This is a genomic window from Streptomyces alfalfae (assembly GCF_004127445.1).
Classification (GTDB): Bacteria; Actinomycetota; Actinomycetes; order Streptomycetales; family Streptomycetaceae; genus Streptomyces; species Streptomyces alfalfae.
In genome coordinates, this window is record NZ_QEXM01000057.1 from 341,547 (window position 1) to 399,217 (window position 57,671).

Sequence of the window (57,671 nt, forward strand, 5' to 3'; positions counted from 1 at the left end):
GAACTGCTGCCGAGGCTCGCCCCGTACGCCGAGCACGCGGCCGTCGCCGTGGTCAACAGCCCCACCAGCGCGGCCGTCTCGGGCTCCCCCAAAGCCGTCGCCGCCCTGGAGGCCGACCTGCTGCGGGACGGGATCTCGACCAGGCGCATCCGTGTCGAGCGGCCGGTGCACAGCCCCGGCATGGACCCGCTGCTCCAGCCGCTGCGCGAGAGCATCGCGGGCATCACCCCGCTGACGAACACCATCCCGTTCCGTTCCACGGCGCTGGCCGACACGGTGGACCCGGTCGCCGACGTCGAGTACTGGGTGCACAACCTGCGCAACCAGGTCCGGTTCGCCGAGACGATCGGGGGCCTGGTCGACGAGGGGATCGGCACGTTCATCGAGATCGGCCCGCACGAGACGCTGCGCGGCGCGGTCGAGGAGATCGCGGTGACCCGCGGCGCCCAGGTGCACGCGGTCAACTCCCTGCGGCGCCAGGAGAGCGACGTCCGCTGCCTGCTGGGGGCCGTCGCGTCGCTGTACGTCAGGGGCCTGCCGCTGACCTTCGACCCGCTGTTCGGGGACGACGTCGAGGTGGTGGAGACCCCGCTCGTGCAGTGGCAGAAGGACCGCTACTGGCTCGACACCGAGCCCCGGCCCCAGACCGCGGCGGCCCCCGCCCCGGCCGCCGTCGAACCGGTGGCGGTGGCCGAGCGGGTGGAGCGGCAGCCCGCACGGACCGCCCCGGCGGCCACGTCGGTGCGGGACGTCGTCCTCGCCGAGCTCGCCGACGGCCTCGGCGTGCCGGTGAGCAGGTTCGACGAGAACGCGACGCTGCGCGAGTTCGGACTGGACTCGATGCTGGCGATCCGCCTGGTCAACCGGATGCAGGCGCTGTTCGGGGAGCGGGTGTCACCGGTGGTGTTCCTGGACGGCCGCACCATCTCCGCGGTCGTCGGGCACTTCGTCGAACTCACCGGCGGACCGCCCGCGACCGCGCAGACACAGCAGGCCCCGGCCCCGGCACGGGAACCGCGAGCGGCGGCCGAACCCGCGCCCGGGCGGAGGCCCACCCACCCCTTCCTCGACGACCTCTCCGACCTGGACGCCGAAGAACTCCTGGAGGAACTGGCCGCGCGCGGGCTGATCGACCCCACCGACGCACCGGCCGCCGACCAGCTGCGCGCCGACGGCCTGGGGCTCGAACTGGCCCCGACCTCGCACGGCCAGGCCTCGCTGTGGTTCATGCAGATGGTCTCGCCGGACGCCGTGCCCTACAACTTCATGGTCGCCGCCCGCATCCGCGCCGCCGTCGACGAGAAGGCGCTGGAGCGCGCCGTGGCGGCCGTGATGCGGCGGCACCCGGCGCTGCGCACGCTCTTCGTGGAGGCCGGCGGCCGCCCGTACCAGGTCATCCTGGAGGAACCGGTGTACGAGTTCGCGGTCGTCGACAGCACGGAGCTGGACGACGAGGAGGCCCGCGAGGAACTGGCCGAACTGGGCCACGCGCCGCTCGACATCGACAACGGCCCGCTCGTGCGGGTGGTCCTGATGAACCGCGGCCCCGAGGACCACTACCTGCTGGTGCTCGTCCACCACATCGCGTCGGACGCGGCGTCGGCGGACGTGATGATCCGCGAACTCCAGGAGTTCTACGAGGGCGCCGACCCCGCCGACGGCACGCCGCCCGCCCCCTACACCGAGTTCGTCGAGTGGGAGCGGCAGTGGCTCTCGGGCCCCGCGGCCGACGCGGCGCTCGACTGGTGGACGCGGCGGCTGGCCGATCCGCCCGCCCATCTGGACCTCTCTGCCAAGGAGCGTCCGCCGGGCGTGACATACGAGGGCCGCGACCTCACGTTCCGCTGGAGCGCCGAGGAGAGCCGGCTGCTCCGGGAGTTCGCCGTCCGCGAGGGCGTGTCGATCAGCACGGTCGTGCTCGCCGGGTTCTTCGCCACGCTCAACCGGGCGACCGGAGCCGAGGACTCCGTACTGGCCACGGCCATCGCCCAGCGCGCCGAACCGGGCTGGGAGTCCGCCGTCGGCTACTACCTGAACACCGTGCTCGTCCGGGCGAAACCGGCGGGCGACCGCTGCTTCCGCGATCTCCTCGGCGAGGTCCACGCCTTCTCGCTGGGCCTGCTCGAACACATGAACTACCCCCTCGACCTGCTGGCGGCCTCCCTGAAACCGCCGAGGGCAGAGGGCCGCTCCCCGTGGTTCGACGTGGTGGTCAACTGGCTGTCGTCGGACGCCTTCCCCCGCTCCGTGAAGCTCTTCCACGGCGTCGGCGACACCATCACGCCCCAGAGCGCCCTGCCGCTCGAACCGCTCCAGGTGCGCAGGCACCTCGCCAAGTTCGACCTGGAGATCTCCATGGCCGACATCGACGGCGAGGTGGCCGGCCACATCCAGTACAAACCGAGCTATCTGGAGAGGCAGACCGTGACGGACCTGCTCGCGCTCTACCGCACCGTGCTCTTCGACTCGATCGCCCACCCCGACCTGGCCCTGAAGGACATCGCGCCGGCCGGCCGCCCCGAAGGGACGGACCAGTGACCGACACCCTGCACTCCGAGTTCATCGAGCAGGCCGTCAAGAACCCCGCCGCCCCCGCGGTCTACTCCGACGCGGGCGTCATGACCTACGGCGAACTCGACGAGCGCTCCCGCGCCCTCGCCGAACGCCTCGTCACCGACGGCGCGGGACCCGGCGTCCCCGTCGGCATCTGCGTGGAGCGCACCCCCGACCTGCTCGTCGCCCTCCTCGCCACGCTGCGCGCCGGCTCCTGCTACGTGCCCCTCGACCCCGACTACCCCGCCGAACGCCTGGCGTTCATGGTCCGGGACAGCGGCACCCGGCTGCTGCTGACCACACCCGCCTCCCGGGCCAACTGTCCGGCCGGGCCGACCGTGGTCGTGCTCGACGAGAGCGTGCGGACCGAACCCGGCGAGCGGCCCGTGCCGGTCGTGCCCGAGGACACCGCGTACATCATCTACACCTCCGGCTCCACCGGCCGCCCGAAGGGCGTCGCCATCCACCACCCGGGCTGCGTCGCGATGCTGGCCGAGCTGGACCGGGTCTTCGAGGGCTGCGACCTGAGCGGCGTCTCGGCGGCGAGTTCGGTCTGCTTCGACATGTCCGTGATGGAGATCTTCGGCGCGCTGTGCCGCGGCGGGGCGGTCGTGCTCGTGCAGAGCGCCGTCCACCTGCCGGAGAGCCCGTACGCCGACAGGATCACGCACCTCAACGCCGTCCCCTCGGTGATGAACGGGCTGCTCGACGCCGGATACCTGCCGCCCCGCGTCCGCACGATCGTGTTCGGCGGCGAGCCCCTGCGGCGCAAACTGGTGGACCGGGCGTACGCGGAGACCGGCGCCGACCGGGTCTTCAACGCCTACGGGCCCACCGAGGGAACCGTCTTCTGCTCGTTCGGGCTCGTCCCGAGGGACGGCGCCGGTGAGCCGACGCTCGGCCTGCCGTCGGCCCACGCCCGCGCCTACGTGCTCGACGAGGACAGGCGGCGGCTGCCGGCCGGAGTCCCCGGAGAGCTGTACATCGGCGGCGCCGGCCTGGCCCACGGCTATGTCAACCGGCCGGAGACCACGGCCGAGCGGTTCCTGCCCGACCCGTTCGTGGACGGTGAGCGCATGTACCGCACGGGTGATGTGGTCACGCTCACCGAGGACGGCGAACTCCGCTTCGGCGGCCGCACCGACCACCAGGTCAAGCTGCGCGGCTACCGCATCGAGCTGGAGGAGGTCGAGGCCCGCCTGACCGGCTGCCCCGAGGTCAGGGAGGCCGCCGCCGTCGTCCGCGGCAACCGGCTGATCGGCTACGTCGTGCCGGAGGGCGACGCCGGCGACGACGTCCGGCTCGACGCCGCTCTCCAGTCCACCGTCAACGGCAGGCTCGCCACCGAACTGCCCGACTACATGGTGCCGGCGACGCTCGTGTTCCTGCCCGCCCTTCCGCTCGCGCCCGGCGGGAAGCTCGACCGCGCCGCGCTGCCCGAACCGCCGGCCGCCGGCGCCGACGCCCCCATGACGGCCGCGAGCACACCGACCGAGGTGGCGCTCGCGGAGATCTGGGGCCAGCTCCTCGACCTCGAACCCGCGGGCATCGACGTCAAGGCCGCCTTCTACGACCTCGGCGGCGACTCGCTGCTCCTCGTCCGCCTCGCCCGACTGATGACCAGGCGGTTCGGCCGCCGCGTCCGCGTGCCCGACCTGTTCAGCTTCCGTGACATCGCCTCCCTCGGCCGCTGGCTCGACGAGGAGAGCGGGGCCACCCCCGAGGTGGTCACCTCCGCCCGCCGCCGCGCCAACACCCGCCGCGCCGCGCTGCGGGGCCGCGCCGCCTCGAACGGCAGCTGAGTCACCCCCGACCCGAGACGAAGCAGGAGCCCTTCCATGACCGAAAGCCCCGAGCAGGACTACGACCCGGGTGACGTCGCCGTCATCGGCATGTCCCTGCGAGCGCCCGGCGCCCGCACCAAGGAGCAGTTCTGGGACAACCTCGTCCACGGCAGGGAGTCCGTGTCGTTCCTCGCCAAGGACGACATCCACGTCGACGAGACCCTGATCCACAGTCCCTTCTATGTGCGGGCCTGCGGTGTGCTCGACACGTACGACAAGTTCGACCCGTCGGTGTTCGGCATCAGCGACCGGATGGCGGCCGCGATGACCCCGGAGAACCGGCTCTTCCTGGAGAGCGCCTGGGAGGCATTCGAGGACGGCGGCTACGACCCCGAGCGGGTCGGCTGCGAAGTGGGCGTCTACGGCGCCAACAACCCGCAGACCGCCGCGCTCTACAGCTCCCCGCCCGACCGTGTGTCGGTCGGCCCCGAGGCGATCGAGGCCAGCCTGGCGTGGTCGCCGGACACCATGACGTCCAACGCGCTGTACTACATGGGCCTGACCGGCGAGGCCGTCACCGTCGCCGCGGTCTGCGCGGGCTTCCACTACGCGGTGCACCTGGCCTGCCAGTCACTGCTGCTCGGCCAGACCGACATGGCGGTGGCCGGCGGTTCCATGGTCCGACTCCCGCACCCCCGCGGCCACCTGTGGGAGGAGAACCGCGTCCTCTCCAAGGACGGCCACTGCCGCCCGTTCGACGCCAACGGCACGGGCACCGCCCTGTCCAGCGGCGTCGTCACGGTGCTGCTCAAGCCGGTCGCCCAGGCCGTCGCCGACCGCGACCACGTCTACGCCGTGGTCAAGGGCTCGGCCGTCAACAACAACGGCGTCAGCGCGATGGCCTACGGCCTCGCCCAGCCCGAGCGCCTGAGCGCGTGCATCGCCAACGCCATGGAGGTCGGCGGAGTCACCCCGGACACGGTCTCCCTGTACGAGGCCAACGGGCTCGGCATGCCGATGACCGACGAACTGGAGGTGCACGCGGCGAGCATGGCGTTCGGCAAGCAGACCGCCACCACCTCGATCGGCGGCGTCAAGGGCAACGTCGGCCACGGCGGTGTGGTCTCCGGCGGCTTCGGCGCGATCAAGGCCGCGCTCGCCCTGCACCACAAGACGCTGCCCGCGACGATCAACCTCACGGAGGTCAACGAAGACCTCGACTTCCCCAGCACCCCCTTCGTGCCGCAGATCGAGACGGCCGACTGGGGGACGGAAGCGGGCATCCGCCGCGCCGGCATCACCTCGATCGGCGGCGGTGGCTACAACGCCCACCTCGTCCTCGAAGAGGCCCCGGCGGTCGCGGAGCGCGCACCCGAGGCCGAGGGCAGGCCGCGCATCGCCACCCTCTCCGCCCTGGACGACGAGGCCCTGGCACGCCAGCGGGCGCGGCTGAAGGACCGGCTGGTCGCCGACCCCGGCCTGCGGCTCGACGACGTCTGCTTCAGCCTCAACCTCGGCCGCAAGGTGATGGCCCGCCGCTGGGCGGCCGTCGTCCGCAGCCGCGCGGAGCTGATCGCGGCCCTGTCGGGGGACGCCACGGGCGGGCAGGTCACCGAGACCGCCGCCGCGCCGCGCGCGGACGCCTCCTCCTTCCCGCGCAACGACCACGGGATCGTGTGCGCCGCCACGGACGCCGACGCGCTGGCCGGTGTCGCCGCCGCCTGGGTCACGGGGCAGCAGGTGGACTTCGCCTCCCTGCACCAGGGGGAGGACAGCCACCGCGTGCCGCTGCCGACCTATCCCTTCCAGCCGCGCCGGTTCTGGCGCACGGACTGGTGACCATGAGCGCACCGGCACTGGACACCAGGGACCTGGGCGACCCCGACACCTTCACCGGCCACGGCCTCGACGCGTTCTGGCGCACCCTGCGGGACACCGCCCCGGTGCACTGGAACCCGCCCGCCGGCGGCCGCAAGGGGTTCTGGGTGCTCACCCGCCACGACGACATCATGACCACCTACCGCGACGACACGCACTTCACGTCGGAGCGCGGCAACGTCCTGGTCACCCTCCTGGAGGGCGGCGACGCCGGGGCCGGCCGCATGCTGGCCGTCACCGACGGCCACCGCCACCACGAGCTGCGCAAGATCCTGCAGCGGGTGCTCTCGCCCCGGGTGCTCGACGAGGTCGCGGGGACGGTACGGGTCAACACCCGGCAGTGGATACGGGAGGCGGTCGAGACCGGCGGCTGCGACTTCGCCGAGGAGATCGCGAGCCGCATCCCGATGACGACGATCTCGAATCTGCTCGGAGTGCCCGGACAGGACAGGGAGTTCCTGCTCGGGCTGACCAAGACCGCCCTGTCGACCGATGACGAGGACGTCGACGAGGTCGACTCCGAGATGGCCCGCAACGAGATCCTGATGTACTTCATGGACCTCGTGGAGGAGCGGCGCGAGGCGCCCGGCGACGACGTGATCAGCATGCTCGTCGCCAGCTCCATCGACGGCGTGCCGCTCTCCGACGAGGACGTGGTGCTCAACTGCTACAGCCTGATCATCGGGGGCGACGAGACCAGCCGCCTCACGATGATCGACGCCGTCCACACGCTCGCCGCCGAGACCGAGCAGTGGAGGCGGCTCAAGGCGGGCGAGGTGTCGGTCGACACCGCCGTGGACGAGGTGCTGCGCTGGGCGTCGCCCACGATGCACTTCGGACGCAGCGTCGTCCGCGAGACCGAACTGCACGGCGTACGGCTGCGACCGGGCGAGATCGTCACGCTCTGGCACGCCTCGGGCAACCGCGACGAGCGGGTCTTCGAGCGGCCCGAAGTGTTCGACCTCGGCCGCACCCCCAACAAGCACCTGGCCTTCGGCTACGGCCCGCACTTCTGCGTCGGCTCCTATCTCGCGAAGGTCGAGATCGCCGAACTGCTCATGGCGCTGCGGGACTTCACCACCGGATTCGAGCGGACCGGCGAGGCCCCGCGCATCCGGTCCAACTTCCTGACCGGGTTCTCGGCGCTGCCGGTGCGGTTCCTGCCCGACCGCTCGGGACTGAAGGAGGGCGAGTGATGAACATCTACGTCTCGGGGCAGGGAGCGTTCGCGGTGCAGGTCGCGGACGCGCTGCTCGACGAGGGGCACAAGATCCTCGGTGTGGCCGCGCCCCGGCTGCGCAAAGGACGGACCGACGAGAGCGACGCCATGTCCTGGGACCGCCTGCGGGCCTGGGCCTACCCCAGGGACATCGCCTGGACGGACTCGGCCGAGCTGCGCGCGATGCACGTGCCGGACGGCGTGGACATCATCATCGCCGCCCACTCGCACGCCTTCCTCGGCCGTCACACGCGAGCCAGGGCCGCCGTCGCCACCATCGGCTACCACCCCAGCCTGCTGCCGCTGCACCGTGGCAGGGACGCGATCCGGTGGACGGTCCGCGACGGCGACAAGGTGACGGGCGGCAGCGTCTACCACCTCACCGAGCGCACCGACGCGGGGCCGCTCGCCGCCCAGGAGCACCTGTTCGTGCCCCCGGGCTCGACCGCGCAGAGCCTGTGGCGCGATCACCTGGCGCCGCTCGGTGTGCGGCTGCTGCTCAGGGTGGTCGCCGACCTCGCCGAGGGACGGCGGATCGAGGTCCCCCAGGACGAGGAACTGGCGACCTGGGAGCCCGCGATGGGAGCGCCGCCGCTGTTCAAGCCCGAACTCATCGCGCTGCCGGGGACGGCCCAGGTCAACGGGAGCAGGTGGGCGCTGCACACGCGGTGAGACCGGGCGCTCCCGAGGCCGGGCCTCGCGCCCGGTCTCAGGCCGTCCCGCGCCGCACCAGGCGGTGCGGGACGACCAGTTCCTGCGGCGGGACGGCGTTCCCGGGGCTGTATACGCGGTCGGCCAGACACTGGAGGGACCGCTCGGCGATCTGCGGCTTGTCCGGGGAGACGGTGGTCAGGGGCGGGTGACTGTAGCGGCCGTCCTCGATGTCGTCGAAGCCGACGATCGCGATGTCCTCGGGCACGCGCAGGCCCCGCTCGTGCGCCACGTGCAGGGCGCCCAGGGCGAGTTCGTCGCTGAAGGCGAACACGGCGTCCGGTTCGGTGGGCCCGTCGAGGAGCCCCGCCATGGCCCGCGCGCCGTCCGCCCGGTGCAGTGCGGCGACGGAGCGCTGGGCGGCGGACGGGTGGGGGAGCCCGGCGCGGTCGAGGGCGCGGCGGTAGCCCTCGGCACGCAGCCGGGCGGTGCCGTTGCGCAGCTGGGGCTGGAGGCCGATGGCGGCGATGCGGCGGCGCCCGATGCCGACGAGGTGAGTGGTGGCCTCGTCGGCGGCGGCGACGTTGTCCACGGCGACGCGGTCCGCCGCGCCCTGCGGTCCGCGCTCGCCGAGCAGCACGAGCGGGACGGCCGGCGCCGTCGCCGCCAGCTCGGCGGGGTCCAGGGCCCAGGGGCTGATGATGAGGCCGTCGACCACGCGCCCGCCGCCCTGGGCGAGCAGGCGTCGCTCGGCGTCGGCGTCGCCCCGGGTCTGGTCGATGACCACGGTCCAGGAGCGGCGCTGGGCCTCGTCCACCAGGAGCCCGGCGAGTTCGCCGAAGTACGGTGAGTGCAGTTCGGGGATGGCGAGGCCGATGATGCCGGTACGGCCGGCGCGCAGGCTGCGGGCGGCGAGGTTGGGGCGGTAGCCCAGCTCGTCGATGGCCTCCTGGACCCGCTGCCGGGTCTCGGGCGCCACGGAGGCGGAGCCGCTGACGACGTTCGACACGGTGCGCACGGAGACGCCCGCTCGGGCTGCCACATCCTTCAGACGACTGCTCACCGCGCCATCCTTTCATGCGACGTCCGTCACGGAATCGGTGACCCGCCGGGTATTGCAACGTTGCATTCAACGATGCAATCTGTGGGCGGAAGCTCTGCTTGCAAGGAGGCAAGGATGACTGTGTCCGAATGCCCCGGTGTGCACGTCTTTCCCGGAGTGAGCGCCGCCGACCTGGACGTCGACGTGGCGCAGGACGTGGCGAACCTGTACGAGGACGGCATCACCGCGCGGAAGGGAGCCTTCTCCGAGGAGTGGGCCGACCGGCTGCGCGAGGACATCGAGACCGCTTTCGCGGAGGCGCGCGCCCGGCCCGGCGGCGCCGTGGGACGCGGCCCCCACCGCTACTACGTGGAGATCCACCCCGAACAGCTGCGCGGCTTCGTCGACCTCGTCGACCACCCGTGGGTCCGCTCGGTGGCCACCGCCGTCCTCGGCCCCGACTACCGCATCGTCGAGCTCGGCTTCGACGTCCCGCTCGAAGGCGCGGTGAACCAGCCGTGGCACCGCGACTTCCCCATCCCCGAAGAGACGCGCACCGAACGCCGGCTGACCTCCCTGGCCTTCAACGTCACCGCCGTCGACACCGCGGAGGACATGGGCCCCTTCGAGATCGCGCCCGGCACCCAGTGGGACGACGGACCGGACTTCGGGCACGGCATGTTCCCGCCCCGCGCGTCCTACGGCCGCTACCAGGAGCGCGCCGTGCGCAAGTACCCGCAGCGCGGCGACATCTCCGCCCGTACCGCCCTCACCATCCACCGCGGCACGAAGAACGAGTCGGCCAGGGCGAGGCCCGTCCTCGTCCTCGGCCTCGACGGACCCGAGGCCGACAACGCCGCCCGCCACGACACCGCCGTCACCCGCGGCTACTGGGCGGCGCTGCCCGAACGGGTACGCCACCACCTGCGCTGCCCGGTCGTCGACGCGCTGACGCCCCTCACGCAGAAGCACACCATCGAGGGACTGGTCATGGGCGATGCCTGAGACGACCAGGGTGGCCGACCGCCCGCCGGTCCACCCCACGGGAACGGGGCGCCCCCCGGCGCTGGTCTACGCCGTCGCCGCGGTCTCGGCCCTCGGCGGCCTGCTCTTCGGCTACGACACCGGCATCATCTCCGGCGCCCTCCTCCACCTCCGCGACGACCTCGACCTCTCCTCGCGAGAACAGGAGGTCGTCGTCAGCGTCATCCTGCTCGGCGCCATGGCCGGCGCCCTGGTCTCGGGGCGCACCGCCGTACGGCACGGCCGCCGCAAGGTGGTGGTGGCGGTCGCGGTGATCTTCGCCGTGGGCGCGGTGGCGGCGGCGGTCGCCCCCGACGTGGCGACGCTGATCGCCGCGCGCTTCGTGCTCGGCCTCGCGGTGGGCGGAGCCTCCAACATGGTGCCCGTCTACATCGCGGAGCTCGCGCCCGCGGCCGTGCGCGGCAGGCTCATGGTGCTCTTCCAGCTCATGGTCGCCATCGGGCAGCTCATCGCCTACCTCTGCGGCTGGGCCCTGGCCGGCAGCGGCGGCTGGCGCGTCATGTTCGCCCTGGCCGTCATCCCCGCCGTGGCCCTGGCCGTCGGCATGCTGTTCCTGCCGGAGAGCCCGCGCTGGCTCATCGAGCAGCACCGCGCCGACGACGCGCTGCGCACCCTGCGGCGGCTCAGGCCCACCGGAGCGGACGTGGCGGCGGAGGCCGCCGAGGTCACCGCCGTGACACGGAACGCCCCGGCAGACGGCGGCAGTTGGGGACAGCTCCGGCAGCGGTGGCTGCGCCCCGCTCTGCTCATCGCCGTGGGCATCGCGGCCTTCTCCCAGCTCACCGGGATCAACGCCATCGTCTACTACGCGCCGACGATCCTGGACGACGCGGGCTTCGGCGACTCGGTGGCGCTGCTCACCGGCATCGGCATCGGCGCGATGCTCGTCGTGGCCGGGGTGGTGGGGGCCATCGCGGTCGACAAGGCGGGGCGGCGCCGCACGATGCTGTGGTTCCTGCCGGGCTCGGCGCTCGCCATGGCGGTGCTCGCGCTCGCCTTCGCCACGCCCGCGGAGTCCGCCGCGCAACGCTGGACGGTGATCATCTCGCTGTTCGCGTACATCCTGTTCAACGGCGTGGGGATGCAGGCGGTCGTCTGGCTGATCGGCCCGGAGGTCCTGCCGCTGTCCGTGCGCGGCCCGGCCACCAGCCTGGCCACGCTGTCGGTGTGGGGCTTCGACCTCCTCATCGCCATGACCGCCCTGACGGCCATCAACACCATCGGCCGCTCCGGCACCTTCCTCTTCTACGCCCTGATGAACGTCGCCTGCGTCGTCTTCGTGGCCGCGAAGGTGCCGGAGACCAAGGGCAGGAGCCTGGAGAGCATCGAGCGTGCCCTGCGCGACCCGCTGCCCTTCCGCAGGGCGCTGGAGAAGAGGTGACACGGTCACGCGGCCGGGTCCCGGTCCGAGGCCGGCCAGAAGTAGGGCAGGTCGTCGGGGACGTCCGGGAAGCGCTCCGCGTAGATCTCCGGGGCCTTGCGCACCAGCGCCGACTGGTGGCTGTGGTGCAGGGCGTGGTTCCCCAGCCAGGGCGGCAGCTCACCGGCGTCGGCGAGCCGCGCCTGGTCGCGCACGGCGGCGCCGGGGCGGTGCGCGGCGAAGTCGGCGAGCAGCGTGGCCGCGCACGTGTCGGCGTGCCCCTCCGCCACCCACACGGCACACACGTCGAGGCCGTAGCGGACCAGGGCCTCCTCGTAGCCGGTCCACATGCGGACCGCCGGATGGTTGCGCCAGCCGTAACCGGGCACGGTCAGGCCGCGCAGCACCTGAAGGGCCTCGACCCGCTGCTTGCCGAGGCGTGCCCGGTCGAGGACCGTGGCGGATCGCGTGAAGTCGGGGTACGGGAGAAAGGTCTGCACGCAGGATGCCTACCGCGGCGGGCCCGTTCTCAGACGGGGGATTCGGGTGTACGGGGCGCTCCCGGGGAAACCCCCTACGGCAGCGGGCCGCCGCGGGCGGTGATCCACAGGTCGTACCACTCCTCGTGGGTGAGGTCGGGTGCGTGTCGCACGGCGTCGCGGCAGGCGCGGATGCGCTCGGGCCTGCTCGTCCCGATGACCGGGGCGATACGGGCCGGGTGGCGCTGGAGCCACCACAGCAGGATCGTCTCCGGTGTCGTGCCCTTGCGGTCGGCGAGCGCGGCGACGAGCCGGGCCGTCGGCGTGTCCTGGCCGCCGGTGTAGCGGCCCTGCGCCAGGGCGCCCCACGCCTGGAGCTGGATCCCATGGGTCCGGCAGTACTCCACCGTCCCGTGCGGGAAGCCGTTGCCGGCGGCGGCCTCGGTGTTCACGAGGACGCCGGACTCCACCCAGTCCCGGCGGGCCAGGCTCATCTCCAGCTGGTCGGCGACCAGCGGCACGTCGAGTCGGGCCCGCAACGCCTCGATCTGCGCCGCGCTCATGTTCGACACCCCGAAGCTCCGCACGAGGCCCTGCCCGTGCAGGGAGGACAGCGCCTGCGCGATCTCCTCGGGTCCGGTCAGCGGATCGGGCCGGTGCAGGAGCAGGACGTCGACGACGTCGGTGCGCAGCCGGGTCAGGCTCTCCTCGACCCGCCGCACGATGGTCTTCGCCCGTAGGTCGTACATGCCGGGCAGGCCGCCGTCGGCCTGCCGGATGCCGCACTTGGTCTGCAGGACGACGCGCTCCCGCAGCCCGGGCGCCCTGGCCAGCACTTCGCCGAAGACCGACTCGGCCTTGCCGCGCCGGTAGATGTCGGCGTGGTCGAACGCCGTGATGCCGATGTCGAGCGCCGCCTCGACGGCGGCCTCCGCGTGAGCGATGTCCGCGGCGGTGTACGGCTCGTCGTCCCAGGTGCCGCCGAGCCCCATGCACCCGTACAGCGGTCGGGTGGTGCGCACGTCGTCGGTCCGCGCTGTCATGCGTTCTCCTCTTCCTTCACGGCGGTCGTTCACGCCGTCAGTGCGGCGGCCAGCATCTCGGCCGTGGCGAGCACCGGCAGCTGCGTGTTGGCCGCCGGGACCGTCGGCAGGATCGAGGCGTCCACGACCCGCAGGCCCGAGACGCCGCGCACCCGCCCCTCCCCGTCGACCACCGCGTACGGATCGTCCGGCGCCCCCATGGCACAGGTGCCGACGGGGTGCCAGTACGTGCCTACCCTGCCGCGGAGCTCCTGATCCGGCAGTTCCCGCGGGGACGGGCCCTCGGCCGGGGCGGCCAGGGACTTCAGCGGCACGGTGGCGGCCAGCTCCTCGGCCATGCGCAGGCCGGAGCGGAGGACGGCCAGGTCATGGCCGTCCTCGTCGGAGAGGAAGGCGGGGTCCAGGTCCAGGCCGGCGGTGGGGTCGGCGGAGCGCAGCCGGACCTGTCCGCGTGACCGGGGCTTCATCAGGAAGGTGGCGACGCCCGCCTCGTACTGCCCCGGCGGCAGGGCGCCGAACAGGGGCGGGCCCGCGACCGGGTTGATGTGCAGGTCCCAGGCGCCCTCGGGGCAGTACGGGCTCGCCGCCCTGATCAGCGTCCGGGTGACGTACAGATCACCGGCGGCCTCCTTCTCGGCGAGGCGCGCGTTCAGGCCGGGCGTCGGGCGCAGCGGCAGGAAGACGCCGGGCTGGTCGGTGAGGTTGGCGCCGACGCCGGGCAGGTCGAGCACGGGCCGCACACCGCTGCGCGCCAGGTCGTCGGCGGGCCCGATGCCGCTGCGGAGCAGCACGGCGGGTGACCCGAAGGTGCCCGACGCCAGCAGATAGGTGTCGGCCCGCAGGGTCGTGCGCCCCTGGTCCATGACGACGTCGACGCCGTGCACACGTCCGCCGCGGACGGTCAGCCGGTCCACGGTGGCGCGGTCGAGGATCGTCAGGTTCGGCCGGGTCCGCGCCTGCTCCAGGTAGGCGAAGGCGGCGTTGGCGCGGACCCCGTCGACGGCGTTGAGCAGCGGGGTCCCGTATCCGGGGCCGCCGGGGGCGGCCATGTCCACCTCCGGGTGGCCGAGGGACCGGGCCGCCGCGAGGGCCGCCTCGCTCCACGCCGAGTGCTCGTGCTCCGGCACCGGACGCAGCCCCATCCGCGCCGCCGCCCGCTCGCGGAAGGGCTCCATCGCGGCAGCCGTCCACCGGGGGCCACCCGCCCGAGCCCACTCGGCGTGGTCGGCCTCGGAACCCCAGGTGTGCCAGCAGCCGTTGACGCAGGACGAGCCGCCGAGGACGCGGGCGCGGATGCGGTGGGCGGCGGTGTGGCGCTCCCACACGTGGTCTCGGGGCAGGGCGCGGGCGTCGAGCAGCTTCGCGGGCCAGTCCTGCCGTCGTGGACCGTAGTCGCGGCCCGCCTCCACCAGGCAGACGGAGCGGCCGGGGTCCTCGCTCAGCCGGGCCGCGAGGACGCAGCCCGCCACACCGCCGCCGAGGACGACGACGTCGTGACCCGTCGCGTGAGCCGTGTCCGTCATGCCCGGTCCCCGTGCTCGGCGACCCGGGCGAGAAGCTGATCCCGGCGGATGACGTCGGTGCGGGTGGCGGGCACCGTGCAGGCGTGGGCGCCGGCGAAGGAGCCGTACAGGGCGCAGCGCAGCGGCGGTTCGCCGGACAGGAGGCCGAAGAGGTAACCCGCGGCGAAGGCGTCGCCCGCGCCGTTGGAGTCCACCACCGGCGCCGGGGGAGCGACGGCCGGCACATGGGTGACCTCGCCGTCGGCGAGGAGGTACGCGCCCTCGGCGCCCGCGGTGGCGACGACCACCTCGGCGCGACCGCGCGCGGCGATGCGCCGCATGGTCTCCTCCGGGTCGGTGAGGGCGGCCGCCGACAGGAACACCAGGTCGGCCTCGTACGCGAACGCCTCGTGGTAGGGCTCCCGGCCGTCCCAGTCGTGCAGGTCGGTCGAGACGGTCACCCCGGACTCCCGCAGGGTGGGCAGGGCGTGGGCGCAGGGCTGGGTGAGGGAGACATGGGCGTGGCGGCTCGCCGCGGCGAGTTCCGCCACCGTGGCGGGCGGCAGCCGGTCGGCCTCGCCGAAGCGGGTGTTGTCGTACAGCGAGAGGCGGCGGCCGTCGGGGGACACGAGGTTGACCGCGCGCTTGGTGCCCGCGGGCAGCGGGACCTCGGTGAGCGCGATGCCCCGGTCGCGGTGGAGGGCGCGGATCAGCTCGCCGGGGTGGTCGTCGCCGATCACGTCGATGTGGTGCGTCCGCAGGCCGAGCGCGTGCACGCCCATCGCCACGAAGTCGCCGGTCTGCCCGGCCCGCGTCTCGATGGCGGGGACCATGTGGCTGTCGGCGAACGGCAGTGGCAGCTCGGGGACGTGGACGATCGTGTCCACCCCTGCACCCCCCAGGACGAGCACGTCGATGTCAGTGGGCACAGATCCTCCTGGGCGGGGGCTGGTGGGGCGCGGTGGGGCTGGTCGGGCCCGGCCGGAGTGCAGTCAAGCACGGCGACTGATCGCGATGGAAGAGTTTGTGCAATCTTTCAGGCGGCTTGCAGTCAAAGTCGCCTGAACGGTGGGGGATGGGGGGATGGTGGGCCCCGAAGTGGGCTTCGTGACGGCCGAGTTCATCGGTGTGCGAGGGGTTGACCCCTCCAGGAGCGGCACCTAGGGTCCGTCGCAACATGTTTCTGCAAGGCGGCAGAAAAGTTGCATGTGCCGCCCTGTGTGGCGCCGTTACGGCCGCGGAGCACCCCCACCCCGCGTTCGGCGCCGGCCCTCTCCCCCCACTCAGAGGAGGACCCTCCATGTACGGCCGAACAGCACGATCCCGCAGGCGTGCCGCCCTGGCCACGGCCCTTGTCGCGGCCGCTGCCGGAAGTCTCGGCGCGGGCGCGCGGGCACAGGCCGCCCCGGGCTCCACCCCGGCTCCCGCCCACGCTGCCGCTTCCGCTCCGGCGAAGGCGAAGGCGAAGACGGAGGCCGGCGGCAAGGGCGTCACCGCGGTGATGTTCGAGTGGAAATTCGACTCGATCGCCCAGGCCTGTACGGACACGCTCGGCCCCGCGGGATACGGCTACGTCCAGACCTCGCCCCCACAGGAGCGTCTGACGGGACCGTCCTGGTGGACCGCCTACCAGCCGGTCAGCTACAAGATCGCCTCGCGCCTCGGCGACCGGGACGCGTTCAAGAGCATGGTGGACACCTGCCACAAGGCGGGCGTCAAGGTCGTCGCGGACGCGGTGATCAACCACATGACCAACGCCCAGGGCACCGGCTCGGGCGGCACGGAGTTCACCAAGTACGACTACCCGGGCGTCTACGGGGCCCGGGACATGGACAACTGCCAGCGGGACATCAAGGACTACACCCAGCGCGAGGAGAGCCAGAACTGCGAGCTCGGCGGCCTCGCCGACCTCGACACCGGCGAGGACCACGTCCGCGACTCCATCGCCGGATACCTCAACGACCTGCTCGGCCTCGGCGTCGACGGCTTCCGCGTCGACGCGGCCAAGCACATCCCGGCAGACGACCTGAAGGCCATCAAGGCGCGGCTCACGAACCCGGACGTCCCCTGGAAGCAGGAGACGCTGCCGGGCCCCGGCGAGCAGGTCCAGCCCGGCGAGTACCTCGGCACCGGGCTCGCCCAGGAGTTCACCTACGCCTACACGCTCAAGGGGGCCTTCGAGAGCGGCGGCCTGGCCGGACTGAAGAACATCGCGGACGGCAAGCTGCCCTCCGGGTCCGCCGGGGTCTTCGTCGCCAACCACGACACCGAACGCCAGGGCAACGTCCTCACCTACAAGCAGGGCGCCCCCTACACCCTGGCCCACGTCTTCATGCTCGCCTTCCCCTACGGCTCCCCGGACGTCCACTCCGGCTACGCCTTCGCGAACAAGGACGACGGCCCGCCCGCCGACGGCAAGGCCGACTGCTCCGGCGACGCCTGGGTGTGCCAGCACGCCCAGAAGGAGATCACCGCCATGGTCGGCTTCCGCAACGCCGTGGGCGACGCCGAACTCACCGACTGGTGGGACGACTCAGGCAGCGCCATCGCCTTCGGCCGCGGCACGAAGGGGTTCGTCGCCGTCAACGGAGGGGACGGCGAACTCGAGCGGACCTTTCAGACCTCGCTGCCCGCGGGCGAGTACTGCGACGTGCAGGCAGGCAAGCCCGTCACCGTGGACGACGGCGGGAAGCTCACGGCCACCGTCGCCGCGAAGAGCGCGCTCGCGCTCCACGCGGACGCGCGGAGCTGCGCCTGACCAGGCCCCGACCCCGACCGCAACCCCGCCCCGGACCTCGACCCCAACCCCAACCTCAACCTCAACCTCAACCCCAACCCCGACCCCGTCCCGACCCGTCCGACCGGACCTGATCCGACCGGCCCCGGGTCCGGCCCATCTCCACGACCCCGTCCCACAGAGCCGTGCGGACGAACCCGGTTGCCCGGCGCTCGCGGCCCACGCCGCCCGCGCCGGGCAATCGGCGTTGTCCCGACCGCCACGGAGGAGAACACACCCATGACCCGCGTCCGTTTGAGATCGGCCGCCCTGCTGGCCCTCGCGCCCCTGGCCGCCCTCCTGCCGCCCGCCCACCAGCCGGCGGCGGCCGCACCCGCCCCGCCGCCCTCCGACGCCGTGCTCGCCGCGCAGCCCGCCCGGCACGACCTGACCCGCGAGCAGTTCTACCTGGCGATGCCCGACCGCTTCGCCAACGGCGACCGCCGCAACGACAAGGGCGGGCTCACCGGAGGCCGCGAGACCACCGGCCACGACCCGAGCGACCCGGCCTTCTTCAACGGCGGCGACCTCAAGGGCATCACCAAGAAGCTCGACTACATCAAGGGCCTCGGCACCACCGCGATCTGGTTGACCCCCGTCTTCGAGAACCTGCCCGTACAAGAGCGCGACGGACGCCCCGTCGCCAACTACCACGGCTACGCCATCACCGACTTCACCCGCGTCGACCCGCACTTCGGCACCGACGAGGATCTGTCCGCCCTGGTCGACAGGGCGCACGCCAAGGGCATGAAGGTCTTCTTCGACGTCGTGACCAACCACACCGCGGACGTCATCCACCCCGCGGAGAAGGAGTCCGGCTACCGGTCGAAGGGGTCACACCCCTACCTGGACACCGAGGGCCGCCCCTTCGACGACAGCGCGGGCATGCGCCCCGTCGACGACGGTGGCTTCCCCTACACCCCGCGGATCGCGGACGCCGACCGGCACGCCAAGACCCCGGCCTGGCTCAACGACCCCACCATGTACCACAACCGCGGCGACTCCACCTTCGCCGGCGAGAGCGGCCTCAACGGCGACTTCATGGGCAACGACGACCTGTGGACCGAACGGCCCGAGGTGGTCGACGGCATGAAGCGCGTGTACGAGCGCTGGGTGCACGACTTCGGCATCGACGGCTTCCGCGTCGACACCGCCAAGAACGTCAACATGGAGTTCTGGACCCAGTGGGCCCGCGCACTCGACGACTACGCGGCCACCCGGGGCAAGAAGGACTTCCTCATCTTCGCCGAGGCGTTCTCCGCCGACCCCGCCATCACCGCCCCCTACGTCACGCGGGGCGGCCTCGACTCCACCCTCGACTTCCCCTTCCAGGCCATCGCCCGCAACTCCGCCTCACGCGAGGGCCCGCCCCGCGACCTGTCGCGCCTCTACGCCCAGGACTACCGCTACACCACCGGCAAGGCCAACGCCTACGAGCAGGTGACCTTCCTCGGCAGCCACGACATGGGCCGCATCGGCGGGCTGATCGCCCAGGACAACCCCGGCGCGAGCGACGCGGAGCTGCTGCGCCGCGACCGCCTCGCGCACGAGCTGATGTTCTTCGGCCGCGGCAACCCCGTCGTCTACGCGGGCGACGAGCAGGGGTTCACCGGCTCGGGCGGTGACAACGCCGCCCGCCAGCCGCTGTTCGCCACCGACGCCCCGGCCTACCGCGACGACGACCAGATCGGCACCGACCGCACCCACGCGCGGGACGCGTACGACACCCGGCACCCGCTCTACCGCGCCATCGCCCGCCTCTCCCGGCTCACCGAACGCCACCCGGCGCTGCGCGACGGCGTCTTCACCGAGCGGTACCCGGGGCCCGCCGACGGACCCGGCGTGTACGCCTACTCCCGTACGGACGCCGGACAGCGCGTGGAGTACGTCGTGGCGCACAACAACGCCTCCGAGGCGAAGACCGCGCGGATACCGACCGGCGCCGCGCACCGCCGCTACACCCCGCTCTACGGCACGACGGACACCCCGGCCCGCAGCGGAGCCGACCGGCACATCACCGTCACCGTCCCCGCCCTCTCGTCCCTGGTCCTGAAGGCCGACAAGAAGCTGCCGGGTCCGGGCGCCCGGCCCCACGTCACCCTGACCCCGCCGAAGGAGGGCGCCACCGGCACGGTCGAACTCACCGCCGACGTCGACGGCGGCGAACTGAACCGGGTCGTCTTCGCCGCACGGCAGGGCGAAGGCCCCTGGCGGGTACTCGGCTCCGCCGACCACGCCCCCTACAAGGTCACCCAGCAGATCGACGCCGCACTGCCCGAGGGCGCCGAGCTGCGCTACAAGGCGGTGGTCGTCGACAGCCGGGGCCGCACCGCGCACGACCTCGCCGCCAGCAGCACGGGCCGCACCCCGCCGGAGTCCGGGCCCACCGTCCGGCGCGGCTACGCCGTCGTGCACTACCAGCGGCCCGGCGGCGACTACGACGGCTGGCGGCTGCGGACCGGCGCCGACGGCGCGGAAGCCCCCTTCACCGGGCGGGACGCGTACGGCGCCTTCGCGTGGGTGAAGCTCGCCGAGGGCGCGCAGACCCTCTCGTACACCGTCGAGAAGGACGGCGCCACCGACGGGCCCGCGCGCTCCGTCGACCTCACCCGCACCGGCGAGGTGTGGATCACGCAGGGACAGGACGGCCAGCGCGAACAGCGCCCGCGGAGCGCCTATCCGCCGTCGGACGGCTCCACGGCCGTCCTGCACTACCACCGCCCCGACGGCGACTACGAGGGCTGGGGGCTGCACGTCTGGGACGGGGCCGCCAAGCCCTCCGACTGGGACGTCCCCGTACAGCCGGTGCGCACCGACGGCTACGGACTCGTCTTCGAGGTGAAGCTGAAGCCCGGTGCCCGCAGCCTCAGTCACACCTTCCACAAGGGCAACGACAAGGACGTGCCCGACGACGAGGCCCTGGACATCAACCTGTACGGGAACGAGGTGTGGCGGGTCGCGGGCGAGCCGGCGTATCTGACTCCGGCGCTCGGCGGGTCGCTCGGCATGGACCTCGGCCGGACCCGGGTCAGATGGCTCGACGAGGACACCGTCGCCTGGCCGGAAGGCGGAGCGGGAGTGGCCTCGCGCCAGCTCCTCTACGCGCCCGAAGGCGGCATCACCCTCCGGGACGGCGCCCTCTCCGACGAGGGGCACTGGCTGCGGCTGCGCCCCGAGGCAGCGCAGGCCGCGCGGCGGGACGGGCTCGCGGAGGGGGAGGTGGCCCTCACCGTCGACCCGCGCGACCGGGACCGGCTCCACGACGCGCGGCGCGCCCGGCAGCTCCTCGCCACCGAGCGCGCCGCGGACGGCGCCCTCCTGGGCGCCGCGGGCGTACGGGAGCCCTAGGCCGAGCTGAAGGCGCCCGCCAGGTCGCGGGCGCCTTCCGCCACTCCGCGGACCGCGATGCCGCGCGTGGCGGGCAGCGCGGCCAGGAGGTCGCTGGCCAGGCAGGCGTTCCGCGGCCTGGACGCGTAGCGGCTCAGGGCCTTCGGCACCGGGACCACCAGGTGGGCAGGGAGCCCGAGGCCGCGGGCGATCAGACCGGCCCACTCGGCGCGGCTGACCCGGTCGGGCCCGCCCAGATGGAGCACGGGCGGCAGCGGGGCCAGGCTGGTGAGCAGCGCGGCCACCACCTCGGCCACGTCGTCGACGTGCACGGGCGTCGTCCACTGGTCGTCGGGCGCCTCGACGGGCTCTCCCGCGCGCAGCCGGTGGGCGCAGGCGGCGAAGTAGTTGAGCCACTTGCCGGCGTCCGCGGGCTCATGGCCGTAGACGAGGCTCACGCGCAGCGAGACCGCGTCGGCCGCGTGGGCGAGCAGCAGTTCCTCGGCCCGGCGCTTGGCCCGTCCGTAGGCGTTCGCCGGGGAGACGGGCGTGGACTCGGTGCTGCCGGGCGAAGAGCCGTCGAAGACGTTGTCCGTGGAGATCATGACGATGCGCGAACGCCCGCCGAGGGACGCGAAGGCCGACGCCACCGCGGAGTGCGCGCGGGCCGCCTCCTCGGGGTGCGCCTCGCACCAGGTGACGTCCGAGGGGCCGTGCACCAGGACGATCCGGCGGGGCCGCAGCCGCGACACCAGACGGCCGCAGGCCTCCGCGTCGGTGGCGTCCAGGGCGCACCAGCGCGCCCCGTACTCCTCCGGCGCGGCGGCGGGGCGACCGCGCGACACCAGGGTGACGGCGTCACCCGAGGCCACCAGGCGGCGGGCGATGCCCGTGCCGACGAAGCCGCTGCCGACGACGAGCGAGTTGACGCGCCTCACCGTGCCACCCGCCCCTGTGCCGACGGGTGGCGGGCGGCCAGGAGGCGGCCCGCGCCGATCAGCCCGTGGTCGTCGTCGGGCGCGCCGAGCGCGACCATGGCGTCGATCCGCTCCCGGGAGAGCCCGAAGCAGCCCTGCCGGTCCAGCTCCTCGACGAGGAGCTGCCGGTAGCGCTCGCCGACGGCCAGCGCGAAGCCGCCCACGACGATGAAGCGGCAGACTCCCACCGAGGCGAAGACGGCGCCGATCGCCCGCGCGAGGTGCGCGAGGGCGGCGCGCAGCACGCCGGTGGCGAAGGGGTCGCCCTCGGTGAGCGCCTTGGCGAGGGCCGGGTTCTCCACGCGGTCCTCGCACAGCTCCGCGAGGCGGGAGCGGGCGAACCCGTCGGGGTCGGCGGCCGCCGCGCGCCGGGCCGCGGCGAGCACGCCCCGGCCCGAGGCGATGGCGCCGAGGTGGCCGCGGCCCCCGCAGTCGCACAGCGGCGCGTCGGGTGAGGGATCGCAGGCCCAGTGGCCGAGTTCACCGCCGTGGCCCTCGGGGTGCAGCAGGACGTCGCCGCCCCGGAAGACCTTGTTGCCGATGCCCGAGCTGACGGTCAGCAGGCAGAAGGGCTCCGGCTCCGTGGCCGCGTACCGCCAGGCGGCCGCGGTGAGGTCGTTGACGACGGTGACCGGTCTGCCGAGCCGTTCGGCGAGCAGGGCGCCGAGCGGCAGGGGCTCACCGCGCCGGCCCCACACCGTCGGTGCCGCGAGGACCAGGCCGTCAGCGCTGATCGGCCCGGCGAAGGCGACCCCGACGGGACCGGGCGCGCGCCCGGCCGTGTGCCGCGTCACCTCGCGCACGAGCTGCTCCACCAACCGCTCCTGGAGCACGGGTACGGGGGCGTGCGGATCGCGGGCCATGCCGTCGACCGGCATCCGCCGCACGCGGGAGAGCGTCCCGTCGGCGGGCGCGTAGGCGCCCACCCGCAGCGTGGTGCCTCCCACGTCGACGACGGTGTGCTCGGGGTCAGCCGCGATGGTGGCCGTGGGCACGGAGTTCCTCCTCGAAGACCAGCAGGTGCAGGTCGGTGTCGCGGTCGTTCAGGAGCCCGTGCTCGCCGTGGGGACGGTTGACGACGACGTCGCCGGGGCCCACGCGGAACTCCTCGCCGTCCAGGTACATCAGGCCCTCCCCCGAGAGGATCACGTACGTCTCGTGGTCGGCCCCGTGCCGGTGGCGCCCGATGGACGTGCCGGGCGGCAGCACGGCGAGGTCAATGAACTCGGCGCCGGGGCCGCCCGGTCCGCGCGTGAAGACGCGGTGCGCCAGGATCGTGCCGAGCCCGCCGTGGTCGTGCTCCTTGCCGGTGAGGAGGTCGCGCAGATTGGGCACACGGCCGGTCATCGTGCCCCTCCGTCCACGGCGGGGTCCACGGCGGAGTTCGCGGCGGGCGAGGTGCGCGGGGCGCGGGCGGCGCGGGTGGCGAGCGCGTCCAGGGCCTCGCGCAGGACGTCCTGCGGGACGTCTTCCAGTTCGTCGACGAAGCCCGCCTTGCCGATCCCGGTGGGCACCACCAGGTGGAGCTTGCGGCCCCGGCGCTGCCAGGAGGCCCACAGGGCCTGCGTCATCTGGTCGGCCGTGCAGGTCGCGGCGTCGTGGACGGGCAGGCCGATCCGCTCCAGGAGCGCGACGATCCGCTCGCAGGTCTCCGCGTCCGCGAGACCGAGGAGCCGGGCGATGTGGGCGGACAGCGCCATGTCGACCGCGACGGCCTCGCCGTGTTCGAGCCGGTGGCCGCCCGCCGTCTCGATGACGGGGCTGAAGGTGTGGCCGAAGTCGACCAGGCGCGCGAGTTCGTGCTCGCGCAGGTTGGGGCACAGCTCCTCCATCATCAGCCTCATCGAGGTGCGGATGACGTAGGTCTCCAGCTCGGCGTCGGCCGGGTGGCCGGGGCGGCGGAAGACGTCCGGGTGCCGCTCGAGGGCCTGGAACAGGTCGCCGTCGAGGATCACCGCCATCTTGACGATCTCCGCGAGACCGCAGCGGATCTCGCGGTCCGGCAGGGTGGCGAGGAGCGCGGGGTCGTTCAGCGAGGCGTGCGCCGGGTGGTAGGCGCCGAACATGTTCTTCGTGTGCAGGCCGTTGACCCCCGTCTTGACGCCGACACCGACGTCGACCTGACCGACCAGGGTGGTGTTGACCTTGATGTAGCGGATGCCGCGCGAGTACATGGAGGCGGCGAAGCCGACGATGTCCGCGACGATGCCGCCGCCCACCGCCAGCATCACGCCGTGCCGGTCGAGCCCGGCGGCCTTGGCGGTCGCGCACACCTGCTCGGCCGAGGTCAGTGACTTGTTGTGCTCCCCGGACGCGATCGGGTGGACGCTCCAGCTGTCCGGTTCGAGGCGCGCGCCCAGGTAGGCGCGCAACTGCTGTCCGTAGAGGCGGTCGACGGTGGGGCCGACGAAGGCCACCACCCGCCGCCCCTCCAGGTAGTGGGCGAGCAGCGGGTTGTGCGGGGAGAAGACCCCGTCGGTGACGTCGACCCGGTAGCCGGTGCCGTCCGGTGCGTGCAGGTCGAAGCCCCCGGCGTCCTCACGGACACCCGCGGCCTCGGCAAGAACCTGGCCTGCCATCTCTCTCCTCGGTCTTCGTTCGGTCTTCAGGTCGTCGACGGCGTCGTCGATCGGGGATCGGGGTGGTGCGGTGACGGCGGCGCGGGGCGCGGCCCCGGATCGGCGAACACGCCGGCGACCGTCCGCACGAGGGGCGACGCGGGCAGTTCCTCCAGGGGTACGGGGCGGCCCTCCGCGTCGGACACCGGCAGGCGCCAGTTGGGGTGCACCGTGGAGGTGCCCGGCAGGTTCTGCGGACGGCGGTCGCCCGTCGCGTCCGGCAACCAGACCCCGAGCAGCAGGGCCGGGGTGAGCGGCAGGAAGCGGTGCAGGGCGGCCACCTCGCCGTCCGGTGACGGCAGCAGGCCGAGCCGGGTCAGCTCGGCGAGCCAGCCGTCGCGCTCGCTCGCGGCCTCCGCCTTCTCCGCCTCGGCGGGGCGGGTCAGCAGGCCGAGCCGCTCGCGCAGTTCGACGTGCTCCCCGCTGAGCCAGGCCGCGGTGGTCGGCAGGTCATGGGTGGTGAGCGTGGCCAGGCAGTTCGCGCGCCACTGGTCGGGCGGCAGCGGCCCGTGCCGGCCCTCGCTGCCGCCCACGTACTCGAAGCGCTGCACGGAGGTGCCGAGGATGCCGCGCCCGGCGAGCTCCTCGCGCACGCCCTTCTCCACCGTGCCGAGGTCCTCGCCGATGACGCTCGCACCCGCCCGGTGGGCCTCCAGGGTGAGCGCTCCCAGCATGGCGTGGGCGTCATACCGTACGTACGTGCCCTCCGACGGCGGGCGTCCCTCGGGCACCCACCACAGCCGGAACAGCCCCATCACGTGGTCGACGCGGAGTGCTCCCGCGTGCCGCAGGTTGGAGCGCAGCAGCTCCGCGAAGGGCAGATAGCCCGCGGCGGCGAGCGCGTCCGGGCGCCAGGGCGGCTGGCCCCAGTCCTGGCCCAGCGGGTTGAAGTCGTCCGGTGGCGCGCCGACGCTCATCCCGGCGGCCAGGCAGTGCTGGAGCGCCCAGGCGTCGGCGCCGTCCGGCGCCACCCCGACGGCCAGGTCGTGCACGAGGCCGATCGCCATGCCCGCGTCCTTCGCCGCCCGTTGCGCGGCGGCGAGCTGCTCGTCGGTGATCCAGGCCAGCCAGCGGTGGAACGCGACGCTCTCCGCGAGGTCGTCGCGGGCCCGCGCCACGGCGGGGGAGCGCGGGTCGCGCAGCTCCACGGGCCAGCACCGCCAGTCAGCGCCGTGCTCATCGGCCAGCGCGCACCAGGTGGCGAAGTCGGTGAGCCCCTGGCCCTCGCGTGCCGTGAACGCGGCGAAGGCCGCCGCGCGGCCGGGGGAGAGCGGCACCGCGTGCACGGCGCGCAGCGCCCGGTGCTTGAGGGAGCGGACCGTCTCCCGGTCGATGAGCGAACTGCCGTCGAGCACCCGGGCGTTGACGGCGCGGGCCTGGTCGACCAGCGCGTGCGCGGCGTCGCGCCCCGCCCGGTCCAGGTACGCGTACTCCGGCACCGCCTCCACCCGTACGTGCATCGGATCGGGGAAGCGGCGCGAACTCGGACGGTACGGGGAGGGGTCCGGCAGCGGCCCCGGCGGCACGGCGTGCAGCGGGCCGAGCTGGACGAAACCGGCCCCGAGGTCCCGCCCCGACCAGGTGGCGAGCTCGGCGAGGTCCGCCAGGTCGCCCATGCCCCAGGAGCGGCGGGAGAGCACGGAGTAGAGCTGGACGATCAAGCCCCAGGCACGGCGGTCGGGCACCGCGAGCCGGTCGGGCACGGCGAGCAGTGGGGCCCGTGCCTCGCGCTCGCCCGCACGCACCCGCAGGGTGTGGTGGCCGGGCGGCAGCGGAGCGTCCGCCGGCAGGGTCCCGCCGCCCTCCACCGCCACCTCGCCCACGCTGCTCCGGGGCAGCGTCACGCCCTCTCCGGCGCGCGTGACGACACAGGGTGGCAGCAGCCGTGCGGCCTGCTCCGCGCGGTGGCGGTCCAGGGCCTCACGGGCCGCGGCGGGGGTGGTGGCGTCGACCCCGCAGGCGCCGAGGACGGCGACGAGGGTGTCGGCAGGGACGGCGACGCGCCGGCCCCGGTCGGTGGTGTACTCGGTCGCGACGCCGTGGGCGCGCGCGAGTCCGAGGATCGCCTCAGTCATGGGCGGCCTCCCCGCGCAGGACGGGCACGGGGGCGGCGGCCGGCGTGGCGGGGGCGAAGAGGCGTTCCAGGACCGCCGCGACCCCGTCCTCGTCGTTGCCGGGCGCCGTCTCGTCGGCCATGCGCCGCAGCTCCGGGTGCCCGTTGGCGACGGCCACGCCGTGTCCCGCCCAGGCGAGCAGCGGAATGTCGTTGGGCATGTCGCCGAAGGCGATGGTGTCGGCCCCCGTGAAGCCCAGGAGCGCCGCCGCGCGCGCCACGCCCGCGCCCTTGGTGACGCCGGGTGGCAGCACCTCCACCATGCCCTTGACCGAATGCACCACGGAGACCGCGTCGCCGCACAGCTCCGCGACGGTGGCGGCGACGTCGTCCTCGGGCACCTCGGGGTGGTGCAGCACGAGCTTGTCGATGGGCGAGGCCCACAGCAGCGAACGGTCGGTGGTGACGTCCCAGCCGTGCCTGACGCGTTCCCCGAAGCGGGGGGTGACCTTGAAACGGCTCTCGGGCGGCGCCGTGACGACCCCGAGTTCCAGGGTCCCGAGCACGGCCTCGGCGCGCTCCACCACGTCGCGGGCGAGGTCCAGGTCGAGCGAGGCGGACTCCAGGAGCCGGTCGGTGGCCGCGTCGTAGAGCTGGGCGCCCTGACCGCACACGGCCAGGCCGCGGTAGCCGAGCCCGGCGAGGAAGTCCTTGCAGGCCGTCGCGGGCCGCCCGGTGACGACCAGGTGGTGCGCCCCGGCATCGGCGACGAGGGCCAGCGCCCGCCGGGTGCGCTCGGAGACGGTGAGGTCGCTGCGGAGCAGGGTGCCGTCGAGGTCGGTGGCGACGACGCGGTAGGGCGGGTCGGTCACCGGCACGGTGTCCCAGGCGACACGGCCCGACCGCAGCGTCAGCATCAGCACCAGGTCACGGCCGGCCGGCGGCCCGTCGACGAGGCCCCTGAAGACTCCGTCGCCGACCGGTTCGAGCGCCGTGAGCGCGGCCCCGCTGCCGGTGGGCACCGGCTCGTCGGAGGCCAGCGCCTCGGTGGCGGACTCGCGTGCGCCGGCGGTCTCGGGGGCGGCCCGCGTGACGATCTGGACCCGTTCGAGGAGCGGGTGGCGGTAGGTCACCGTCAGCGCGCCGCCCGGCGCGCGGGACACCCGGCAGCGCTCGCGGAGCTGGTCCGCGAGGTCCGGGCGGTCCGCGGCGCGGGCCACCTCCGTGCTCCGGGCGAAGTCGGCCCGTGCGTACGCGGCTTCGAAGAGACGCTCGTACGCCGCCGCGTCCAGCGGCGCGACGCGCCCGTAGGCCGCGAGGTCACCGCGCTCGGCGGCGACGCGCGCGATGAGGGCGCGGTGCTCGCGCCAGGCCGCGTCGGAGAGCCGGTCGAACCAGCCGTACCGGATGGCCTCCTCGTCGGGGAAGCGCAGCGGCTCGCCGCGCAGCAGGGAGTCGAAGGCCGCGAGCCGCGCGTCGGCGGCCCGCTCCCAGGTGAAGCCCCGTGCCGTGCGGCGGGCGCCGGCCGACAGGCGGGCGTAGGCGCCCGGGTCGTGGCGGAACACGGCGGCGGCCTCCCTGATGCGCGCGACGAGCTCCCCGGCGAGCGCCGGGTCGTCGTCGTGGAACGAGCCGCGTACGGCGAATCCGGTCGCCGCGCGGTCGGTGAGCGGCAGCGCGTGCCGGAAGTGCGCGGTGACCTGCTGGGCCGTGGCGATCGGCACCGCACCGCACGCCATGGCCTCGGCCTGGGCGATGAGGAAGCCGTCCAGCTCGTACTTGGACGGGTAGACGCAGAAGTCGGCGCAGGCCGCGTGCGTGAAGAGGGTGTCCTCGTCGGCGAGCCGCCAGTCGAGGTGGACCTGGCCGGGATGGCGGTCGGCGACGCGCTGGAAGTAGGCGTTGGCGGCGCCCGCGGTCTTCTGGCCGCCCCGGCCGGTCGAACAGCGGATGACGAAGCTGATCTCCGGGTCGGTGGCGAGCACCTCCTCGATCGCCCGCACCAGCTCCAACTGGCCCTTGTGGTGCACCGCGTAGCGGGCCGCGTGGTAGAAGACCGGGCGCGCCGGGTCGAGCCCCAGCGACCGCAGCACCTCGGCGCGGTCGACGGCGGCCGGATCACGGGCCAGCCAGCTCTCCGCGATGCCGCAGCCGCCCACGAGCAGCTTGTGGGCCTGCTCGCGCACCTGCCGGGCGAGCGGCAGGGTCTCGAAGAGCGCTTCCATCGGCGTGTCGCGGAAGGTGCTGTAGTAGGCGCGCTGTCCGGGCGACACGAAGTCCACGAGGTCGGCGTGCGCGGTGACCAGCGGGAAGAGCCCGACGTGGTCGGGGCCGTACACGTCGTGCATGCGGGTGCCCGCCAGGGCGCGGGACATCACGGCCGTGGCGGCGTCCTCCGCGGGAGGCGGCGCGTCCAGGCCGTCCAGGGCCACGGCGTCGCGCACGCCGAACAGGTCGAGGAGCCGTTCCACCTGCGGCCGGTAGAGCTTCTGCGTGACGGGCGCGTTGGCGGCGACCGTCACGGCGGTGCGCAGCCGCGGGGCCGCGCCGAGCACGGGCGGCAGCAGCCAGGAGTAGGACGGCTCGAAGCCGTGCACCACGGCGGGCTCGTCGCCGGTCAGCTCCGCCAGGAAGCGCGCCGCGTCCACCTGGAAGACCAGCGGCTTGAAGTGGGCGAGGTCGCGCCCGGCCGTGCCCGGCGGCGGGTAGAGGCGGTCGGGCAGCAGGTCGAGCTGCGTGTTGGACAGGAAGTACACGTCGACGCCGTCCAGCCGGAGCCGGTGGGCGCGCGTGGTCACGTCGAGGGCGACCTCACCCGGGTGGTCCGGCCACGCCTTGGGGTCCAGGACCAGCGGCACGGAGTGCTCGCGGCGGTAGGGCGTCTCCTCGATCGGGTAGTCCTCCCGCAGCGCGTCGAGGAGACCGTGCGCCGGGGTGATCACGGAGACGCGGTGGCCGCGCGCCGCGTAGGCGCGCGACAGGTTCCACACCAGCGGTGAGAGACCGCCGCGCATCAGGCGGCCGTCGAAGCCGCCGCACTCGAAGGAGACATGGATGATGTGCACGGAAGTAGCGCTCCCTCACTGTGCGGGGACGGCGCGCGCCACAGCGGCGCGCGGTCCCTGCCGGTCGATGTGTGCGGCGCGGCGGCCGATGGATCCGGTCACGGCCGCGCCCCGTCCGCCACCTGCTGCACACGGCCGTCCTCCATGACCACCGCCGAGACCAGGTCGGCGCCCGACGGCACGGCGGCGCCGGGCAGGACGACGCTGCGCCGCACCCGGGCCCCGGCGCCGACACGGACGCCGGGGAACAGCACGCTGTCCTCCACCAGGCCGTGGTTGACCAGGTCGGCGGGGACCACGGAGTCCCGTACGCCGGGGCCGCGGGCCACCCGGTGGCGCGCCACCTCGGGCGCGACGGTCCAGGGCATCCGCTCGACGGGCAGCGCGGGCGCGTCGGGCTGCGGGGAGGCGAGGGCGAGGTGGGCGCGGTGGTAGCGCTCGACGGTGCCGATGTCCTGCCAGTGCCCGGCGACCTCGTGGCCGCGGATGTGCTCTCCGGCCGCGAGCATCGCGGGGATCACGTCGCGGCTGATGTCGTGCTGCCAGTCCGTGCCGTCCAGCAGCTCCAGATGGCGGCGCAGCACGCGCGCGTCGAAGACGCAGAACGCGGCGAAGACCAGGTCGCTCGTGGGGTTCTCGGGCTTCTCGACGAACGCCGTCAGATGCCCCGCCGCGTCGAACTCGACCATGCCGAACAGGTGCACCCAGCGCGGTTCGATGCGCTGGTACGCGACGGTCAGCGCGGCCCCCGACGCCCGGTGCTCCTCGATGAGCGGCCCGTAGTCGAAGCGGTAGACGTGGTCGGCGTGGAGGACGAGGACCTGCTCGGCGTCGCCCCCGAAGACGTACGCGCTCTTGCGGATCAGCGCGTCGGCCGTGCCGCGCTCCAAGGGCCAGGCCCGCTCGGGCAGTTCACGGGGCAGGCCGGCCCCGGCCGTGCGGTAGGCGTGGTCGTACGGGCCGAAGTGCACCCGGAAGCCGGGCGAGGTGTTCCACACCCGGTGCAGGTCGTCCATGAGCTGCCGCTCCTCGTACTGGGAGAGCAGCACGACCTCGCCGAGCCCGGACGCCCGCGCGTTGGCCAGGCTGAAGTCGATGAGGCGGCAGGCGCCGCCGTAGGGCACGAGGGGCTTGAGGCGGCCGGTGCCGAGCGGGCCCATGCGCCTGCCCTCGCCGCCCGCGAGCAGCACCGCCCGTACCGCGCCGGGCTCAGCCATGCCGCACCTCGTCCCACGTCACGCGCCCGGAGGAGAGGGTGAGCAGCAGCCATGCGCCGGGGCGCTCCGGCGCGGGGCCCGCGAACTCGCCGGGGGCGGTGCGGGTCAGCGGCCGGACCTCGGGCCGTGCGCGGCCCTGGGCGTCGGGCGGCGCGGGCAGGACCAGTTCGACGCGGTCGGCGTGCGCGAGCCGGTAGCGGAGCGCTCCGTCGGGCAGCAGCGCGAGGCGGGTGCGCAGCCGGGTCACGTCCTCGGCGGGCACCGCGTCGGGACGGCGCCGGATCGCCTGCTCGCAGGTGGCGAAGTCGGCGCGCAGCCAGGCGGCGTCGAAGAACCGCCGGGCGGCCCCGTCGTCCAGCGGGGCGAGGCGCTCGTACGCGGCGAGGTCACCGTGTTCGACCGCCGCGTCGACGGTCAGCAGCTCGTCGGGCAGCAGCTCCGTCCAGCCGTGCCGCAGGGCGCGTTCGGCGGGCAGCCGAGCGGGCTCGCCGCGCCAGAGCCGGGTGAAGGCGGCCAGGTGCAGGTCGGCGCAGTGCTCCCAGGTGAAGGCGCGGGCGACGGCCGCCGAGCGGCGGGCCAGCTCCCGGTAGTGGCCGGGGTCGTCGGTCCACAGGGCCACCGCCTCCTTCACGCGCGCGGTCAGCGCGGCGGTGAGCAGTTCGTCGTCCTCGGCGAACGACCGGTTCACCGCGAAGCCGGTGGCGGTCCCGGGGCCGTCCGCGTGCCGGAAGTGGGCCATGCCCCGCTGGTCGGTGGCGATGGGGACCGCGCCGGCCGTCATCGCCTCGCCCTGCGCGATCAGGAACGTGTCCATCTCGAACTTGGACGGGAAGAGGCAGAAGTCGGCGGACGCCGCGTACGCGAAGACGCTCCGCTCGTCCACGCGCTCCCACTCCAGGTGCAGCCGACCGGTGTGCCGCCGGGCGATCTCGTGGAAGAACGGGTCGTCGATGCCGTCGGCGGAGATGCAGCGCACGACGAAATTGGCGGCGAGCCCGTCGGACAGGACGCGGTCCACCGCGCGCAACAGCTCCACCTGGCCCTTGTGGTGCACCGCGTAGCGCGCGTTGTGGAAGAACGTGGGCAGGGCCGGGTCGAGGCCGAGGCCGCCGAGCACCTTCTCCCGGTCGACGTCGGCGGGGTCCCAGGCGAGCCATTCGTCGGAGATCGCGCAGCCGCCCACGAACATCTTGTGCGCGTTGCGCCGCACCACGTCGGCGATCGGCAGCCGGGCGAAGAGCTGCTCGAAGGGCGTGTCCCTGAAGGACGCGTAGAAGTCGAGCTGCCCCTCGGAGAGGAAGTCGATCAGGTCGGCGTGCTCGGCGGTCAGTTCGTAGACCGCCACGTGGTCGGCCGGGTAGTCGTAGTGCAGATGCGTGAGCTGCTGGTACTGGCGGATCGCCGCCGGAAGCGCGTCGGCGGTGTCCGGCGCGGGCAGGGGCACGTCCACCCCCAGCTCGTCGAGGAGCCGCCGCACCTTGGGCCCGTAGACCTTCTTGGTGATCGGCATGTTGCTCTGCACGTTGCTGACGACCAGCTTCGAGGGGTCGTCGCGCAGCGCGGCGGGCAGCAGATAGTGGTAATACGGCTCGTGGGCGTGTACGAGGGCCTTCTCGTCGCCGAACCACGTGCGCAGGAACCGCACGCTGTCGACCTGGAAGACGAGCGGCTTGAAGAAGACCAGGTCGTTGCCCTTGGCGGAGTAGGGCGGGTAGAACGTCTCCGGCAGCCGGTCCAGGTACGCGTCGGCCAGGAAGTACAGGTCGACCCCGTCCAGGCGGATGCGGTGCGCGGTGGTGCGCAGCTCCAGGGAGACCTCGGCGGGAAAGCCCCGCCACACCTGCGGGTCGAGGACGACCGGCACCGTGTGGACGTCCTCGTAGGGCAGGTCCTCGACCTCGTAGCGCTCACGGAGGTCGTCGAGCCTGCCGTGGGCCGGGGTGACGATGGAGACCCGGTGGCCGCGCGCGGCGAAGGCCCGGGAGAGGTTCCACAGGTACACCGAGGTGCCGCCCTGCAGGAAGGTGTGGTCGAAGCCGCAGCACTCGAAGTACGTCTCGATGATGTGCAGGCGCGGGTCGGTCGGCTCGGTCACGGTCACGTCCTCGCGGAGGTCGAAGCGGAGGCGGGATGGAGGGCGGGGGTGCGCGCGCCGCCCAGCGCCAGGGCGTGGCGCAGGTCGATCGCGGCGTGGTAGGGGCGGGCGTGGGCGCAGTTGTAGGCCAGCTCGTGCAGCAGCCGCCGCAGGTACAGCAGGCGCCGCAGCGGGCTGTCGGCGGCCGGGCCGAGCAGCAGCCGCAGCACGCGCTCCCGCCACCGGTCGGCCGTGCGGAACACCTGGTCGAGGACGGCGCGGTCCGCCTCCGCCCAGCCGGGGGCGCCGTCCAGGGCGCCGCGCATCGTCTCCAGGGAGTCGACGCCGAGGCGCCGGGCGCTCTCGAACGCCGCCTCGTCGGCCGCGAAGTACTCCAGGGCGCGCTCCACGGCGACGAGGTCCTGGAGCGGCGACTGCGCGGCCCAGCCCGGGTCGTCGGGGCCGAGCGCGGGCGTGGAGAGGTCGATCACGCTCATCCGCCAACCGGTGACGGCGCCGGGGCCGCACAGCAGGTGGGACAGGTGGAGGTCGCCGTGGCACGGGCCGGCTCCGGGCACCTCGTCCCGGCCCTCGAACGCCGCGCCCAGCGATACCACTTCGGCTTCGAGCGCGGCGAAGGCGGCGTGCCAGGACTGCTCGGGCAGCGCCACCCGCGCCTCCGCGAGTCCGGTCCGCCGCTCGGCGGCCCGCGCGAGCACCTCCCGCGCCGGATACCCGGTGGGCGCGGGCCCGCCGAGCCGCGCCGCCAGGTCGCGGTGGAAGGCGTGCAGGAACGTGCCGGCCGCGCGGAGCCGGTCCTCCAGCGGCAGCAGATGGGGCCGCACCACGTCGGCGGGCGACTGCCGGGCGTCGGTCAGGCGCGGCCACAGCGAGCGCAGGTTCTCCCGCAGCGGCAGGTCGATGCCGTCGCCGGGGGCGTAGCGGTAGATCACGCCCAGCGGATGCCGGGCGCCCGTGGCCGGGTCGGTGTAGGTGTAGTCGCCGGCCCACTCGGGGGTGTGCCCGGTGCCGCTCATCAGCCGCAGCAGCTCCGGTTCGCGCACGGCCTCGTCGAGCCTGCGGTAGGTCTTGTGGATGTGCGGCACGCCGGCGATGTCCACCAGCGACAGGGCGTTGGAGGACCAGCCCTGCTCGAAGGGCAGCCTGCGCACGTCGGGCGCGGGACCGCCCGCCCCGCGGAAGCGGATGGTACCGCCGCGCGCGGTCAGCAGCTCACCGCCGTAGCAGGCCCTGGCGACGGCGGCGGCGTCGAACTCCGTGCTGCCGTGCGCCTCCTCGATGCCTCTCGTGCCGCCGGGGCGTACGGGCAGGAAGAACCGCTGCCCGGCCGCGGGCCCGCCGACGGCGGCGACCACGAGGAGGAGCGCGGCGTCGCCGAGCACCGCGTGGTCGACGCGTTCGTAGCGGTCGGCCGTGCGGCCGTCCTCGGACATCCAGGGCGCGGTGCGCAACAGCGGTGCGAGGTCTGCGTCGCGGATCATGCGGCGTCTCAACTCCCGGTCATGTCGAATCGGTTGATGCCGCGCCGCCACACCGCCAGAGCCGTGAGCACCGCCCCCGCGGTCACCACGGGGAGCCAGACCAGGAGGCCCGTGTCGCCCGTCAGGAGGTAGACGCAGGGCACGTACGAGGTGAAGGCGAAGGGCAGCACCCAGGTCAGCAGGGCGCGCAGCGAGGAGTGGTAGATGTCCAGCGGGTAGGCGGCGAACTCCGACACCTGCGTGGCGGCGTACATCGAGGGCAGGCTCGTCACGGTCCAGAAGGACAGCGAGGCGAAGAACAGCTTCACGGCGGTGTGGATCAGCGCGCCGCAGAGCACGAGCAACGGCGCGAGCGCCCACTGCGCCGCGGTCGGGTCCAGGCCGAGTTCACTGCCCGCCCAGAACACGAGGACCGCGCCGACGATCAGCTCGCCCAGGCCGTCGGGGTGGAAGAAGCGCTCGGAGAGCAGGGAGAACAGCGGGTTCACCGGCCGGATGAGATAGCGGTAGAACTCCCCGCGCTGCACCAGTTTGCGGCCCAGTTCCCAGAGCTGGTCGGTGAAGAGGTGGTCGAGGCCGCGCGGCAGCAGGGAGAAGCCGAGCAGGAAGAGCACCTCGTGGTACGACCAGCCGCCCACGGCGGGCACCTGGCGGAAGACCAGGCCCACCACGGCCGTCTGGATGCCGACCCGCACCAGGAACGCCCCCGCGCCGAGCACGAAGTCGAGCCGGTAGGCGGCGAGCCGGTGCAGCCCGACGCCGCCGAGGAAGAGGGAGAGCCGGAGGTACCGCAGAGCCGTGCGCGTCATCCGCCGAGCACCTCCAGGCGTCCGGTGGCGGCGCGCCACAGCACCGCGGACAGGGCGGCGAGCGCCACGGCCCAGCCCGCCTGCTGGGCCAGCACACCAAGGGCTCCCGCGACGCCCTCGTACCGTCCGAGGAGCAGGGTCAGCGGGCCGTCGACCATGCCCCTGAACGGCAGCGCCATGGCGACGGCCGCGAGCGGGCCCGGCATCAGCGCGATTGGGACGAGCTGCCCCGCGAAGAACGCGACCACGCTCTGCTTGAGCATGCGCACGCCCCAGGTGTTGGTGGTGAGGAAGCCGGTCATGCCGGTCAGCAGGTTCACGCAGAAGGCGATGAGCACCGAGAGGAGCGTGGACAGCGCGAACAGCGCGGCGTTCCCGGCGGTCGGCGCCGTCATCGGGACGAGGAAGGAGAACAGCAGCAGCACGGGGACGCCGACGAGCAGCGCGTTGGCCGCCACCACGGGCAGGCAGGCGGCGAACCGCACGAGTGGATAGCTCACGGGGCGCACCAGCATCACCGCCACGTCACCCCGGTAGACCTCGGCGGCCACCTCGTCGTCGACGCGGTTGGCGTGCAGCACCTGGAGCACCTGCGCCACCAGGAGGTACGTGGTGATGCCCGCCGCGGTGAAACCGCCGGGCCCGGCGCCGGGCGAGCCCGCGTACACGGCGCGCCACAGGAAGACCGTCACGGCGGCGCCGGCCGCCGCGGTGACCCCGGTGACGAAGAACATCGAGCGGTACTGGAGCAGCGACTGCAGTCCGCCGGTGGCGAAGGGCAGATAGCGGCGGGCGCGGGTCACCGCACTCATGCGGCCCCGCTCTCGACGGGTGCGGCCGGCTGGTCGGGGGACGCGCTCTCGGTGGCGTCGCGTTCGTAGACGCGCCGCAGCACGTCCTCCAGGTCGGGTTCGGGGGCGTAGCAGTCGGCCAGGTCGAAGCGGTCGAGGAGGAAGGCGAGCACCTGCCGCGAGGTGAAGGCCGCGACGGGATAGTCCACCCGGATGCGCCCGCCGTCGTCCTCGCTCGCCCGCACACCGGGCAGCCCCCGCTCGATCTCCTCGCAGGCGGCGGGCAGCGGCAGCGGGTCGCGGTGGTCGAAGGTGACGCTGCGCCGGTCGGCGGTGCGCAGCAGGTCCTGGATGGTGCCCTGGTGGACGACCCGGCCGCGGTCGACGACCAGGGCGCTGTCGCAGATCGCCGCGATGTCGCCGATGTCATGGCTGGTGAGCACCACGGTGGTGCCGAGCTCCTGGTTGGCGCGGTTGACCAGGACCCGCACGGCCTCCTTCAGGACCATGTCGAGGCCGATGGTCGGCTCGTCCCAGAAGACGACGGCCGGGTCGTGCAGCAGGCTCGCCGCGATCTCGGCGCGCATCCGCTGCCCGAGGCTCAACTGCCGCACCGGCGTGGTGCCCAAGGCGTCGATGTCGAGGAGTTCGCGGTAGAGCCGCAGGTTGCGGCGGTAGACCGGCTCGGGGATGTCGTAGATCCGGCGCAGGATGCGGAAGGAGTCGGGCACCGAGAGGTCCCACCACAGCTGGCTGCGCTGGCCGAAGACGACGCCGATGGAGCGGGCGTTGCGCTGCCGTTCGCGGTAGGGCTCGATGCCTGCGACCAGGCAGCGCCCGGAGGTGGGCGTCATGATGCCGGTGAGCATCTTGATGGTGGTGGACTTCCCCGCGCCGTTGGCCCCGATGTACGCGGTCCGCGAGCCGGCGGGGATCTCGAAGGAGACCCCGTCGACCGCGCGCACGATCCGGTGTTCGCGGGTGAAGAGGGTGGCGAGCGCGCCGAGCAGGCCGGGGCCGCGTTCGGCGACGCGGAACTCCTTGGTGAGGTTCTCCGCGACGATCACGGGCGGGGAGCCGGTCACGTGGCGGTCACCCGCTCGATGGCCTCGGCCAGCATGCCCACGCCTTCGTCGAGTTGGGCCTCGGTGAGGGTGAACGGCGGGGCGAGCCGGATGATGTGCCCGCCGACCGAGGTGCGCAGGCCGAGGTCGAGCGCGGTCGTGTAGACGTTTCGGGCGATGTCGGGCGCGGGCGTACGGCTGTCCTCGTCCGTCACGAACTCCAGGCCGAACAGCAGCCCGGCCGCGCGGACGTCACCGAGCTGCTCATGCCGTGCCCGCAGGGCGCTCAGCCGCTCGTCGAGCAACGCCCCGAGTTCCCGCACGCGTTCGGTGAGCCGGTCGCGTTCGATGATGCCGAGCGTGGCGCGCGCGGCGGCGATGCCGAGGGGGTTGCTCGCGTAGGTGGAGGCGTAGGAACCGGCCCGCGCGGCCTCGGGTGAGCGCAGCAGTTCGGCGCGGCCGGCGAGCACCGCGAAGGGGAAGCCGTTGGCCATGCCCTTGGAGAGGACCACCAGGTCCGGTTCGATGCCCAGGGCCTCGCTGGCGAGGAAGGAGCCGGTGCGCCCGCCGCCGGTCAGCACCTCGTCGGCGACGAGCAGCACGCCGTTCGCGCGGCAGGCCTCGGCGATCTGTTCCCAGTAGCCGGGTGGCGGGACGATCACGCCGGCCGCGCCGAGCACGGGCTCGAAGACGAGCGCGGAGACGTTCGGTTTCTCGGCGATGTGCTTGCGCACCAGCGAGGCGCAACGCACTTCGCACGAGGGGTACTCCAGGTCGAGCGGGCAGCGGTAGCAGTACGGCGAGTAGCCGAGGACGCTGTTCCCCGCGAAGGCCTGGTTGCCGATGTCCCAGTGCACCAGCATCCGGGCGCCCATCGTCTTGCCGTGGAAGCCGTGGCGGAGCGCGCCGAGCCGGTTGCGGCCCGGGGGAGCGGTCGCCTGCACCACGCGCAGCGCGGCCTCGACGGCCTCGGCGCCGGTGGAGAAGAAGGCGTACGTGTCCAGGTGCTCGGGCAGCAACCGGGTGAGCAGGTCGAGGAGTACGTCCCGCCCCTCGGTCGCGCTGTCGTGCACGTTCCACAGCCGGGCGGCCTGCGCGGTGAGCGCGTCGACGACCTCGGGGTGGCAGTGGCCGAGCGACTGCGTGAGCGTGCCCGCGGCGAAGTCGAGGTAGTCGGCGCCGTCCAGATCCGTCAGGACGGCGCCCCGGCCGTGTGCGAAGACACGCTGCCCGAGGGCGGTCTCCTCCGAGGCGCCGGGCGCCAGGTGGGCGGCCTCCCCGGCCAGCTGTGCGCGCTGGCGGTGACCTGTCACTGCTGCCCCCAGTCGGTGGTTCCGATCGTGCGTCAAGTGCGCGCCGGGATCCGGAAGTTGAGCCAGGGCCCGGTGGGCGCGGATCGAGTGAAACAAGCCGCCGACACCTTTGGCAAGAGCTTTCAGAAAGTTTCAGACAGGCCTTGCGGCAGTCGGGTCGGCTCTGCTTGAGTCATGGAGCCGCTTCGAGTACGAGGAGGGAAACGTGGTGACGCACCCCCTTGCCGCCCCGCAGAGCGGGCGGCTTCCTTGAAGGCTCTGATCCTGGCGGGCGGAACGGGCAGCCGACTGCGGCCGTTCACCTTCACCAGTGCCAAGCAACTGCTGCCCATCGCCAACAAGCCCGTGCTCTTCTACGGCCTTGAGGCCATCGCCGCGGCCGGCATCACCGAGACCGCGATCGTGGTCGGCCGGCACGGCACCGAGATCCGCGAAGCCGTGGGCGACGGCGCCCGCTTCGGACTCCGGGTCACCTACCTGCAACAGGACAGCCCGCTGGGCCTCGCCCACGCGGTGCTGCTCGCCCGGGAGTTCCTCGCCGAGGACGACTTCCTGCTCTACCTCGGCGACAACTACCTGCAAGAGGGCCTCACCGGATTCGTCCGGCGGGCCGAGACCGACCGGAGCGCGGCCCGGCTGCTGCTCACCCCGGTGCCCGACCCCACGGCCTTCGGCGTGGCCGAGCTCGACGAGCACGGCGACGTCCTACGCCTGGAGGAGAAACCGGACCGGCCGCGCAGCGACCTCGCCCTCATCGGCGTCTACGCCTTCGGCCCGCAGATCCACCCGGCGGTCCGGGCGATCAGCCCGTCGGGCCGCGGCGAGCTGGAGATCACCGACGCCGTGCAGTGGCTGATCGACCAGGGTCAGCGCGTGGCCGCGGAGACCACCGAGCGGCCCTGGCGCGACACGGGCAGCGTCGACGACCTCCTGGAGGTCAACCGGCAGGTGCTCGACGGCATGACGGGCCTCGTCGAGGGCAAGGTCGATCCGCACAGCACCCTCGTCGGCCGCGTCCGGGTGGCCGAGGGCGCCGTCGTACGCGGCTCACGCCTGGTCGGCCCCGTGGTGATCGGCGCGGGTACCGTCGTCAGCAACAGCAGCATCGGCCCCTACACAGCCATCGCCGAGGACTGCCGGATCGAGGACAGCGCCATCGCGCACTCCGTACTGCTGCGCGGCGCGCAGGTCGAGGGGGCCTCCCGCATCGAGAGCTCCCTGATCGGACGGGGCGCCGCGGTGTCCCCCGCGCCCCGCCTCCCCGGCGCCCACCGGCTCGTCATCGGAGACCACAGCAGAGTGCAGCTCACCTCATGACCGACAACGCCCCGGCGCACGCCGCCGGCCCCCGGACCGCGGGCACGGACCGCGCCTCCCGCATCCTCGTCACCGGCGGCGCGGGGTTCATCGGCTCCGCCCACGTCCGCGCACTGCTCGGGCCCGACGGCCCGGGCGGTGCGGTGACCGTCCTCGACAGCCTCACCTACGCCGGCAGCCTCGCGCGGCTCGCGGAGGTGCGCGACGACCCCCGGTTCACGTTCGCGCACGGCAGCGTCTGCGACGCCGAGCTGGTCGACGCGCTGGTCGCGGACCACGGGCAGATCGTGCACTTCGCCGCGGAGTCCCACGTCGACCGCTCCATCGCGGGCGGCGCCGACTTCACCCGCACCAACGTGCTCGGCACCCAGACGCTGCTCGACGCCGCGCTCCGGCACGGCGTCAGCCCCTTCCTGCACGTCTCCACCGACGAGGTGTACGGCTCGCTGCCGCACGGCGCGGCCACCGAGGAGTCCCCACTCGCGCCCAACTCGCCCTACGCGGCGTCGAAGGCGGCCTCCGACCTCATCGCCCTGGCCCACCACCGCACCCACGGCCTCGACGTCAGGGTCACCCGCTGCTCCAACAACTTCGGCGCCCACCAGCACCCGGAGAAGCTGATCCCGCGCTTCCTCGCCGCCCTGCTCGACGGGGACAGCGTGCCGCTGTACGGCGACGGGCTCCAGATCCGGGACTGGCTGCACACCGACGACCATGTGCGCGGCCTGGAGCTGGTGCGCACCGGAGGGCGGCCGGGCGAGGTCTACAACATCGGCGGCGGCACCTCCCTGACCAACCTGGAGCTGACCCACCGGCTGCTCGCGCTGTGCGGCGCGGACAGCGGGCGCATCGCCCACGTCACCGACCGCAAGGGCCACGACCGCCGATACGCCGTGGACCACACCAAGATCAGCACCGAGCTCGGCTACCGCCCGCGGACCGACTTCGACGAGGCCCTGGCCCGCACGGTCCACTGGTACCGCGAGAACCGCGCCTGGTGGGAACCCCTGCTGCCGGCCCGCTGCTAGCCGCGCCCCCCGGAGTCCGTGCGAGGGCCCGTGAAGAGGCCTAGGCGGAGCGGCGGTCGTCCCGCCGGCCCGACGCGGTCGAGTCGCGGACGACCAGCTCCGGCAGGAAGACGAACTCGCTGTGCGGCGCGGGCGTGCCGCCGATCTCCTCCAGGAGCGTGCGGACCGCGGCCTGGCCCATCGCCTGCACCGGCTGGCGGATCGTGGTCAGCGGGGGATCGGTGAAGGCGATGAGCGGGGAGTCGTCGTAGCCCACCACGGAGATGTCGCGGGGCACGTCGAGGCCCCGCTCGCGGGCGGCACGGACCGCGCCGAGCGCCATCATGTCGCTGGCGCACACGATCGCGGTGCAGCCCCGGCCGATCAGTGTGTCCGCCGCGGCCTGGCCGCCCTCCAGCGAGTACAGCGAGTGCTCGATCAGCTCGGCGGAGGCCTCGGCGGTCATCCCGAGGCGCTCGCGCAGGCCGAGCTGGAAACCCTCGATCTTGCGCAGGACCGGCACGAACCGCCGGGGGCCCACCGCGAGGCCGACGCGGGTGTGGCCGAGCGCGGCCAGGTGCGTCACGGCGAGCCGCGCCGCGGCCCGGTCGTCGGTGGAGACGAAGGGGGCCCGCACCTTGGGGGAGAAGCCGTTCACGAGGACGTAGGGCACGCCCTTGCCGCGCAGCACCTCGTAGCGCTCCATGTCGGCGGTGGTGTCCGCGTGCAGGCCCGAGACGAAGATGATGCCGGAGACGCCGCGGTCGACCAGCATCTCGGTCAGCTCGTCCTCGGTGGAGCCGCCCGGGGTCTGGGTGGCGAGCACCGGTGTGTACCCCTGGCGGGTCAGGGCCTGTCCGATGACCTGGGCGAGCGCGGGGAAGATGGGGTTGTCCAGCTCGGGTGTGATCAGTCCGACCAGGCCCGCGCTGCTGCGCTGGCGCAGGCGGGAGGGGCGGTCGAAGCCGAGCACGTCGAGCGCCGCGAGGACGGATTCCCGGGTGGCCGCCGCGACACCGGGCTTGCCGTTGAGGACGCGGCTCACGGTCGCTTCGCTGACCCCCGCCTGCGCTGCGATGTCGACGAGCCGTGCGGTCATGGACTGGACTGTACCTGTCACCGGCCCGCTTGCCCACCAGATGGGCAAGGGCATGCAACTTTGCTGCAAGCTTCCGTTCATGCAAGAAACTTGCAGCTCTGAAAGCGGCCGCCACGGGGGATTAGGGCCACCTCAGAGCGGTGTCAAGCGCATCGTTGGCAACCGTAAGGACACGCAGCGGTAACAATGACCAACGCTTGCAGAAATTTCCCGCAAGGTCTTTCGGAGCTTTTTCAATCCTGTTACGTTCCCTGGCAACCCGGCGCCGCGTCCAGTGCGGCTCACCCGGAGGCGCCTCTCCCCCGAGGTCACGCCTCCCCTCGTTCCTCGGGTTCAGTCGAAGGAGTTCACATGCGGCGTGGCATAGGGGCCACCGCGCTGGTCGCGGCCCTCACCCTGACGGCGGCAGCCTGCGGTGGTGACGACGGTGACAGCGGCAAGAAGAGCTCGGGCAAGCTCTCCGGCACGGTCACCTTCTGGGACACCTCGAACGACGCGGAGAAGGGGACCTACGAGAAGCTCGCCAAGGGCTTCGAGAAGCTCCACCCCGACGTCAAGGTCAACTACGTGAGCGTCGCGTTCGGCGAGGCCAACGCCAAGTTCAAGAACGCCGCGGGCGGCAACTCCGGGGCCCCCGACGTGATGCGCACCGAGGTCGCCTGGGTCGCCGATTTCGCCAACCTCGGCTACCTCGCCCCGCTGGAGGGCACCGCCGCACTGGACGACGCGGGCGACTACCTGCCGCAGGCGGCGGCGAGCACCAAGTTCAAGGGCAAGACGTACGCGGTCCCGCAGACCATCGACACCCTGGCGCTCTTCTACAACAAGAAGATGCTCAAGAAGGCCGGCGTCCCGGTCCCCGCCACCTTCGACGAGGTGAAGTCCGCCGCGAAGAAGATCAAGTCGAAGACCGGCAAGACCGGCCTCTACCTGCGCGGCGACGACCCGTACTACTACCTCCCGTACCTCTACGGCGAGGGCGGCGACCTCCTCGACACCAAGAACAAGAAGATCACCGCCGACGACCCCGAGGGCGCCGCCGCGTTCAAGGTGATGAAGGACCTGGTCGACTCCAAGGCCGCCACCACCGACGCGAGCGACGGCTACAACAACCAGCTGAACGCCTTCAAGGACGGCGAGGTCGCCATGGCGATCGACGGCCCCTGGTCCATCGAGGGCGCGCTGCAGGGCAAGGAGTTCAAGGCGGACAAGGGCAACCTCGGCGTCGCCCCCGTCCCCGGTGGCAGCGACCGTCAGGCCTCCCCGCAGGGCGGCTGGAACCTCGCCGCCTACGCGGGCTCCGGCAACCTCGACGCGAGCTACGAGTTCATCAAGTACATGAGTTCCGCCAAGGTGCAGCAGCAGACCACCGAGAAGCTCAGCCTGCTGCCCACCCGCACGTCGGTCTACGACGAGAAGTCCGTCAAGGACAACCAGATGGTGCAGTTCTTCAAGCCGGCCGTGGACAAGTCCGTGGAGCGCCCGTGGATCCCGCAGGCCAACTCCCTCTTCGAGCCGATCCGCCTGCAGATGGGCAAGGTGCTCAGCGGCAAGGCCTCGCCGCAGGGCGCGGCGGACGGCGTCGGTGACGCCTACCGCAAGCTCCTCAAGGACTACAAGTAAGCAGCGGGAACGGGAAGAAGAGGAGGGCTGACCGCCTCATGGCTGTCGAGAGCGGCCAGTCGGTGGTGAAGGCCGCGGATGCCCCGGGCATCCGCGGCCGCGGCCACCTGACCGGCAAAACCGACCGCACCGGGAAGAACCACCGGTCCGGCAAGAACCCCGGGCGCCTGCGCCGGGCGCTGTCCACCCACTGGTACGCCTGGGCCATGGTCGCCCCCGTGGTGACCGTGATCGGCGTGATCATCGGCTACCCGCTGGTGCGCGGCCTCTACCTGTCGACGACCGACGCCAACGAGGCGAACGTCGAGCGCACCATCGGCGTCAACCACATCCCGGCGACGTACGAGTCGGTCGGCCTCGACAACTACACCGCGGTCCTCTCCGACGGCGTGTTCTGGGACCGGCTGACCTGGACCGTCATCTGGACCGTCTCCTGTGTCGCGCTGTCCTTCGCGCTCGGCCTGGCCCTGGCCAACATGCTCAACCGCAAGCTGGCGGGACGCTCCTTCTACCGGATGGCGCTGATCCTGCCCTGGGCGGTGCCCGCCTTCGTCTCCGTGTTCACCTGGCGGCTGATCTTCAACGAGAAGAACGGCATCCTCAACAAGCTCCTGGCCGGCGGCGGCATCGACGCCATCCCGTGGCTGAACGACCCCACCTGGGCCAAGCTCTCGGTGATCACCGTCAACGTCTGGCTCGGCGTGCCGTTCATGCTGGTCGCCATGCTCGGCGGCCTCCAGTCCATCCCGGGCGAGCTGTACGAGGCCGCCGAGATGGACGGCGCCAACGCCTGGCAGCGCTTCCGGCACATCACCCTGCCGGGCCTGCGGTCCGTCAGCAGCACGGTGATCCTCATCAGCAGCATCTGGACCTTCAACATGTTCCCGGTGATCTTCCTGCTCACCCGGGGCGGTCCGGGAGACGCCACCGAGATCCTGGTGACGTACGCCTACCGGCTCTCCTTCGTCGTGAGCCCCCGCGACTTCGCGGGCTCCGCGGCCTGGGGCGTGATCATTCTGCTGCTCCTTTCGCTCTTCGCGGTGTTCTACCGCCGCGCGCTCCGCAAGCAGGGAGAAGTCTGGTGACCACCGCGACGAACCGACCGACCGGGACCACGAGCCCGAGCGAGCCGAAGCGGAAGGTCAGGGCGCGCGGCGAACGCGGCCCCCTGGCCTCCGTCGGCCTCCACGTGACGCTGCTCATCGCCTCCGCCATCGCGGTCCTGCCGCCGCTGTGGCTGCTGATCACGTCGTTCAAGCCGCAGAGCGAGGCGTTCTCCACCGCCCTGGTGAAGGACTTCACCCTCGGCAACTACGACCACGTCATCAACGACACCGAGTTCGTGAGCTGGGTCGGCAACTCCCTGCTCGTCGTCGGCCTGACCACCGTCATCGGTGTCTTCATCTCCGCGACCACCGGCTACGCCGTCAGCCGCTTCAGGTTCCCCGGCATGCGGCCGCTGATGTGGCTGCTGCTCATCACCCAGATGTTCCCCGTCGCGGTGCTCATCGTGCCGCTGTACAACCTCCTCGCGAGCCTGGGCCTGCTCAACCAGCCCATCGGCCTCGTCGTCACCTACCTGACGATCGCCGTGCCGTTCTGCGCCTGGATGATGAAGGGGTACTTCGACACCATCCCGGTGGAGATCGACGAGGCGGGGCGCGTGGACGGCCTCAACCCGTTCGGCACCTTCTGGCGGCTCATCGTGCCCCTGGCCAAGCCGGGGCTCGCCGTCACCGGCTTCTACAGCTTCATCACCGGCTGGGCCGAGGTCGCCTACGCGTCCGCGTTCATGACCGGCGAGGAGAACCTCACCCTCGCCGGCGGCCTGCAGACCTTCGTCAACCAGTACACCAGCGACTGGGGCTCGCTGACGGCCGCCGCGGTGATCGTCGCGGTGCCCGCCGCGATCATCTTCGGCTTCGTCCAGCGCCACCTCGTCGGCGGACTGACGGCCGGCGCGACCAAGTCCTGACTCTCGATCTCTCGATCCCAGGGAAGACATGACCCAGCATCTCGCTGCCCCCACAGCCCCCGCCTCCGGCACCCGCACGGACTGGTGGCGCGACGCGGTGATCTACCAGGTCTATCCGCGCAGCTTCGCCGACGGCAACGGTGACGGCATGGGCGACCTGGCGGGCATCCGCGCCAGGCTGCCCTACCTCCGGGACCTCGGCGTCGACGCCGTCTGGCTCAGTCCGTTCTACTCGTCGCCGCAGGCCGACGCCGGATACGACGTCGCCGACTACCGCGCGATCGACCCGATGTTCGGCGACCTGCACGACGCCGACGCCCTCCTGCGCGACGCCCACGCGCTGGGCCTGCGCGTCATCGTCGACCTGGTGCCCAACCACTCGTCCGACCAGCACGACTGGTTCCAGCGCGCCCTGCGCGAGGGCCCGGGCTCCCCGCTGCGCGAGCGCTACCACTTCCGCCCCGGCAAGGGCGCCGACGGCGAACTCCCGCCCAACGACTGGGAGTCCATCTTCGGCGGCCCCGCCTGGACGCGCGTCGAGGACGGCGAGTGGTACCTCCACCTCTTCGCCCCCGAGCAGCCCGACTTCAACTGGGAGCACCCCGCCGTCCGGGACGAGTTCCGCTCCATCCTGCGGTTCTGGCTCGACATGGGCGTCGACGGCTTCCGCGTCGACGTCGCCCACGGCCTGGTCAAGGCCGAGGGCCTGCCCGACCTCGGCACCCACGACCAGCTCAAGCTGCTCGGCAACGACGCCATGCCGTTCTTCGACCAGGACGGTGTGCACGAGATCTACCGCAGCTGGCGCGCCGTCCTCGCCGAGTACGCGGGCAACGACCTCGGCCCCGCGGGCTCCGGGGGCCGGGGCCAGGGGTCGGGCGCGCGCATCCTCGTCGCCGAGGCCTGGACGCCCACCGTCGAGCGCGCCGCCGCCTACGTGCGCCCCGACGAGATGCACCAGGCCTTCAACTTCCACTACCTGGGCACCTACTGGGACGCCGCCGAGCTGCGCGCGGTCATCGACGAGTCGCTGGCCGCCATGCGGCCCGTCGGGGCCCCCGCCACCTGGGTGCTCTCCAACCACGACGTCACCCGCCACGCCACGCGGTTCGCCAACCCGCCGGGGCTCGGCACCCAGCTGTGCACGCCCGGCGACCGCGAGCTCGGCCTGCGCCGCGCCCGCGCCGCGACCCTCCTGATGCTCGCGCTGCCCGGCTCCGCCTACGTCTACCAGGGCGAGGAGCTCGGCCTGCCCGACGTCACCGACCTGCCCGACGAGGTGCGTCAGGACCCCTCGTTCGTCCGGGCCAGCGGCCAGGACGGCTTCCGCGACGGCTGCCGGGTGCCCATCCCGTGGACCGTCGACGGGCCGAGCCACGGCTTCGGCGCGGGCGGGAGCTGGCTGCCGCAGCCCGCCGGCTGGGGCGAGCTGAGCGTCCAGGCCCAGACCGGTGACCCCGACTCGACCCTGGAGCTCTACCGGCGGGCGCTGCACGTACGGCGGACGCAGCCGGGCCTCGGCGCCGGTGACTCGCTGGAGTGGCTCGACGCCCCCGAGGGCGTGCTCGCCTTCCGCCGCGAGGGCTTCGTGTGCACCGCGAACACCACGGGCGCCCCGGTGCGGATGCCGGCCCCCGGCCGGGTCCTGCTCGCCAACACCGCCGTGGAGATCGTGGACGGCACGACCGAACTGCCCGCGGACACCACCGCCTGGTGGGCGGTGTGACCACCTCCCCGCCGCGCGCCTCGGACTGGGCCGACCGCGGTGCTCCGCGCCTCGCGGACATCGCGGCCCAGGCCGGGGTGAGCGAAGCCACCGCGAGCCGGGTGCTCAACGGCAAACCGGGGGTGGCGACGGGCACGCGGCAACGGGTGCTCGCGGCCCTGGACATCCTGGGCTACGAGCGCCCGCTGCGCCTGAAGCGGCACAGCGCCGGTCTCGTCGGGCTCGTCGTCCCCGAGCTGAGCAACCCGATCTTCCCCGCCTTCGCGCAGGTCGTCGAGCAGGTGCTCGCCGGGCACGGCTACACGCCCATGCTGTGCACCCAGATGCCGGGCGGCGCGACCGAGGACGAACTGGTCGAGCAACTGGAGGAGCGCCGCGTCAGCGGCATCGTGTTCCTCTCCGGGCTCCACGCGGACACCACGGCGGACCCCACCCGCTACCTCGAACTGGCGGGGCGGGGCACGCCGTTCGTCCTGATCAACGGCTACAACGAGAACATCCCGGTGTCCTTCGTCTCGCCCGACGACCGAGCGGCGGCCCGGATGGCGGTGCGCCACCTGGTCGATCTGGGGCACGAGCGGATCGGTCTGGCCATCGGCCCGACCAGGTACGTGCCCTCCCGGCGCAAGGCGGAGGGGTTCACCGCGGCGCTGCACGGCCTGCTCGGCCTGGCACAGGGGGAGGCCGAGCGGCTGGTGCAGCGCACCCTGTTCACCGTCGAGGGCGGCCACGCGGCGGCCAGCGCGCTCCTGGACCAGGGGTGCACGGCGATGGTCTGCGGCAGCGACATGATGGCGCTCGGGGCCGTGCGCGCGGTGCGTCAGCGCGGGCTCTCGGTGCCGGGGGACGTCTCCGTCGTCGGCTTCGACGACTCGCCGCTGATCGCGTTCACCGACCCGCCGCTGACGACGGTGCGTCAGCCGGTGCAGGCCATGGCCACCGCGGCGGTGGGCGCGCTGCTCGAAGAGATCCAGGGCAACCCCGTGCAGCACACGGAGTTCGTCTTCCAGCCCGAGCTGGTCGTCCGGGGGTCCACGGCGCAGGCGCCGCGCTGAGAGCGGACGTACGGGCCAGGCTCTGGAAGGACGGCCCCGGAGCCGGCCCGGTCGGGGCAGCGGGGTGACGATGTGGCCCCGGGGCCTTCCCGTTCCTGGGACCCGGCCCGAACGGCCGGGCGCGTGGGGCCCGGTGTGCCGGGCCCCCGGCCGCTCGAACCGGAGTCGTGGTTGAACGTAACACCGTCGCAATCTCTTGCGAAAGGTCTTGCGGCGTATGAAATCCCGGAAACCGCAGTGTGGCGACCAGTTGTGCGTGAAGGGTTGACCCCGGTTCCCCGGGGTCGTACGGTCTCGTCCGAAATCGGCGTTGAAATGTTGCTGCAACATCCTTCAACGGCCTGACGGGCACGGCGCGTTGCCGCACAGGGCCATCCCCACTGACGCAGGAGACCATCATGGCTGCCCGGAAGACCGGGGTCCGCAGACCCCTCGCCGCCACCCTCGCCCTCGCCGCCGGAGTCGCCGGCGGCCTCGTCGCCGGAGCCCCGCAGGCACAGGCCGCCCCGCCCGGCGGCAAGGACGTCACCGCCGTGCTCTTCGAGTGGGAGTACGCCTCGGTGGCCAAGGCGTGCACGGACCAGCTCGGCCCCGACGGATACGGCGCCGTGCAGGTGTCACCACCACAGGAGCGCCTCCAGGGCGAGGCGTGGTGGGCCGCGTACCAGCCCGTGAGCTACAAGATCGGCACCCGGCTCGGTGACCGGTCCGCGTTCAAGAACATGGTGGACACCTGCCACTCCGCGGGCGTCAAGGTCGTCGCCGACGCGGTGATCAACCACATGACGAACGCCTCGGGCACCGGCTCCGCGGGCTCCCGCTTCACCAAATACGACTACCCGGGCACGTACTCCCGCTTCGACATGGACAACTGCCAGGCGTCCATCAGCAACTACCAGGACCGCTGGAACACCCAGAACTGCGAACTGGGCGGCCTCGCCGACCTCGACACCGGCGAGGAGTACGTCCGGGGCAGGATCGCGACCTACCTCAACGACCTCCTCTCCCTCGGCGTCGACGGCTTCCGCGTCGACGCGGCCAAGCACATCCCCGTCGACGACCTCAAGAACATCAAGTCGCGGCTGAACAAGCAGGACGTCTACTGGAAGCAGGAGACGCTGTACGGCGCGAACGAGGCGGTCTCGCCGAGCGAGTACACCGCCGTCGGCGACGCGCAGGAGTTCCGGTACGCCTGGGACCTCAAGCGGGTCTTCAACGACGAGAAGCTCGCCTACCTCAAGAACTACGGCGAGGGCTGGGGCTACATGCCCGGCTCCAAGTCGTCCGTCTTCGTCACCAACCACGACACCGAACGGCACGGCCAGAGCCTCAACTACAAGGACGGCGCGAAGTACACCCTCGCGCACGTGTTCATGCTCGCCCTGCCCTACGGCTCGCCCGACGTGCACTCCGGCTACGAGTTCAGCAACAACGACGCGGGGTCGCCCGACGGCGGTCATGTGAAGGCCTGCTACAACGACGGCTGGAAGTGCCAGCACGCCTGGCCCGAGATCAAGAGCATGGTCAAGTTCCGCAACGCCGCGCACGGCAAGGGCATGACCAACTGGTGGGACAACGGCAACGACGCGATCGCCTTCGGCCGCGGCGACAAGGCGTACGTGGTGATCAACCACGAGGGTCACGCCGTCAACCGGACCTTCCAGACCTCGCTGGCCGCCGGCACGTACTGCGACGTCCAGGGCCGCAGGACCGTCAACGTCAACGGCTCGGGGCAGTTCACGGCGTCCGTGGCGCCCGACACGGCGCTCGCGCTGCACGTGGGGGCCCGCAAGTGCTGAGCGCCGTGCGGCGCGGCTGAACCCGTCCTCTGGGCCGCCCGGCATCCGCCTTCCCGCTGCCGGGCGGCCCGCCCCGCCCCGGGCTCCGCCCCTCTCACGCCGGAGTGACTCAGGGCTCGGCCCCTGGTCCCGCCCCCTGACGCCGGGGTGCTGGATTCCAGGGCTCCGCCCCGGACCCCGCTCCTCAAACGCCGGAGGGGCTGAATCCCAGGGCGTCGCCCCTGGGTCGCTCCTCCTCCGCCGGAGTGATTTCAGGGCTCCGCCCCTGGTCCCGTTCCTCCTCCGCCACACGCCCGAGGGGCCCCGCTTCCGTCCCTCCCCCTTCAAGGAGACCCCCTTGACCGGCTCCCCCCGTCGTTCGCTCCTCGCCACCTCCCTCGCCCTGCTCGCCGTCGTCGTGCCCCTGGCCCCCTCCGTCGGCGCGGCGCCCAGGGCCTCGGCCGTCGCCGACGCGGGCGACGCGCTCGATCCGACCAAGGCCAGAGCCCAGTGGATCGACCGGAACACCCTCGCCTGGGACCTGCCCGGCGCCGCCGGCGCCCGGCACGAGCTGGTGTACGACCCCGACGGGCGGCTCACCGTGCGGGACGGGAAGCTGGTCGGGGAAGGGCGGCGCATACGCCTGACACCGGTCGAGGGCGGCCTGACCGAGGCCCAGCGCCAGAAGTTCCCGCACCTCAAGGGCTATGCCGCCTTCAGCGTCGAGCCGCGCGACCGCGCGCAGGCCCGCCGTGCCCTGACCGGCCAGGTCGTCGCGGTCCGCGAGGACGCCGACGGGACGCTGCTCGACGCCACCGGCGTCCAGACGCAGGGCATCCTCGATGACCTCTACGGCGCCGCCGCCACCAAGGCGGAACTCGGCCCGAGGTTCCGCCACGGCCGCACCTCGCTCGCCGTCTGGGCGCCCACCGCCCGGTCCGTCGCCCTCGAACTGGACGGCAGGACCGTGCCCATGCGGCGCGACGACACCAGCGGCGTGTGGTCCGTCAGCGGCCCCAAGGCCTGGCAGGGCAAGCCGTACAGGTACGTCGTGAAGGTGTGGGCGCCCAGCGTCCAGAAGGTGGTCACCAACAAGGTCACCGACCCCTACTCCACCGCCCTCACCGCCGACTCCGCCCGCAGCCTCGCCGCCGACCTCGACGACCCGCGGCTCGCCCCCGCCGGCTGGGACCGGCTGCGGAAGCCGAGGGCGACACCGCTGCGGGACGCGCAGATCCAGGAACTGCACGTCCGCGACTTCTCCGTGGAGGACCGCACGTCCCGCCACCCCGGTGAGTACCGCGCCTTCACGGACAAGGCGTCCGACGGCATGAAGCACCTGCGCGAGCTCGCCAGGGCCGGCACGTCGTACGTCCACCTGCTGCCCGTCTCCGACTTCGGCATCGTCCCCGAACGCCGCGGTGACCAGGCCGAGCCCGACTGCGACCTGACGGCGTCCGCGCCCGACTCCGACGAGCAGCAGGCGTGCGTCTCCGAGGCCGCCGCCGAGGACGGCTACAACTGGGGCTACGACCCCGTGCACTACACCGTGCCGGAGGGCAGTTACGCGAGCGACCCGGACGGGACCCGGCGCACGGTCGAGTTCCGGCAGATGGTCCAAGGCCTGAACCGCTCCGGGCTGCGGGCCGTCATGGACGTCGTCTACAACCACACGGTCGCCGGCGGCCAGGCCGACGAGTCCGTCCTCGACAAGATCGTGCCCGGCTACTACCACCGGCTCCTCGCCGACGGAAGCGTCGCCAACTCGACGTGCTGCGCGAACACCGCGCCCGAGAACGCCATGATGGGCAAGCTCGTCGTCGACTCCGTGGTCACCTGGGCCAAGGAGTACAAGGTCGACGGCTTCCGCTTCGACCTGATGGGCCACCACCCCAAGGCCAACATCGTCGCCGTGCGGAAGGCCCTGGACGCGCTGACGCCGAAGAAGGACGGCGTCGACGGGAAGAAGGTCATCCTCTACGGAGAGGGCTGGAACTTCGGCGAGGTCGCCGACGACGCCCGCTTCGTCCAGGCCACCCAGAAGAACATGGCGGGCACCGGCGTCGCCACCTTCTCCGACCGCGCCCGTGACGCCGTGCGCGGCGGCAGCCCCTTCGACGAGGACCCCGGCGTCCAGGGCTTCGCGAGCGGCCTCTACACCGACCCCAACGCCTCGAAGGCGAACGGCACGAAGGCCGAGCAGAAGGCCCGGCTCCTGCACTACCAGGACCTGCTGAAGGTGGGACTGACCGGCAACCTGGCCTCGTACACGTTCACCGACTCCGCGGGCCGCAGGGTCAAGGGCTCGCAGGTCGACTACAACGGTTCCCCCGCCGGATACGCGGCGGCCCCCGGCGACGCCCTCTCCTACGCCGACGCGCACGACAACGAGTCGCTGTACGACGCGCTCGCCTTCAAGCTCCCCGCGGACACCTCACCCGCCGACCGCGCCCGCATGCAGGTGCTCGCCATGGCGACCGCGACCCTCGCCCAGGGCCCCTCGCTCTCCCAGGCCGGCAGCGACCTGCTGCGCTCGAAGTCCCTCGACCGGAACTCCTTCGACAGCGGCGACTGGTTCAACGCCATCCACTGGAGCTGCCGCGACGGCAACGGCTTCGGGCGCGGGCTGCCGGTGGCCGCGGACAACAAGGCCAAGTGGAGCTTCGCCAAGCCCCTCCTGGCCTCCGCCGCCCTGAACCCCGGCTGCCGGGAGATCGACGGCGCGTCGGCCGCCTACCGGGACCTGGTGAAGCTGCGCGCGAGCGAGCCCGCCTTCTCCCTGACCACGGCCGCCGAGGTCCAGTCCCGGCTCTCCTTCCCGCTCTCCGGCACCGACGCGGAGACGCCGGGCGTCGTCACCATGCGGGTCGGTGACCTCGTCGTCGTCTTCAACGCGACCCCGGACGCGCGGGAGCAGCGGGTGGCGGGCCTGAAGGACACGGCGTACCGGCTGCACCCCGTACAGGCCAAGGGCGCCGACACCACCGTCAAGGCGTCCTCGTACGAGCGGAAGTCCGGTACCTTCACCGTCCCCGCCCGTACGGTCGCCGTCTTCGAGCGGCGCTGAGGACGCCCCCGTCAGTGCGCGATGCCGTCGATCAGCTCCCGCGCCCCCTGGCGCAGGAGCGCGACGGCCACCGACGTGCCGAGCGTCGCCGGGTCGAGCGGGCCCGCCCACTCGTGGGCGTTCAGCACGGTCTTGCCGTCGGGGGTGAAGACGCAGGCGCGCAGCGACAGGTCGCCGCCCCGCTCGGAGCGCGCGTACCCGGCGATGGGGGAGTTGCAGTGGCCCTGCAGCACGTGCAGGAACATGCGCTCGGCCGTCGCCTCGCGCCAGGCGTCCCGGTCACCGAGGGCCGACACCGCGTCGATCGTCGCGGTGTCGTCCTCACGGCACTGCAGGGCGAGGATGCCGGCGCCGATCGGCGGACACATCGTCTCGACGGACAGCACGTCGGTCGCCAGGTCGGGGCGGCCGATGCGCTCCAGGCCGGACTGCGCGAGCAGCAGCGCGTCGGCGTCGCCCGCGGCGAGCTTCTCCAGGCGGCGCCCCGCGTTGCCCCGCATGGGCACGCACTCCAGCTCGGGGTGCGAGGCGGCGAGCTGCGCCCGGCGGCGCACCGAGGAGGTGCCGATGCGGGAGCCGGCCGGCAGCTCGTCGAGGGTGAGGCCGCCGGGGTGGATCAGCGCGTCCCTGATGTCGTCGCGCTTGAGGAACGCGGCGAACGTCGTGCCCGCGGGCAGCGGCCGGTCCGCCGGTACGTCCTTCACGCAGTGCACGGCGAGATCCGCCTCGCCCGCGAGCAGCGCGGCGTCGACCTCCTTGGTGAAGGCGCCCTTGCCGCCGAGCTGCGCCAGGTCGCCCATCCAGCGGTCGCCCGAGGTCGTGACCGGCACGACCTCGGTGCGGATACCGGGGTGCAGCGCGGCGAGCTCGGTGCGGACGCGCTCCACCTGGGCCAGGGCCATGGGGGAGGAGCGGGAGACGATGCGGATCAGTTCAGGAGCGGACATGCGCTCCACGATAGGCCTTCGCGGGGGCGGGTCACGCACGTGTCCCCGATCCGGGAGGTGTGGCAAAGGGCGTCCGGCGTAGCCCAGTTGGCCCAGTGACAGGTGGGGCGCGGGGTTCCCGGCGGCATGTGCGGCCCGGCCGCCGCCCGGGTCCGCTCCGCGTGCGCGACCGCGGTCCGCCTCATAGCGTGAGGTGACGAAGGCGCGGCCCGGCGCCGCGCCCGCCCCTGGGAGGCCCGTATGTCCACCCCCGCCGCGCCGCCGGAACGCGGGGCCGTCGCGCTCGCCCCGATGACGCCCGCCCATCTGGCCGATGTCCTCGCCCTGGGGCGGAGGGTCTACGACACCTCCGTCAAGCCGTACACGTCGTGGTCCCTCTCGGCCATCGCGGGCCACCTCGACAGCGAGGCGTCCGCCTGCTGGGTGGCGCTCGACGGGGAACAACTCGCCGGTTTCGTGCTCGGCTCGATGGGCTTCGACCAGCGCTCCGACTGGGGCAACCTGGAGTGGATCGCGTGCGCCCCCGAGTACCAGGGCCAGGGCGTCGCGAGCCGCCTGGTCAAGGCGTGCTGCGCGACGCTCACGGAGGCCGGGGCCGACGCCGTGGTCACGGACGTCGAGTCCCGCAACACGGCGTCGGCCGCCCTGATGCGCGCCAACGGCTTCGAGGCGAGCGTGTCGGTGACGCTGTTCGTGCGCGAGAACACCGGCTAGGGCCGGTCCTGGAGCCGGCCGCCGGTCCCCGCGAGGTGTGCGGGGGCCGACGGCCGGGGCCCGTCGTGGTCAGCCGGTGCGGGTCACGCGACGCGGTCCGCCGCGAGCAGCAGCGCGCTCACCCGCTCCCTGGCGCGCGCCACCCGGGAGCGCACCGTCCCCACGGGGCAGCCGACGGCGGCGGCGGCGTCCGCGTACGGGAGTCCGACGAGCTGGGTCAGCACGAACGCCTCGCGGCGCGGCGCGTCCAGGGCCGCCAGCAGGTCGAGCAGGGCCACGCCCTCCTCGAAGCCGGGCAGACCGCGCGGCTGGGCACGCTCCGCGCTGGCCTGCCAGTCGCCGGTGTCGGAGATCCGGGGCCGGGCCGCCGCCATGCGGAAGCGGTCGGCGACCGTGCGCCGCGCGATGGCGAGCAGCCAGACGCGGGCGCAGGAGCGGGCGGCGTAGCCGTGGAGCGAGGTCAGGGCGCGCAGATACGTCTCCTGGGTCAGGTCGTCGGCCGCGTGCGGGTCGCCGCTGAGGTGGGCCACGAAGCGCAGGACGTCACGCCGGGTGGCGCGCACGAACCGCTCGAACGCGTCGCCGTCGCCGTCGCGCGCGGCGAGGGCCCATTCCGTTATCAGCTCGTCCCGGGCCGCGTCCGTGCCGTGTCCGGGGTGCACGAGGGCATGAGGCATCGCAAGAGGTCCTTCGGTGAGGAGAGTTCGGTGCTTCGGCGGGGAACGCCGAAGATCCGCCCGGCACGTGGGGTGCGGGCGGTGTCAGGAACTGGCCGGAAGGACCGGCGGACCTCTGCGGGAGACGGCGTGCTGCAGGAGGACCCCGCGCAGCCGCGGTACGGGCGCGAGCGCGCCGACGTGCGGCGGGGCCGGGGGAAGGGAGACGGCCAGGGCCGTGAGGACCAGCCGCAGCGGCACGAAGACGGCGGCGGCGAGGGCCCGCCCGGTGCGGAACACGGCCGCCTCGCCGCGCCACAGCCACAGGGCGCAGAGCAGTGCGGCGGTGAGGTGGGCGAGGAACATGCCGAGGGCGCTGTGCCCGAAGACGGACATGATCCAGTGGGAGACGCCCTCGTCCGGCATGGCGGCGTGCGGTGACGCCGGCACGGGCACCGGCATGGGGTGGCCCGTGTGGTCCATGCCGCCACCCGTGGCCGTGGACACGGGCGCGGAGGCCGGCACGGCGGCCGGGGCGGGCGCGCTCACCCGCTGGGCCAGGCCGAACAGTTCGTGCAGGCCCAGCTGCGACGCGACGGTGGCGCCGGTGACCGCGAGGGCCCCGCGCTCACACCCGGTCAGCCACCACGCGGCGGCCGACGTGGCGGCGAACGCGTACCCCACCGCCCACCAGGGCAGCGGGGCACCGGACATGAGCGCGTGACCCAGGGCCGTCGCCACCACGCACACGGCCGCGAACACGGCGGCTCGTGCGAGGCGGAACGCGGGCCCTGACGTCATGGGAAGCATCGTGCCAGGCGGGAAGGGGGCCTCGGGCGGCGGTCCTGGAGTTCCCCGCGGCGCGCCCCCTGCCCGGCGGGGCGCGCGCCGCCGGCTAGGACCGCTCGCCCGCGTCCTGCCCGTCCAGCGACTCCACGGTCTCCCGCGGTCCGGGCACCACCGCGGCAGCGGGGTCCCCGGCCATGCGGCGGCGGGCGATGACCCCGCTCACGTGATCCGCGACGGGCTGCGTGTAACGGGCGGTCAGCGGGCCGACGATGACAAGGATCAGGACGTACGCCGTGGCCAGCGGCCCCAGCATGGGTTCGATGCCCGCGGCGACCGCGAGGCCGGCGATGACGATGGAGAACTCGCCGCGCGCCACCAGAGCGCCGCCCGCGCGCCAGCGGCCCCGTACGGAGACGCCCGCGCGGCGCGCCGCCCAGTAGCCGGTGGCGATCTTCGTGCACGCGGTGACGACGGCGAGCGCCAGGGCGGGCAGCAGCACCGGCGGGATGCTGGCCGGGTCGGTGTGCAGGCCGAAGAAGACGAAGAAGACGGCGGCGAAGAGGTCCCGCAGCGGCGCGAGCAGCGAGTGGGCGCCCTCGGCGACCTCACCGGAGAGCGCGATGCCGACCAGGAACGCGCCGACGGCGGCGGACACCTGGAGCTGCTGCGCGAGCCCGGCGACCAGGATGGTCAGGCCGAGCACCACGAGGAGCAGCTTCTCCGGGTCGTCGCTGGAGACGAAGCGGGAGATGAGCCGTCCGTAGCGCACCGCGAGGAAGAGCACGACGCCGGCCGCGCCGAGGGCGATGGCCAGCGTGAGGCTGCCCGCGGCCAGGCCGACGCCCGCGAGCAGCGCGGTGATGATCGGCAGGTAGACGGCCATCGCCAGGTCCTCGAGGACCAGGATGCTGAGGATCACCGGGGTCTCGCGGTTGCCGAGCCGCCCGAGGTCCCCGAGGACCTTGGCGATGACGCCCGACGACGAGATCCAGGTGACACCGGCGAGGACCACGGCGGCGACCGGGCCCCAGCCCATGAGGAGCGCGGCGACGGCGCCCGGCACGGCGTTGAGCGTCATGTCGACGAGCCCGGCCGGATACTGCGTCTTGAGGTTGCTGACGAGGTCGCTCGCGGTGTATTCGAGCCCGAGCATCAGCAGCAGCAGGATGACGCCGATCTCGGCGCCGATGGCGACGAACTCCTCGCTCGCGCCGAGCGGCAGCAGCCCGCCCTGACCGAAGGCGAGCCCCGCGAGCAGGTACAGCGGGATCGGCGAGAACTGGAAGCGCCCGGCGAATCTGCCGAGCAGGCCGAGGGCCAGGATGATCGCGCCGAACTCGATCAGGAAGACAGCGGAGTGCACGCGGTCACTCCCTTCCGAGTATCGTCGCGGCGGTCTCCACGCCTTCGCGCGTGCCGATCACGATGAGGGTGTCGCCGCCCGCCAGCCGGAAGTCGGGGGCGGGGGAGGGGATGGCATCGGCCCGCCGCAGGACCGCGACGATCGAGACGCCGGTCTCGGTGCGCATCCGGGTCTCGCCGAGGAGGCGCCCGTTCCAGTGCGAGGTGGCCGACAGCAGCACCCGCTCGGCGACGAGGCCGAGGTCCGTGGTGTGCAGCAGGTTCGGGCTGTGGTGCGAGGGCATCAGGGCGTCGATCAGCGCGTCCGCCTCACCCGAGCTGAGCCGCAGCGACAGCGCGCACTCGTCCGGGTCGTCGGAGCGGTAGGCGCTCAGCGTCCGCGCACCGTCCCGGTGCGCGACCACCGAGAGCCTGC

Annotated in this window: 40 protein-coding genes and 3 pseudogenes (2 of these 43 cut by a window edge); 19 read left to right on the plus strand and 24 right to left on the minus strand. The window is 73.0% G+C overall.

The features are described 5' to 3' along the window. The 5 genes in view from DCW30_RS36040 to DCW30_RS36060 are tightly spaced (at most 36 nt apart) and all read left to right on the plus strand, a layout consistent with a single transcriptional unit that may run on beyond the window. A protein-coding gene (locus DCW30_RS36040) for a type I polyketide synthase (protein ID WP_076682740.1) crosses the window boundary here: on the plus strand, positions 1–2,538 show its end. 3,498 nt of this gene lie to the left of the window's left edge; 2,538 of the gene's 6,036 nt are visible here — the last part of the coding sequence; its start codon lies off the left edge, out of view; the stop codon is at positions 2,536–2,538. Next, positions 2,535–4,355, plus strand: a complete 1,821-nt coding sequence (locus DCW30_RS36045) for a non-ribosomal peptide synthetase (RefSeq protein WP_076682738.1) — start codon at positions 2,535–2,537, stop codon at positions 4,353–4,355. Before DCW30_RS36040 ends, DCW30_RS36045 begins: the two co-directional genes overlap by 4 nt. 36 nt (positions 4,356–4,391) lie before the next feature. Continuing rightward, the gene (locus DCW30_RS36050; protein ID WP_076682736.1) at positions 4,392–6,176 is read left to right on the plus strand and encodes a beta-ketoacyl synthase N-terminal-like domain-containing protein; all 1,785 of its coding nucleotides are present in this window, start codon (positions 4,392–4,394) and stop codon (positions 6,174–6,176) included. Further along, a complete protein-coding gene (locus DCW30_RS36055; protein WP_076682734.1) occupies positions 6,173–7,411 on the plus strand; it encodes a cytochrome P450 in 1,239 nt (412 codons plus the stop codon). Before DCW30_RS36050 ends, DCW30_RS36055 begins: the two co-directional genes overlap by 4 nt. Next, positions 7,411–8,106 (plus strand): formyltransferase family protein, encoded by a 696-nt coding sequence (locus DCW30_RS36060; protein WP_076682732.1) that lies wholly within the window; start codon positions 7,411–7,413, stop codon positions 8,104–8,106. Before DCW30_RS36055 ends, DCW30_RS36060 begins: the two co-directional genes overlap by 1 nt. 37 nt (positions 8,107–8,143) lie before the next feature. Here the strand turns inward: DCW30_RS36060 and DCW30_RS36065 are convergent, their stop codons facing one another. Then, positions 8,144–9,148, minus strand: a complete 1,005-nt coding sequence (locus DCW30_RS36065) for a LacI family DNA-binding transcriptional regulator (protein ID WP_076682731.1) — start codon at positions 9,146–9,148, stop codon at positions 8,144–8,146. Between the two features lie 114 nt (positions 9,149–9,262). Between DCW30_RS36065 and DCW30_RS36070 the strand changes: the two genes are divergently transcribed. Next, positions 9,263–10,132 carry a phytanoyl-CoA dioxygenase family protein gene (locus DCW30_RS36070; RefSeq protein ID WP_076682729.1) on the plus strand — a complete coding sequence of 290 codons (870 nt, stop codon included), beginning with the start codon at positions 9,263–9,265 and terminating at the stop codon, positions 10,130–10,132. After that, entirely contained in the window at positions 10,125–11,552 is a 1,428-nt protein-coding gene (locus DCW30_RS36075) for a sugar porter family MFS transporter (RefSeq protein ID WP_079249876.1), read from the plus strand. Before DCW30_RS36070 ends, DCW30_RS36075 begins: the two co-directional genes overlap by 8 nt. A gap of 5 nt (positions 11,553–11,557) precedes the next feature. On the opposite strand, the gene DCW30_RS36080 is transcribed toward DCW30_RS36075, so the two are convergent. From DCW30_RS36080 to DCW30_RS36095, 4 genes are all read right to left on the minus strand, one after another. Continuing rightward, positions 11,558–12,031: an MSMEG_6728 family protein gene (locus DCW30_RS36080; protein ID WP_076682725.1), complete on the minus strand. Its 474-nt coding sequence runs from the start codon at positions 12,029–12,031 to the stop codon at positions 11,558–11,560. A gap of 74 nt (positions 12,032–12,105) precedes the next feature. Continuing rightward, on the minus strand, positions 12,106–13,053 hold the full coding sequence (locus DCW30_RS36085) for an aldo/keto reductase (protein ID WP_237283310.1): 948 nt from the start codon (positions 13,051–13,053) through the stop codon (positions 12,106–12,108). A gap of 29 nt (positions 13,054–13,082) precedes the next feature. Then, complete coding sequence (locus DCW30_RS36090) at positions 13,083–14,576, minus strand: GMC family oxidoreductase (protein WP_076682723.1); 1,494 nt, start codon at positions 14,574–14,576, stop codon at positions 13,083–13,085. Continuing rightward, the gene (locus DCW30_RS36095; protein WP_076682721.1) at positions 14,573–15,484 is read right to left on the minus strand and encodes an adenosine kinase; all 912 of its coding nucleotides are present in this window, start codon (positions 15,482–15,484) and stop codon (positions 14,573–14,575) included. The genes DCW30_RS36090 and DCW30_RS36095 overlap by 4 nt, the downstream gene beginning before the upstream one ends. A gap of 371 nt (positions 15,485–15,855) precedes the next feature. Here DCW30_RS36095 and DCW30_RS36100 point away from each other — a divergent pair. Together DCW30_RS36100 and DCW30_RS36110 are read left to right on the plus strand one after the other, a co-directional pair. Then, positions 15,856–17,307 (plus strand): annotated as a pseudogene (locus DCW30_RS36100) (alpha-amylase); the annotation flags it as partial. A gap of 264 nt (positions 17,308–17,571) precedes the next feature. Then, positions 17,572–20,679: an alpha-amylase family glycosyl hydrolase gene (locus DCW30_RS36110; RefSeq protein WP_076682717.1), complete on the plus strand. Its 3,108-nt coding sequence runs from the start codon at positions 17,572–17,574 to the stop codon at positions 20,677–20,679. On the opposite strand, the gene DCW30_RS36115 is transcribed toward DCW30_RS36110, so the two are convergent. From DCW30_RS36115 to DCW30_RS36175, 13 genes are all read right to left on the minus strand, one after another. Continuing rightward, positions 20,676–21,596, minus strand: a complete 921-nt coding sequence (locus DCW30_RS36115; protein WP_076682715.1) for an SDR family oxidoreductase — start codon at positions 21,594–21,596, stop codon at positions 20,676–20,678. The genes DCW30_RS36110 and DCW30_RS36115 overlap by 4 nt on opposite strands. Beyond that, entirely contained in the window at positions 21,593–22,630 is a 1,038-nt protein-coding gene (locus tag DCW30_RS36120) for an ROK family protein (RefSeq protein ID WP_237283309.1), read from the minus strand. Before DCW30_RS36120 ends, DCW30_RS36115 begins: the two co-directional genes overlap by 4 nt. Continuing rightward, positions 22,605–22,982 (minus strand): cupin domain-containing protein, encoded by a 378-nt coding sequence (locus DCW30_RS36125; protein WP_076682713.1) that lies wholly within the window; start codon positions 22,980–22,982, stop codon positions 22,605–22,607. Before DCW30_RS36125 ends, DCW30_RS36120 begins: the two co-directional genes overlap by 26 nt. Beyond that, the gene (locus DCW30_RS36130) at positions 22,979–24,214 is read right to left on the minus strand and encodes a sedoheptulose 7-phosphate cyclase (protein WP_076682711.1); all 1,236 of its coding nucleotides are present in this window, start codon (positions 24,212–24,214) and stop codon (positions 22,979–22,981) included. The genes DCW30_RS36125 and DCW30_RS36130 overlap by 4 nt, the downstream gene beginning before the upstream one ends. A gap of 26 nt (positions 24,215–24,240) precedes the next feature. After that, on the minus strand, positions 24,241–26,328 hold the full coding sequence (malQ, locus tag DCW30_RS36135) for a 4-alpha-glucanotransferase (protein ID WP_076682709.1): 2,088 nt from the start codon (positions 26,326–26,328) through the stop codon (positions 24,241–24,243). Further along, positions 26,321–29,371: an HAD-IIB family hydrolase gene (locus tag DCW30_RS38155; RefSeq protein WP_079249875.1), complete on the minus strand. Its 3,051-nt coding sequence runs from the start codon at positions 29,369–29,371 to the stop codon at positions 26,321–26,323. Before DCW30_RS38155 ends, malQ begins: the two co-directional genes overlap by 8 nt. A 98-nt stretch (positions 29,372–29,469) precedes the next feature. After that, positions 29,470–30,588, minus strand: coding sequence for a sugar phosphate nucleotidyltransferase (locus DCW30_RS36145; protein ID WP_076682707.1), 1,119 nt, complete (start codon positions 30,586–30,588; stop codon positions 29,470–29,472). Continuing rightward, positions 30,581–32,683 (minus strand): glycosyltransferase, encoded by a 2,103-nt coding sequence (locus DCW30_RS36150; RefSeq protein WP_237283308.1) that lies wholly within the window; start codon positions 32,681–32,683, stop codon positions 30,581–30,583. Before DCW30_RS36150 ends, DCW30_RS36145 begins: the two co-directional genes overlap by 8 nt. 2 nt (positions 32,684–32,685) lie before the next feature. Then, on the minus strand, positions 32,686–34,164 hold the full coding sequence (locus tag DCW30_RS36155; RefSeq protein WP_076682705.1) for a hypothetical protein: 1,479 nt from the start codon (positions 34,162–34,164) through the stop codon (positions 32,686–32,688). Between the two features lie 8 nt (positions 34,165–34,172). Further along, positions 34,173–34,973 (minus strand): ABC transporter permease, encoded by an 801-nt coding sequence (locus tag DCW30_RS36160; RefSeq protein ID WP_076682703.1) that lies wholly within the window; start codon positions 34,971–34,973, stop codon positions 34,173–34,175. Continuing rightward, a complete protein-coding gene (locus tag DCW30_RS36165) occupies positions 34,970–35,785 on the minus strand; it encodes an ABC transporter permease (protein WP_062772653.1) in 816 nt (271 codons plus the stop codon). The genes DCW30_RS36160 and DCW30_RS36165 overlap by 4 nt, the downstream gene beginning before the upstream one ends. Continuing rightward, on the minus strand, positions 35,782–36,849 hold the full coding sequence (locus DCW30_RS36170) for an ABC transporter ATP-binding protein (protein WP_237283307.1): 1,068 nt from the start codon (positions 36,847–36,849) through the stop codon (positions 35,782–35,784). Before DCW30_RS36170 ends, DCW30_RS36165 begins: the two co-directional genes overlap by 4 nt. Beyond that, a complete protein-coding gene (locus tag DCW30_RS36175; RefSeq protein ID WP_079249874.1) occupies positions 36,846–38,141 on the minus strand; it encodes an aspartate aminotransferase family protein in 1,296 nt (431 codons plus the stop codon). Before DCW30_RS36175 ends, DCW30_RS36170 begins: the two co-directional genes overlap by 4 nt. Before the next feature lie 249 nt (positions 38,142–38,390). Here DCW30_RS36175 and DCW30_RS36180 point away from each other — a divergent pair, with 249 nt between their 5' ends. Continuing rightward, positions 38,391–39,458 carry a glucose-1-phosphate thymidylyltransferase gene (locus tag DCW30_RS36180; protein ID WP_076682701.1) on the plus strand — a complete coding sequence of 356 codons (1,068 nt, stop codon included), beginning with the start codon at positions 38,391–38,393 and terminating at the stop codon, positions 39,456–39,458. Next, positions 39,455–40,486: a dTDP-glucose 4,6-dehydratase gene (gene rfbB, locus DCW30_RS36185; protein WP_076682699.1), complete on the plus strand. Its 1,032-nt coding sequence runs from the start codon at positions 39,455–39,457 to the stop codon at positions 40,484–40,486. The genes DCW30_RS36180 and rfbB overlap by 4 nt, the downstream gene beginning before the upstream one ends. Positions 40,487–40,526: 40 nt before the next feature. Here the strand turns inward: rfbB and DCW30_RS36190 are convergent, their stop codons facing one another. Continuing rightward, complete coding sequence (locus tag DCW30_RS36190; protein WP_076682698.1) at positions 40,527–41,564, minus strand: LacI family DNA-binding transcriptional regulator; 1,038 nt, start codon at positions 41,562–41,564, stop codon at positions 40,527–40,529. A 351-nt stretch (positions 41,565–41,915) separates the two neighbouring features. Here DCW30_RS36190 and DCW30_RS36195 point away from each other — a divergent pair, with 351 nt between their 5' ends. The 7 genes and pseudogenes from DCW30_RS36195 to pulA form a co-directional block, all read left to right on the plus strand. After that, a complete protein-coding gene (locus DCW30_RS36195) occupies positions 41,916–43,187 on the plus strand; it encodes an extracellular solute-binding protein (RefSeq protein ID WP_076682696.1) in 1,272 nt (423 codons plus the stop codon). 38 nt (positions 43,188–43,225) lie between these two features. After that, positions 43,226–44,272 (plus strand): carbohydrate ABC transporter permease, encoded by a 1,047-nt coding sequence (locus tag DCW30_RS36200; protein WP_076682694.1) that lies wholly within the window; start codon positions 43,226–43,228, stop codon positions 44,270–44,272. Further along, positions 44,266–45,162, plus strand: a complete 897-nt coding sequence (locus DCW30_RS36205; protein WP_373569006.1) for a sugar ABC transporter permease — start codon at positions 44,266–44,268, stop codon at positions 45,160–45,162. Before DCW30_RS36200 ends, DCW30_RS36205 begins: the two co-directional genes overlap by 7 nt. A gap of 28 nt (positions 45,163–45,190) precedes the next feature. Then, positions 45,191–46,888 carry a glycoside hydrolase family 13 protein gene (locus DCW30_RS36210; protein ID WP_076682692.1) on the plus strand — a complete coding sequence of 566 codons (1,698 nt, stop codon included), beginning with the start codon at positions 45,191–45,193 and terminating at the stop codon, positions 46,886–46,888. Beyond that, positions 46,876–47,943: a LacI family DNA-binding transcriptional regulator gene (locus DCW30_RS36215; protein WP_062772629.1), complete on the plus strand. Its 1,068-nt coding sequence runs from the start codon at positions 46,876–46,878 to the stop codon at positions 47,941–47,943. Before DCW30_RS36210 ends, DCW30_RS36215 begins: the two co-directional genes overlap by 13 nt. Before the next feature lie 398 nt (positions 47,944–48,341). After that, positions 48,342–49,739, plus strand: a pseudogene (locus DCW30_RS36220) (alpha-amylase); the annotation flags it as partial. Positions 49,740–50,196: 457 nt separating this feature from the next. Next, positions 50,197–52,788, plus strand: a pseudogene (gene pulA / locus DCW30_RS36225) (pullulanase-type alpha-1,6-glucosidase); the annotation flags it as partial. A gap of 11 nt (positions 52,789–52,799) precedes the next feature. On the opposite strand, the gene hemC reads toward pulA, so the two are convergent. After that, positions 52,800–53,735: a hydroxymethylbilane synthase gene (gene hemC / locus DCW30_RS36230; protein WP_076682686.1), complete on the minus strand. Its 936-nt coding sequence runs from the start codon at positions 53,733–53,735 to the stop codon at positions 52,800–52,802. Positions 53,736–53,975: 240 nt separating this feature from the next. Between hemC and DCW30_RS36235 the strand changes: the two genes are divergently transcribed. Further along, on the plus strand, positions 53,976–54,449 hold the full coding sequence (locus DCW30_RS36235; protein ID WP_076682684.1) for a GNAT family N-acetyltransferase: 474 nt from the start codon (positions 53,976–53,978) through the stop codon (positions 54,447–54,449). 83 nt (positions 54,450–54,532) lie between these two features. Here DCW30_RS36235 and DCW30_RS36240 read toward each other — a convergent pair whose 3' ends face one another. The 4 genes from DCW30_RS36240 to DCW30_RS36255 form a co-directional block, all read right to left on the minus strand. Next, positions 54,533–55,126 (minus strand): sigma-70 family RNA polymerase sigma factor, encoded by a 594-nt coding sequence (locus DCW30_RS36240; protein WP_076682682.1) that lies wholly within the window; start codon positions 55,124–55,126, stop codon positions 54,533–54,535. Positions 55,127–55,210: 84 nt separating this feature from the next. After that, positions 55,211–55,906 (minus strand): hypothetical protein, encoded by a 696-nt coding sequence (locus tag DCW30_RS36245; protein WP_076682679.1) that lies wholly within the window; start codon positions 55,904–55,906, stop codon positions 55,211–55,213. Positions 55,907–56,000: 94 nt separating this feature from the next. Beyond that, on the minus strand, positions 56,001–57,257 hold the full coding sequence (locus DCW30_RS36250) for a cation:proton antiporter (protein ID WP_076682677.1): 1,257 nt from the start codon (positions 57,255–57,257) through the stop codon (positions 56,001–56,003). Positions 57,258–57,261: 4 nt separating this feature from the next. Further along, positions 57,262–57,671 carry the 3' portion of a cation:proton antiporter regulatory subunit gene (locus DCW30_RS36255; protein WP_062772610.1) on the minus strand. 76 nt of this gene lie beyond the right edge of the window, so 410 of the gene's 486 nt are visible here — the last part of the coding sequence; its start codon lies beyond the right edge, outside the window — the gene reads right to left on this strand; the stop codon is at positions 57,262–57,264.

Coding starts and splice junctions, on each gene's coding strand:
- DCW30_RS36145 (WP_076682707.1), bottom strand. CDS start 30,588: ATGGCTGAGCCCGGCGCGGTACGGGCGGTGCTGCTCGCGGGCGGCGAG.
- DCW30_RS36110 (WP_076682717.1), top strand. CDS start 17,572: ATGACCCGCGTCCGTTTGAGATCGGCCGCCCTGCTGGCCCTCGCGCCC.
- DCW30_RS36085 (WP_237283310.1), bottom strand. CDS start 13,053: ATGACAGCGCGGACCGACGACGTGCGCACCACCCGACCGCTGTACGGG.
- DCW30_RS36070 (WP_076682729.1), top strand. CDS start 9,263: ATGACTGTGTCCGAATGCCCCGGTGTGCACGTCTTTCCCGGAGTGAGC.
- rfbB (WP_076682699.1), top strand. CDS start 39,455: ATGACCGACAACGCCCCGGCGCACGCCGCCGGCCCCCGGACCGCGGGC.
- DCW30_RS36155 (WP_076682705.1), bottom strand. CDS start 34,164: ATGATCCGCGACGCAGACCTCGCACCGCTGTTGCGCACCGCGCCCTGG.
- DCW30_RS36210 (WP_076682692.1), top strand. CDS start 45,191: ATGACCCAGCATCTCGCTGCCCCCACAGCCCCCGCCTCCGGCACCCGC.
- DCW30_RS36245 (WP_076682679.1), bottom strand. CDS start 55,906: ATGACGTCAGGGCCCGCGTTCCGCCTCGCACGAGCCGCCGTGTTCGCG.
- malQ (WP_076682709.1), bottom strand. CDS start 26,328: ATGACTGAGGCGATCCTCGGACTCGCGCGCGCCCACGGCGTCGCGACC.
- DCW30_RS36060 (WP_076682732.1), top strand. CDS start 7,411: ATGAACATCTACGTCTCGGGGCAGGGAGCGTTCGCGGTGCAGGTCGCG.
- DCW30_RS36050 (WP_076682736.1), top strand. CDS start 4,392: ATGACCGAAAGCCCCGAGCAGGACTACGACCCGGGTGACGTCGCCGTC.
- DCW30_RS36125 (WP_076682713.1), bottom strand. CDS start 22,982: ATGACCGGCCGTGTGCCCAATCTGCGCGACCTCCTCACCGGCAAGGAG.
- DCW30_RS36160 (WP_076682703.1), bottom strand. CDS start 34,973: ATGACGCGCACGGCTCTGCGGTACCTCCGGCTCTCCCTCTTCCTCGGC.
- DCW30_RS36075 (WP_079249876.1), top strand. CDS start 10,125: ATGCCTGAGACGACCAGGGTGGCCGACCGCCCGCCGGTCCACCCCACG.
- DCW30_RS36165 (WP_062772653.1), bottom strand. CDS start 35,785: ATGAGTGCGGTGACCCGCGCCCGCCGCTATCTGCCCTTCGCCACCGGC.
- DCW30_RS36190 (WP_076682698.1), bottom strand. CDS start 41,564: ATGACCGCACGGCTCGTCGACATCGCAGCGCAGGCGGGGGTCAGCGAA.
- DCW30_RS36090 (WP_076682723.1), bottom strand. CDS start 14,576: ATGACGGACACGGCTCACGCGACGGGTCACGACGTCGTCGTCCTCGGC.
- DCW30_RS36130 (WP_076682711.1), bottom strand. CDS start 24,214: ATGGCAGGCCAGGTTCTTGCCGAGGCCGCGGGTGTCCGTGAGGACGCC.
- DCW30_RS36200 (WP_076682694.1), top strand. CDS start 43,226: ATGGCTGTCGAGAGCGGCCAGTCGGTGGTGAAGGCCGCGGATGCCCCG.
- DCW30_RS36235 (WP_076682684.1), top strand. CDS start 53,976: ATGTCCACCCCCGCCGCGCCGCCGGAACGCGGGGCCGTCGCGCTCGCC.
- DCW30_RS36240 (WP_076682682.1), bottom strand. CDS start 55,126: ATGCCTCATGCCCTCGTGCACCCCGGACACGGCACGGACGCGGCCCGG.
- hemC (WP_076682686.1), bottom strand. CDS start 53,735: ATGTCCGCTCCTGAACTGATCCGCATCGTCTCCCGCTCCTCCCCCATG.
- DCW30_RS36195 (WP_076682696.1), top strand. CDS start 41,916: ATGCGGCGTGGCATAGGGGCCACCGCGCTGGTCGCGGCCCTCACCCTG.